This is a genomic window from Streptomyces sp. NPDC048254 (assembly GCF_043201895.1).
Taxonomy (GTDB): Bacteria; Actinomycetota; Actinomycetes; order Streptomycetales; family Streptomycetaceae; genus Streptomyces.
The window spans coordinates 1-56,032 of record NZ_JBICZJ010000023.1 but is presented as its reverse complement, the minus strand read 5'-3'; the positions used below and the strand labels follow the sequence as shown (position 1 = coordinate 56,032).

The 56,032-nt window shown below is 70.0% G+C and carries 51 protein-coding genes and 4 pseudogenes (1 of these 55 cut by a window edge); 29 read left to right on the top strand and 26 right to left on the bottom strand.

All coding sequences use genetic code 11. The features are described from left to right. Positions 1-187: pseudogene (locus tag ACGFZQ_RS43675) on the top strand (dienelactone hydrolase family protein) (its annotated part extends 431 nt beyond the left edge of the window); the annotation flags it as partial. 349 nt (positions 188-536) lie between these two features. Here ACGFZQ_RS43675 and ACGFZQ_RS43670 read toward each other — a convergent pair. The 8 genes from ACGFZQ_RS43670 to ACGFZQ_RS43635 all read right to left on the bottom strand — a co-directional run bounded on the left by ACGFZQ_RS43670 (position 537) and on the right by ACGFZQ_RS43635 (position 9,385). Then, a complete protein-coding gene (locus tag ACGFZQ_RS43670) occupies positions 537-941 on the bottom strand; it encodes a hypothetical protein (RefSeq protein WP_393845118.1) in 405 nt (134 codons plus the stop codon). Positions 942-1,104: 163 nt separating this feature from the next. After that, complete coding sequence (locus ACGFZQ_RS43665; RefSeq protein ID WP_393845228.1) at positions 1,105-1,623, bottom strand: hypothetical protein; 519 nt, start codon at positions 1,621-1,623, stop codon at positions 1,105-1,107. Between the two features lie 919 nt (positions 1,624-2,542). After that, complete coding sequence (locus ACGFZQ_RS43660; protein ID WP_393845117.1) at positions 2,543-4,087, bottom strand: carboxylesterase/lipase family protein; 1,545 nt, start codon at positions 4,085-4,087, stop codon at positions 2,543-2,545. 115 nt (positions 4,088-4,202) lie between these two features. Next, on the bottom strand, positions 4,203-4,703 hold the full coding sequence (locus tag ACGFZQ_RS43655; RefSeq protein ID WP_393845116.1) for an alpha/beta fold hydrolase: 501 nt from the start codon (positions 4,701-4,703) through the stop codon (positions 4,203-4,205). A gap of 150 nt (positions 4,704-4,853) precedes the next feature. Next, positions 4,854-6,338 (bottom strand): MFS transporter, encoded by a 1,485-nt coding sequence (locus ACGFZQ_RS43650; RefSeq protein WP_393845115.1) that lies wholly within the window; start codon positions 6,336-6,338, stop codon positions 4,854-4,856. A gap of 552 nt (positions 6,339-6,890) precedes the next feature. Beyond that, positions 6,891-7,178, bottom strand: coding sequence for a sensor histidine kinase (locus ACGFZQ_RS43645; protein WP_393845114.1), 288 nt, complete (start codon positions 7,176-7,178; stop codon positions 6,891-6,893). Beyond that, positions 7,094-8,095, bottom strand: coding sequence for a sensor histidine kinase (locus ACGFZQ_RS43640; protein ID WP_393845113.1), 1,002 nt, complete (start codon positions 8,093-8,095; stop codon positions 7,094-7,096). The genes ACGFZQ_RS43645 and ACGFZQ_RS43640 overlap by 85 nt, the downstream gene beginning before the upstream one ends. A gap of 240 nt (positions 8,096-8,335) precedes the next feature. Then, positions 8,336-9,385, bottom strand: coding sequence for a zinc-binding dehydrogenase (locus tag ACGFZQ_RS43635; protein ID WP_393845112.1), 1,050 nt, complete (start codon positions 9,383-9,385; stop codon positions 8,336-8,338). A 335-nt stretch (positions 9,386-9,720) separates the two neighbouring features. Here ACGFZQ_RS43635 and ACGFZQ_RS43630 point away from each other — a divergent pair, with 335 nt between their 5' ends. Further along, complete coding sequence (locus tag ACGFZQ_RS43630) at positions 9,721-10,224, top strand: MarR family winged helix-turn-helix transcriptional regulator (RefSeq protein ID WP_393845111.1); 504 nt, start codon at positions 9,721-9,723, stop codon at positions 10,222-10,224. A gap of 266 nt (positions 10,225-10,490) precedes the next feature. Beyond that, positions 10,491-10,853 (top strand): hypothetical protein, encoded by a 363-nt coding sequence (locus tag ACGFZQ_RS43625; protein ID WP_393845110.1) that lies wholly within the window; start codon positions 10,491-10,493, stop codon positions 10,851-10,853. Positions 10,854-10,858: 5 nt separating this feature from the next. Here the strand turns inward: ACGFZQ_RS43625 and ACGFZQ_RS43620 are convergent, their stop codons facing one another. Further along, positions 10,859-11,083: a hypothetical protein gene (locus tag ACGFZQ_RS43620; protein WP_393845109.1), complete on the bottom strand. Its 225-nt coding sequence runs from the start codon at positions 11,081-11,083 to the stop codon at positions 10,859-10,861. Between the two features lie 745 nt (positions 11,084-11,828). Then, positions 11,829-11,969: a hypothetical protein gene (locus tag ACGFZQ_RS43615; protein ID WP_393845108.1), complete on the bottom strand. Its 141-nt coding sequence runs from the start codon at positions 11,967-11,969 to the stop codon at positions 11,829-11,831. Between the two features lie 796 nt (positions 11,970-12,765). On the opposite strand from ACGFZQ_RS43615, the gene ACGFZQ_RS43610 reads away from it, so the two are divergent. Genes ACGFZQ_RS43610 through gndA form a run of 5 tightly spaced genes read left to right on the top strand, consistent with a single transcriptional unit; the run spans position 12,766 to position 17,811 of the window. Further along, entirely contained in the window at positions 12,766-13,404 is a 639-nt protein-coding gene (locus ACGFZQ_RS43610) for an RraA family protein (RefSeq protein ID WP_393845107.1), read from the top strand. Further along, on the top strand, positions 13,401-14,468 hold the full coding sequence (locus ACGFZQ_RS43605) for a D-2-hydroxyacid dehydrogenase (RefSeq protein ID WP_393845106.1): 1,068 nt from the start codon (positions 13,401-13,403) through the stop codon (positions 14,466-14,468). Before ACGFZQ_RS43610 ends, ACGFZQ_RS43605 begins: the two co-directional genes overlap by 4 nt. A 20-nt stretch (positions 14,469-14,488) precedes the next feature. Further along, positions 14,489-15,259 (top strand): SDR family oxidoreductase, encoded by a 771-nt coding sequence (locus tag ACGFZQ_RS43600; protein ID WP_393845105.1) that lies wholly within the window; start codon positions 14,489-14,491, stop codon positions 15,257-15,259. A gap of 13 nt (positions 15,260-15,272) precedes the next feature. After that, complete coding sequence (locus tag ACGFZQ_RS43595) at positions 15,273-16,307, top strand: L-idonate 5-dehydrogenase (RefSeq protein ID WP_393845104.1); 1,035 nt, start codon at positions 15,273-15,275, stop codon at positions 16,305-16,307. A 52-nt stretch (positions 16,308-16,359) separates the two neighbouring features. Next, positions 16,360-17,811 (top strand): NADP-dependent phosphogluconate dehydrogenase, encoded by a 1,452-nt coding sequence (gene gndA / locus ACGFZQ_RS43590; RefSeq protein WP_393845103.1) that lies wholly within the window; start codon positions 16,360-16,362, stop codon positions 17,809-17,811. A 348-nt stretch (positions 17,812-18,159) separates the two neighbouring features. Here gndA and ACGFZQ_RS43585 read toward each other — a convergent pair. After that, positions 18,160-18,366: pseudogene (locus ACGFZQ_RS43585) on the bottom strand (hypothetical protein); the annotation flags it as partial. Here ACGFZQ_RS43585 and ACGFZQ_RS43580 point away from each other — a divergent pair. Further along, a pseudogene (locus tag ACGFZQ_RS43580) lies at positions 18,362-18,532 on the top strand (beta-1,3-glucanase family protein); the annotation flags it as partial. The pseudogenes ACGFZQ_RS43585 and ACGFZQ_RS43580 sit on opposite strands and share 5 nt — an antisense overlap. Before the next feature lie 95 nt (positions 18,533-18,627). On the opposite strand, the gene ACGFZQ_RS43575 reads toward ACGFZQ_RS43580, so the two are convergent. From ACGFZQ_RS43575 to ACGFZQ_RS43555, 5 genes are read right to left on the bottom strand one after another with little or no spacing between them, the layout of a single operon-like run. Beyond that, the gene (locus ACGFZQ_RS43575) at positions 18,628-19,221 is read right to left on the bottom strand and encodes a hypothetical protein (RefSeq protein WP_393845102.1); all 594 of its coding nucleotides are present in this window, start codon (positions 19,219-19,221) and stop codon (positions 18,628-18,630) included. A gap of 44 nt (positions 19,222-19,265) precedes the next feature. Then, complete coding sequence (locus tag ACGFZQ_RS43570) at positions 19,266-20,528, bottom strand: ABC transporter permease (RefSeq protein WP_393845101.1); 1,263 nt, start codon at positions 20,526-20,528, stop codon at positions 19,266-19,268. After that, positions 20,525-21,232, bottom strand: a complete 708-nt coding sequence (locus ACGFZQ_RS43565) for an ABC transporter ATP-binding protein (RefSeq protein WP_393845100.1) — start codon at positions 21,230-21,232, stop codon at positions 20,525-20,527. Before ACGFZQ_RS43565 ends, ACGFZQ_RS43570 begins: the two co-directional genes overlap by 4 nt. Continuing rightward, positions 21,229-22,542 (bottom strand): hypothetical protein, encoded by a 1,314-nt coding sequence (locus ACGFZQ_RS43560; RefSeq protein ID WP_393845099.1) that lies wholly within the window; start codon positions 22,540-22,542, stop codon positions 21,229-21,231. Before ACGFZQ_RS43560 ends, ACGFZQ_RS43565 begins: the two co-directional genes overlap by 4 nt. After that, entirely contained in the window at positions 22,539-22,664 is a 126-nt protein-coding gene (locus ACGFZQ_RS43555) for a hypothetical protein (protein WP_393845098.1), read from the bottom strand. Before ACGFZQ_RS43555 ends, ACGFZQ_RS43560 begins: the two co-directional genes overlap by 4 nt. A 186-nt stretch (positions 22,665-22,850) precedes the next feature. On the opposite strand from ACGFZQ_RS43555, the gene ACGFZQ_RS43550 reads away from it, so the two are divergent. After that, positions 22,851-23,582, top strand: a complete 732-nt coding sequence (locus ACGFZQ_RS43550; protein ID WP_393845097.1) for a response regulator — start codon at positions 22,851-22,853, stop codon at positions 23,580-23,582. After that, positions 23,560-25,341 (top strand): sensor histidine kinase, encoded by a 1,782-nt coding sequence (locus tag ACGFZQ_RS43545; RefSeq protein WP_393845096.1) that lies wholly within the window; start codon positions 23,560-23,562, stop codon positions 25,339-25,341. The genes ACGFZQ_RS43550 and ACGFZQ_RS43545 overlap by 23 nt, the downstream gene beginning before the upstream one ends. 94 nt (positions 25,342-25,435) lie before the next feature. On the opposite strand, the gene ACGFZQ_RS43540 is transcribed toward ACGFZQ_RS43545, so the two are convergent. The 4 genes from ACGFZQ_RS43540 to ACGFZQ_RS43525 all read right to left on the bottom strand — a co-directional run bounded on the left by ACGFZQ_RS43540 (position 25,436) and on the right by ACGFZQ_RS43525 (position 29,826). Next, entirely contained in the window at positions 25,436-26,092 is a 657-nt protein-coding gene (locus ACGFZQ_RS43540) for a response regulator (protein WP_393845095.1), read from the bottom strand. Further along, positions 26,089-27,342, bottom strand: a complete 1,254-nt coding sequence (locus tag ACGFZQ_RS43535; protein WP_393845094.1) for a sensor histidine kinase — start codon at positions 27,340-27,342, stop codon at positions 26,089-26,091. The genes ACGFZQ_RS43540 and ACGFZQ_RS43535 overlap by 4 nt, the downstream gene beginning before the upstream one ends. A 134-nt stretch (positions 27,343-27,476) precedes the next feature. After that, a complete protein-coding gene (locus tag ACGFZQ_RS43530; protein WP_393845093.1) occupies positions 27,477-28,622 on the bottom strand; it encodes an ABC transporter substrate-binding protein in 1,146 nt (381 codons plus the stop codon). A 430-nt stretch (positions 28,623-29,052) separates the two neighbouring features. After that, complete coding sequence (locus ACGFZQ_RS43525; RefSeq protein WP_393845092.1) at positions 29,053-29,826, bottom strand: IclR family transcriptional regulator; 774 nt, start codon at positions 29,824-29,826, stop codon at positions 29,053-29,055. 81 nt (positions 29,827-29,907) lie between these two features. Here ACGFZQ_RS43525 and asnB point away from each other — a divergent pair, with 81 nt between their 5' ends. The 11 genes from asnB to ACGFZQ_RS43470 all read left to right on the top strand — a co-directional run bounded on the left by asnB (position 29,908) and on the right by ACGFZQ_RS43470 (position 42,283). After that, positions 29,908-31,455, top strand: coding sequence for an asparagine synthase (glutamine-hydrolyzing) (gene asnB, locus ACGFZQ_RS43520; RefSeq protein WP_393845091.1), 1,548 nt, complete (start codon positions 29,908-29,910; stop codon positions 31,453-31,455). Positions 31,456-31,872: 417 nt separating this feature from the next. After that, positions 31,873-32,643, top strand: a complete 771-nt coding sequence (locus ACGFZQ_RS43515; protein WP_393845090.1) for an SDR family NAD(P)-dependent oxidoreductase — start codon at positions 31,873-31,875, stop codon at positions 32,641-32,643. A 485-nt stretch (positions 32,644-33,128) separates the two neighbouring features. Continuing rightward, entirely contained in the window at positions 33,129-33,431 is a 303-nt protein-coding gene (locus ACGFZQ_RS43510; RefSeq protein WP_393845089.1) for a hypothetical protein, read from the top strand. A 304-nt stretch (positions 33,432-33,735) separates the two neighbouring features. Next, entirely contained in the window at positions 33,736-34,464 is a 729-nt protein-coding gene (locus ACGFZQ_RS43505) for a nuclear transport factor 2 family protein (protein ID WP_393845088.1), read from the top strand. A 1-nt stretch (position 34,465) separates the two neighbouring features. Beyond that, entirely contained in the window at positions 34,466-35,206 is a 741-nt protein-coding gene (locus ACGFZQ_RS43500; RefSeq protein ID WP_393845087.1) for a nuclear transport factor 2 family protein, read from the top strand. A gap of 10 nt (positions 35,207-35,216) precedes the next feature. After that, complete coding sequence (locus ACGFZQ_RS43495) at positions 35,217-35,897, top strand: nuclear transport factor 2 family protein (RefSeq protein WP_393845086.1); 681 nt, start codon at positions 35,217-35,219, stop codon at positions 35,895-35,897. A gap of 27 nt (positions 35,898-35,924) precedes the next feature. Continuing rightward, the gene (locus ACGFZQ_RS43490) at positions 35,925-36,647 is read left to right on the top strand and encodes a nuclear transport factor 2 family protein (RefSeq protein WP_393845085.1); all 723 of its coding nucleotides are present in this window, start codon (positions 35,925-35,927) and stop codon (positions 36,645-36,647) included. Between the two features lie 81 nt (positions 36,648-36,728). Next, entirely contained in the window at positions 36,729-38,243 is a 1,515-nt protein-coding gene (locus ACGFZQ_RS43485) for an ABC transporter substrate-binding protein (RefSeq protein WP_393845084.1), read from the top strand. Between the two features lie 31 nt (positions 38,244-38,274). Next, positions 38,275-39,216, top strand: coding sequence for an ABC transporter permease (locus tag ACGFZQ_RS43480; RefSeq protein ID WP_393845083.1), 942 nt, complete (start codon positions 38,275-38,277; stop codon positions 39,214-39,216). Continuing rightward, positions 39,213-41,234, top strand: coding sequence for a dipeptide/oligopeptide/nickel ABC transporter permease/ATP-binding protein (locus ACGFZQ_RS43475; RefSeq protein ID WP_393845082.1), 2,022 nt, complete (start codon positions 39,213-39,215; stop codon positions 41,232-41,234). The genes ACGFZQ_RS43480 and ACGFZQ_RS43475 overlap by 4 nt, the downstream gene beginning before the upstream one ends. Next, positions 41,231-42,283, top strand: coding sequence for an oligopeptide/dipeptide ABC transporter ATP-binding protein (locus ACGFZQ_RS43470; RefSeq protein ID WP_393845081.1), 1,053 nt, complete (start codon positions 41,231-41,233; stop codon positions 42,281-42,283). Before ACGFZQ_RS43475 ends, ACGFZQ_RS43470 begins: the two co-directional genes overlap by 4 nt. A gap of 475 nt (positions 42,284-42,758) precedes the next feature. Here ACGFZQ_RS43470 and ACGFZQ_RS43465 read toward each other — a convergent pair whose 3' ends face one another. From ACGFZQ_RS43465 to ACGFZQ_RS43440, 6 genes are all read right to left on the bottom strand, one after another. Then, positions 42,759-44,219 (bottom strand): alpha/beta hydrolase domain-containing protein, encoded by a 1,461-nt coding sequence (locus ACGFZQ_RS43465; protein WP_393845080.1) that lies wholly within the window; start codon positions 44,217-44,219, stop codon positions 42,759-42,761. Positions 44,220-44,446: 227 nt separating this feature from the next. Beyond that, on the bottom strand, positions 44,447-45,562 hold the full coding sequence (locus ACGFZQ_RS43460) for a sugar ABC transporter substrate-binding protein (protein ID WP_393845079.1): 1,116 nt from the start codon (positions 45,560-45,562) through the stop codon (positions 44,447-44,449). Positions 45,563-45,649: 87 nt separating this feature from the next. Further along, positions 45,650-46,690 (bottom strand): ABC transporter permease, encoded by a 1,041-nt coding sequence (locus ACGFZQ_RS43455; RefSeq protein WP_393845078.1) that lies wholly within the window; start codon positions 46,688-46,690, stop codon positions 45,650-45,652. Then, positions 46,687-48,297: a sugar ABC transporter ATP-binding protein gene (locus ACGFZQ_RS43450; protein WP_393845077.1), complete on the bottom strand. Its 1,611-nt coding sequence runs from the start codon at positions 48,295-48,297 to the stop codon at positions 46,687-46,689. The genes ACGFZQ_RS43455 and ACGFZQ_RS43450 overlap by 4 nt, the downstream gene beginning before the upstream one ends. Before the next feature lie 103 nt (positions 48,298-48,400). Further along, positions 48,401-48,742 (bottom strand): EthD domain-containing protein, encoded by a 342-nt coding sequence (locus ACGFZQ_RS43445; protein WP_393845076.1) that lies wholly within the window; start codon positions 48,740-48,742, stop codon positions 48,401-48,403. Between the two features lie 32 nt (positions 48,743-48,774). Further along, complete coding sequence (locus ACGFZQ_RS43440) at positions 48,775-49,176, bottom strand: RidA family protein (RefSeq protein ID WP_393845075.1); 402 nt, start codon at positions 49,174-49,176, stop codon at positions 48,775-48,777. A 219-nt stretch (positions 49,177-49,395) separates the two neighbouring features. On the opposite strand from ACGFZQ_RS43440, the gene ACGFZQ_RS43435 reads away from it, so the two are divergent. The 7 genes and pseudogenes from ACGFZQ_RS43435 to ACGFZQ_RS43405 form a co-directional block, all read left to right on the top strand. Continuing rightward, positions 49,396-50,334, top strand: a complete 939-nt coding sequence (locus ACGFZQ_RS43435) for a helix-turn-helix domain-containing protein (protein ID WP_393845074.1) — start codon at positions 49,396-49,398, stop codon at positions 50,332-50,334. Between the two features lie 286 nt (positions 50,335-50,620). Continuing rightward, a complete protein-coding gene (locus tag ACGFZQ_RS43430; RefSeq protein ID WP_393845073.1) occupies positions 50,621-51,631 on the top strand; it encodes a substrate-binding domain-containing protein in 1,011 nt (336 codons plus the stop codon). Between the two features lie 3 nt (positions 51,632-51,634). Beyond that, positions 51,635-52,651, top strand: a complete 1,017-nt coding sequence (locus tag ACGFZQ_RS43425) for an ABC transporter permease (RefSeq protein ID WP_393845072.1) — start codon at positions 51,635-51,637, stop codon at positions 52,649-52,651. Between the two features lie 89 nt (positions 52,652-52,740). Further along, on the top strand, positions 52,741-53,571 hold the full coding sequence (locus tag ACGFZQ_RS43420) for an ATP-binding cassette domain-containing protein (RefSeq protein WP_393845227.1): 831 nt from the start codon (positions 52,741-52,743) through the stop codon (positions 53,569-53,571). Further along, a complete protein-coding gene (locus ACGFZQ_RS43415) occupies positions 53,568-54,293 on the top strand; it encodes a nucleoside/nucleotide kinase family protein (protein ID WP_393845071.1) in 726 nt (241 codons plus the stop codon). Before ACGFZQ_RS43420 ends, ACGFZQ_RS43415 begins: the two co-directional genes overlap by 4 nt. Before the next feature lie 9 nt (positions 54,294-54,302). Further along, positions 54,303-55,334 (top strand): LacI family DNA-binding transcriptional regulator, encoded by a 1,032-nt coding sequence (locus ACGFZQ_RS43410; RefSeq protein WP_393845070.1) that lies wholly within the window; start codon positions 54,303-54,305, stop codon positions 55,332-55,334. Between the two features lie 297 nt (positions 55,335-55,631). Beyond that, a pseudogene (locus ACGFZQ_RS43405) lies at positions 55,632-56,032 on the top strand (esterase); the annotation flags it as partial.

Here is a 56,032-nt window from a genome sequence, read left to right as displayed (position 1 = left end):
CACCTTGCCCTCGGAGTAGATCGACCGCCTCGACAAGGCCCTCACCACCACAGGCGTCCGCCACCGCAGCGAGGTCTGCACCGGTGCCCACCACGGCTTCACCCAGGCCGACACTGCCATGTGCCACGCCGGGGCGACGGAACGCCACTGGACGGCCCTGCTGGACCTCCTGGGTCGCACCCTGTGACCCAGCCGAAAGGCTCCTGTGCACCCTCACGCCCCCTGGCGTCTGGCGGGCTGCTGTGGGTGCGGCGCGGTCAAGTCCAGCCCTTCGACCGCGACTTGGAGGCGGAGGCCGAACGGCGCGCACCTGCCGTTCACTTCGCCTTCTCCACCCGGCTTCGGCGAGATCCAGCGGCTGCTTGATGGCATGAGTGAACGCTGGGCGCATCCGAGTGAACTGTCCAGTGCCGCTGAGTAAGCGCAATGGCGCTGCCTCACGCACTTCCATCGTGGGAGATGTGCTGGTCACCGCCCGCGCGAGTGCCGGACTCGGCGTCCGGCACTCGCGCTCGCTTCGAAGCCATGAGGACCTCTTACGGCGTGCAGATGTCCGTCAGTTCGTCGGCCGCGTCGTCGATCTTGCTGGAGTCCGGGTTGGTGTCGCCGTTCAAAATGGCCTTGTTGTAGTCCGCGATCGCCTTGTTGAGATCGTCGATCGCTTTGTCGGCCTTGTCGGTGTTTGTCTTGTCGCTGATCTTGTCCAGGTTCTTGTCGATGATGTCGATGGACTCGGCGGTCCGCGACGGGTCGTTCGCAGCGTCCTGGCCGGCCTTATGGATTGCCCTGAGGCTGTCGGCGATCGTGTCGGCGTTCTGGAAGCAGTCCAGTGAGTCGCCGGCATTGTCGCAGCTGGTGATGAGTCCGGCGGTCAGCGTGACTGCGGCCACGGTGGTGGTGATGGCGGCTATACGGCGTCCACGTCGGCGGTTCGCGGCCATGGAAGTGTCCTTTCCTCGATGGGGTTTGTGCATGACCGCGGTAGTCGGTCCGCGGTGTTTCGATGCCAGTTGGCGGCTTGCGGTGGGAACGGGACGTGTGCCTTTCCCGCTGCGGCCTCGTGGGTGCCGTCCGCCTCGTCGGTGCCGACGGCAGATCCCTCGCCTACGCCGGAACCGGGATGGGCCAGGACACCGTCGTGCTCGCTTTCTGAACAGGCGCCGGGCCCTGCGCCCGCACCGTGGTCCGGGGCCGGCAGGCGGCGAAGACGAGCAGGCGCAGCACCAGGAAGCGCCCGAATCCGGCGAGCCCGGAGGCGCTGAGGTAGACGACCTGCTCGACGATCACCCCGGGCGACGACTCCACCATGTGCAGGATGAGCATCGCGGTGGAGGTCACTGCGTAGGCTGCCGTGGCCGACCCCGCGGACTGCCAGTGCTCGCGCCATCCGGCACGCGGCCCGGCCCCGAAGGTGAAACGGGCGTGGAGCTCCGTGCACAGAAGCGTGGAGACGACGGTGATCAGCGCGTTCGCCGCCGCCCAGGGCATCACCCCGGCAAGCAGCGCCACGGCGGCGCTGGAGGCGACCCCTACACCGCCGCCGCACAGTACGAAACGGGCGAAGGAGGCGAGCGGACCGGGAGTAGCCGGGGGCCGCTGTGCATCGACCGTGTCGGTCCCCATCCGCTCCGTGCGCCGCGCCTCGCACCTCATCTCCGGCTTCGACGAGAGCAGCGACTTCATGGGTTTTCCTTCCGGATGGGGGAGCCATGAACCTTTGGGGTCAGCTGGGATCAGCTGGGTCCAACGATGCCGTCGCCCGCTCACTCGTACGAGGAAGCGCACTCCCGAACCGAGGGTGTAGCTGGCTACACCGTGGGCTCCGGGGCGTCCCGAAGCCCACTGCGTTGGCAGCTCTCACGTACTGGATCCCCCTGGGCAGCATGCCGACCGCGAGGGCTCCGGTGAGCCGGTAGCCGGTGCGGCAGGCGGCCACGAACCGGCGCGCGGACAGTGGGTTGGACCAGCGGCCGACGCCACCGGCCGCGCACACGTGCGCCGCCTCGGGGTGTGCGGCAGCGAGCCGATGACGACCAAGATCTCGTCGGCCTCGACGAGTTCGCATTCGCGAGCCGCACCTCGTCCTCGGTCACCGCGGTCACGGTCACCCCGGTGCGCAGGTCCACCCCGCGGTCCCGGTGGGTTTGCGACAGCACCTGTCCGACCACCTCGCCGACCGCATGGCCCAGCGGCACCAGCGCCGTTTCCAGGAGGGTGACGTGAGCTCTGATCAGCTTCCCGTCGCGCAGGTCGTGCACGGTCTGCGACGAACAGCGCCGAGCCTCCGGACGGCGGACCCTGCGGGACCGTCGGGGGCTCGGCACGAACGCTGCGACCGTTGGCTGGCCTCGGAGCTCCTGATGCAGTGGCCCGCCAGGCGGTGTCGGCAGATCAGAGAACAGGCAACCGCGATGACCGCTGTCCAGGCCCGAGACCATGGCCGGTAGCGTGGTAGGCGCTGTTGCGCAGGCGTCCACCAGACCGGCACGTCCTCCCAAGCCCCTGAAATTCGCTACAGCAGGGCCCTGCCCTGCCACTTTTGTTACTTGATCAGTGGCAGTGCCGGGAAGTCGTGGTCCTGCCACAGGCGCCGGGAAGTCTCCTCCGGGTAGGCGGTGACCACGGGATCCGAGTCGAGGACCTGGACCAGGCGGCGGTCGGGATCGTACGCGGGCCAGCCCGGGTCGCCCGTGGTGGCGAAGGCGGTCCAGGTGGCGCGGAAGCGGGACGACAGCGACCGGGCCTCGGCGGAGGGTTCCGGTCCGAGCAGCAGAGGACCGAGGTGGGCGTCGAAGGTGCCGAACAGCAGTGTGCCGTCCAGACCGTGGCAGGCGCCGAAGGCGCCGCCGTTGCCCGGGGCCTGCCAGGTCAGCTCGTACACGTGTGCGCGGCCACCCCCGGTGACCTGGGCCTCGGCCAGGCGCAGCGAGGGCATACGGAACAGCCAGTCGGTCTGGACGAGTTCGTACAGCTCGCCGGCGGAAGCGCCCAGGAACGCCTCGCGGTAGGCCCGTTCTCCGTCCGGGCCGGGCCCGAACACACGCAGCGCCTCGGTCGCCTGGTCGTCGCCGATCTTCCCGAGCTGCCCGGAAAGGGCGACGAAGAGCCGGAACTCGTCACGGTTGTGTCCGATGATCAGCTCCACGTCTCTGGCCGTGCCGTTGGACAGCGCCTGCCAGGGGGTGGCCGGCAGCACCTCGCCGTCGACGACGGGTGAGAAGAGAGACTGCGTGCGCGCGAGCTGCCCCCAGCGGTCCTCGTACTGGCGCATCCTGGCGCCCAAGATCTCGCCCGCCGCAGGCAGTTGACGCGGGTCCACCCCGGCCAGGCCGGCCACCGTGGGCCGCAGGCCCGCCTCGGTGGCGAGGGCGGTGGCGATGTCCCGGGCCAAGTCGTCGGAGAAGTACGTGCCCGGCACACTCTGGGCTATGGCCCGCCGGAACAGCCCCGCCGCGCGCGGCATGGCCAGCAGCGCGGCGATGGACCCGGCTCCGGCCGACTCACCGAAGACGGTGACCTGGCCGGGATCGCCGCCGAACGCCGCGATGTTCTCCCGCACCCATTCCAGGGCGGCGACTTGATCCAGTAGGCCGCGGTTGGCCGGGGCGCCGTCGATGTGGGCGAAGCCCTCGATGCCGAGCCGGTAGTTAAGGGTGACCACGACCAGGTCGCCGTCGCGGGCGATGTGGCGGGCGTCGTAGCCGGGGCTGCCGGAGAAGCCCAGCTTGTAGGCGCCACCGTGGATCCACACCATCACCGGACGCCGGTCGGTCGGGCCCGGGTCGGGGGTCCAGACGTTGACCGTCAGCCAGTCGTCGCCCCCGGGCAGGTCTGGAGCCCCGGTCCTGCCCTGGAACGCCGCCTCCTGCGGGGGCGGCGGGCCGAAGGCGTGCGCCTCCCGCGTCCCGTCCCAGCCGGGCACGGGACGGGGGGCCTGGAACCGTGCCTCACCCACCGGCGGTGCGGCGTACGGGATGCCGCGGAAGACGGCCAGGCCGCCCTCCCACCGCCCGCGCACCCGGCCAGCGGTGGTACAGCTCTCAGGCTCGGCGGACCTCACGGGCTCATGGGACTCGGCTGTCGTCATCGGCAACTCCTCACTGTCGGGAACTGGGGAAACTGGTTGGACTGGTCATGTCTGTCATGCGGTCGCCGCCGGCAGCAGCAGGTCGGCGACGGCCGCGGGCTCGGTGATCATCAGGTCATGGCCGGTGTCGATGTCCCAGGGCCGGCCCGCCGCGCGCGCCTGTTCCATGCGTGCCGGGTTTCCGGCCGGGCAGGGTCGCCGTGCAGACGATGTGGGTCTGCGGGATCTCCCACAGCTCCGCCTCGTTCTCCAGCCGCAGCGGTTGCTCGATGCACTGGCAGGGGTGGGGAGTCAGCATCGGCTGCAGCCAGGCGATATCGCCAGGGTCGGTCACCCCGCAGTACGGCATCGGCCCCGTCTCCGGGAAGAGGACGAGTTCCACGCCGTTCAGGAGTGTGGCGGCGTCCAGGTAGACGAGGTGGCCGACGCGGTCGGCGGCGCCGGTGATGACCATGCCGCCGTAGCTGTGGCCCACCAGGATCACGTCGCGGAGGTCCTCGTACTCCAGTACCGCGGTGATGTCTCTGATGTGGAGGCCGAGGTTGATGTCGGGGCGGAGCAGGTGCGCACGCTCGCCCAGGCCGACCGCAGGATCCTCGCGACGCGCTGGTAACACCAGCCGCCGTGGGGGCCAACGTGGACCAGGACGTACGTGGCCATTGGCTGTTCTCCTTCTCGTCGGCTTCTTCTGATGGTCGACCGAGGGGTTGGGCTGGGTGGAATACGCGGCCGGAGACCGGCCGCATACGCGCGTGGTTGGTGCGTGCTAGGACTTCGCCCCGGAGACCTCCGCCGGTTCGGCGGAGCCTTCGCCCACCTGGGCCGACGCGGAGGCGGCCCGCTGACGCGGGAGGAAGGAGGCGAGGAAGAAGGCGAGGACGGCCGCACCGGCACCGATGGCCATGACGGTCTTGAAACCGTTCTCGGAGGGCAGGGGATAGCCGCCGAAGTCGGTGGTCATCTGCGCCAGGATGACGCCGGCGAGGGCGCTGGCGAACGACGTGCCCATGGAGCGCATCAGGGTGTTGAGGCTGTTGGCGGCGGCCGTCTCCGACGGGTCCACCGCGCCCATGATCAGGGCGGGCATGGCGCCGTAGGCGAAGCCGACGCCGGCGCCGATGATGCAGGCGACCAGCGTGATGTGCCAGACCTCGGACATGAGCACAATGCTCAGGCTGTAGCCGCCGGCCACGATGATCGCGCCGATCATGAGGGTGACCTTCGGGCCCTTCGCCCTGGTGATGCCCGCGGACACGGCGGACATGACCATCATCACCAGGCCCTGCGGGGCCAGGATCAGGCCGACGGCCAGCATGGACTTGCCGAGGCCGTAGCCGGTCGCCTCGGGCAGCTGGAGGACCTGCGGCAGGACGAGCGACATGGCGAACATCGAGAAGCCGAGCGCGACCGAGGCGAGGTTGGTGAACAGCACCTGGCGGCGGACGGTGGTGTGCAGATCCACCAGCGGCTGGGAGATGCGCAGTTCGTACCGGCCCCACATCAGGAGGACCACGAGCGCGGTGGCGAACAGGCCGAGGGTGGTGCCGCTGGTCCAGCCCCAGTCGCCGCCCTTGGAGATGGCCAGCAGCAGGGACACCAGAGCGGCGGCCAGGCCGAGGGCACCGAGCAGGTCGAAGCGGCCGCCGGTGCGGACCGTCGACTCGGGCACGATCAGCAGCACGAGCGCGAGGGCGGCGACGCCGAGGGTGGCGGAGGTCCAGAACAGCACGTGCCAGTCGTAGTTGTCGGCGATGAACGCGGCCGAGGGCAGGCCGAGCGCGCCGCCCACGCCGAGTGAGGCGCTCATCAGTGCGGTGGAGCCGGCGAGCCGCTCGGCGGGCAGTACGTCACGCATGATGCTGATGCCGAGCGGGATGACGGCCGCTGCCAGGCCCTGCAGGGTCCGGCCGATGATCATCGGGACGAGCGAGTCGCTCAGGGCGCAGACGACCGAACCGGAAATCAGCAGCACGATGCTGACGAGCAGCATGCGGCGCTTGCCGAACATGTCCCCGAGACGGCCGACGACCGGAGTGGCCACGGCGGCGGCGAGCAGGGTGGCGGTGACCGCCCATGCGGTGTTCGACGCCGAGGCGTCCAGGTACTTCGGCAGCTCGGGAACGATCGGGATGACCAGCGTCTGCATCAGCGCGACCACGATCCCGGCGAAGGCCAGAACAGCCACCACGGCGTTCGACCTCGGCTGGGCGGAAGGCCCGGCCTTGGCGTGTCGGGCAAGGGTGTCGGACATGGGGAAGAGCCTCCGTCGGACGAGCAGGGTTGCTTGAGTTAGGCAACCATAGACAGGATTGCTTGAGTTACGCAAGCTCTTTCGGGCGGGATCGCGCGATCCGGTCGCCCTCGATCGCGTGATCTACGTCACGTCTGCCTTTTGTCGGCGACCTGACCGCAACAGGTCAGCGGGGCTCGATTGCATGTGGTCGCCCCCCACCCGTCCGGGGTCTCCCGGCCTCACAAGGAGGAAGTGCATGAAAGACCGGGCCAAGGTGGTTCTTCTTCCGCGAGCTGCGCTGGACGGTCGAGGCCAAGAAGGGCCCGGACGCCGGTGACGTCCTCCGCTATCACACCGCCGAGTACGCCGAGGTGTCGGCCGCCGGACTCGTCGTCGCGCACATCGGGCACGGCACGGACCAGCTCAAGATCGGCTGAGGCGGCTCCAGGTCCCCTCAGTCGTTCCCCTGACGGTGCCGCACCGGCAGGGGGACCGGGGGAGGGGACCCTCTAGTTTCCGGAGACCCGTCGGCAGGGGCGGACGGTCATGTCGGATGGTCGTGTCCGGCTGTCATGTCGCCGGGGCCGGGTCGACCCCATAGGGGTGCAGAGGCAGTTCGGTGACGACTTCGAAGCCGCCTTGGAGCCGGTGGCCCGCACGGAGGCGGCCGCCCGCGGAGAGGGCACGCTCTCGCATACCGATGAGGCCGTAGCCGCTGTCCGGGGCCGGTGAAAAGGCTGGTCCGGTACCCGTGCCGTTGGTGATGGCGATGCTCAGCCGGTCGGGGGAGTAAGTGAGTCGGATCTCGGCCGAGTGGGCGGTGGCATGCTTGGTGACGTTGATGAGTGCCTCCTGCACGATGCGATACGCCGTGAGATCCGCACCGGCGGACGGCTGCCGCGGTTGACCTTCGGTGGTGACGCTGACTGCGAGGCGGCCTTCCTGAACGACTCGGTCAGATCGGGGAGTTGGGCGAGCCCGGGCGTTGGCTCCAAGGGGCTGTCGGCGTCGTCCGCGGCGCGCAGCAGGCCGACGGTGGCTTTGAGTTCGCGCAGGGCCGCGGTGGTGGTGCCGGAGAGGTCCGCGGCGATCCGCCCGGCCTCCTCGGGCTGGTCGGGCAGGGCCCGGGCGACCGCACCGGCCTGGAGGTTCGCCAGGACCAGATGGTGGGCGACGACATCGTGCAGGTCCCGGGCGATGCGCATGCGCTCCTCGGTGACGCGGTGTCGCGCTTCCTGCTCGCGGGTGCGTTCCGCATGCTCGGCGCGGGCCTGTACGGCCTCCAGGTACGCCGCCCGCAGCCGGCTCGCGGTACCGAGCGCGGTGGGCAGCAGCAGCCAGGCGGCGGGTCCGATCAGCTTCAGGACCAGCGGTTCGTCGGCGGAGCCGGCGATCAGTGAGGTGGTCGCGAGCAGTGCGATACCGGTGAAGGTGAAGGTGTTGGCGGTTTTCCGGTCGGTGCCGACGGCCAGCGCGTGCAGCGCGATCATGAGGGGTCCCAGAAGCAGGACGGTGAGGACATGGCCCAGAACGGCCATGGCCAGGGCACAGAGCGTGGCCAGCACGACCGTGGACCGGGGATGGCTGCGGCGCCGCAGCAGAGCGGTGCAGGAGACACCCGCCAGCAGCACGCCAGGCCACCACGGGACCCCGAGCTCATGGCCCGGGAGTGTGACCACGGCACCGGGAAAGGAAAAGGCGAAGACCGCGGCGGCTAGTGCCGCGTCGATGATACGAGGATGGCTGCGCAGGTACTGCCGCAGGCGGTTGGTCATGGGGTGGGTTCCTGTCCGGCGAGGTGACCGGGTTGGGGGGCGAATCAACTGACCGCTGACGGAACGGGTTGAGGTGCTGCCGGATCGATCCCTGATCCTGTCGAACGGCATGTGCTGCGGACGGCGGCGGACAGAGGCACCACTCCTGCCCCGCGAGGCACAGGCTGAGGCAGCAGGCCGTCTTGGGTTCCTGCCGCCGTCTCCGGTCGGCGGCAGGAACTCGGACGTCTTGCAGGGCACTTACGGCCGGCCGTCGAAGGTGACGACGACCTTCTCGGCCGCTCCGGGGGTCAGGGCGAGCTCGAAGGCGCGGCTGGCCTCGGTGAAGGGGACGCTGTGGCTGATGAGCCGGGCGAACCGCTCGTGGTGCTCGACGAGTTCGGCGGTGACCTCGAAGATCTCGGTGGGGTAGCCCTGGGAGGCGATGAGGGTGAGTTCGCTGCGGAGCATCCCGCCGAGGTCGATGCCGGCGCCCTTCTTCTGTACGGCGACCATGACCAGCTTGGCCCCCCACTTCGCGGCGTCGACGGTGGCGTTGAAGACGGCGGGGACGCCGGCCGCGTCGATGTAGATGTCGGTGCCTGCTCGCGGTTGGCCCAGCGCGTTGGCCGCCTCGCCGTGCAGCTCGGTCAGACGGGCGGTTACGTCCTCCTCGGCGGAGTTGATCACGGCGTCCGCGCCGACGGCCAGCGCGGTCTCCAGCCGCTCGGGGATGAGGTCGGCTACCACGACGTGCTGCACACCGCGCAGCTTCAGCCAGATCGTGGCCCCCAGTCCGATGGGCCCGGCGCCGAAGACGACGACCTTGTCGCCCGGCTTCGCCTCGGAGCGATTGACGCAGTGCCGGGCGACCGCCATCGGCTCGTTCAGTGCGGCCACGTCGAAGGGCACCGTGTCGGGTACCACCGCGACGCTCTGGCCGACGACGCAGTCCTCGATGAGCAGGTACTCGCTCATGGCCCCGTGCTTGCCGCCGCAGCCGATGATGCCGGAGGGTGCGCCCTGCGGGTTGACGACGACGCGGTCACCAGCCTTCAGACCGGTCACTTCGGCACCGACCTCCACGATCTCGCCTGCCGGCTCGTGGCCGAGGGGGATGGAGACCATCTCCCCGCCGGCCTGAGCCCGGGCGGGCATACCGCCCATGCGCAGGAAGGCGGTGTCCGTGCCGCAGATGCCGCAGGCGCGGATCCGGAGCAGGGCGTCCTTCGGTCCGGGGACGGGACGCTCGACATCCACCACGTCGATCTTGTTCTGTCCACCGGTCCGGAGGGACTTCATCGTGGCCATGGAGTGACTCTCTTTCTGGAGGTACTGGCTGTGTGGGGCTTGGGGCCGCGGAGGTGCCGGGAGGCAGGCCCGGCGGCGGACAGGGGGAGGTGTCCGGCCGCCGGGCCCGGGACCGCGCCGTTCCCCGTCCCCACGGGTTCGGCGCGGCGGGGCCGTTTCCGCTCAAGCGGCCCCGGTCTGCAGTCCTACAACCGGTGGTAGGACTCGGATGGTCAGCGCGGGACGTGACACGGCACCCATTCGGGCTTGCTTGAGTTAGGCAAGCAGATTGCCTTGCCTGAGTCAAGCAACTTTTTGACTTGCTTAACTCAGGCAAGCACCTTTACGGTGGCCGCATGTCCACACCGCACCCCACGGCGGCACCCGTCCCGACGGCTATGACCGAGATCGAGCGCGCCCTCACCCGCATCACCTATCTGGCCGGCCGGGCCCGCCAGCACGAGCGCCTGATGGCCGAATCCGGCCTGTCACTGGATCGGGCCGCCGCGGCGATCCTGCGGTACATCGCCGAGAGCGAGCCACTGCGTCCCGGAGTGCTGGCGGCCCGGCTGTCAGTGGAGGCATCCCACATCACCCGGCAGCTGCGGCAGCTGGAGAGGGCCGGTTACGTGGTTCGCGCCCCGGATCCGGACGACCGGCGGGCCCAGCGAGTTCAGCTCACTCAGGCCGGTCTGGCCGCGGTCGAGCGCATTCAGGAGGTGCGCCGCCGGGGCATGGAGATGGCTCTGGCGGACTGGTCGCCCGAGGACTTGGTGCAGCTCTCCGTGCTCTTCCACCGGCTTGTCGATGACTTCGTCGCGCACGCCGAGGTCAACATCGACGTCCGGCCCTCTGCCTGACGGCGAAGCGGAGAATTTGTGCGGGCGGTCTCTTCAGGCCGGGGCCGAGCCCCTGGGCTGCCGTTCAGTCGTGACGCGTAAGCCCTACCCGAATGGTCTTGCCATGCGCAGGAACATCATCACCAGTGAGAAGCCGTCACCGCCTCGTGGTGGCGGGCGACATGTCCTGGTCGTCGACCCCGATCCCGGGGTAACCGAACTCCTCACCGGCGCACTGGAGTTGGCGGGGTATCGAGTCGGCACGGCGGGCACCAGTACCGAGGGGGATGATCCGGCTCGCTCAGCTCCGGTTCGAGCTGGTGGTCTGGGATGCCGCGCTGCCGCACCTGCCCAGCTCCGTCTGGGACGGCCGCGTCGCCCCTGTGGACCGCCCCCCGCTTCTCTTCCTGGCCACCTGCGACTCCCTCCACTGCCTCGTGCCAGGACTCGGCCTGGGCGGGGAGGGCTACGTCACCAAGCCTGTCCGGATCGCCGAAGTCCTGGCCAGGGCCCAGATCCTCATGCGCGGCCGGAGCCCCGAACGGGAAGGGGTGCCCTGCTACGGAGACCTGGTCCTGGACGACGTCACGTGCCAGGCCCGGCGCGGGCCCAGACAACTCGGCCTCACCCCGCCGAGTACCGGCTCCTGAGCCACCTACTGGCCAACGCCGAGCGCCTCCTGGACCCGCTCGGGGAGGTCGGTGGCGTCGGCGGGGCAGGGCCGCGTCGGCACCGAGGCGCCGGCGCGGTCCCGCTTGCCCGGCAGCAGGTCGGTGACGGCGATCTTCGCGGCGCCCGCGTGCCGGGCGGCGGCGAGGACCAGCAGACCGATGGGTCCGGCGCCGAGGACGGCGACCGTGCAGCCGGACCCGGCCCTCATCAAGGGCCACCTGCGTGCGGCCGGGCTGGAAGCCGGTCTCAGCTACGTCGAGCATGAGCTGTGCATCGACCGGGACAGGTACTTCGGCATGGTGCGCGCCCGTTACATGTCCCTTCTCTCCACCTTCAGCGAGAGCGAGATCGCGGAGGGCATCGACGAGATGCGAGCCGCTCATCCCGAGCCCGTGAGGACGAACCGTTCTCCGAAGTCGGCGCCTGGTCGTGTCATCCCTGAGGGGTGGGGAGGGCAAGGATTAGGGCGCGCACTGTGATCGGCTGCTTCAGTGGTAGCTCGCCTGGGGGCTGGATCGAAGGTGGCGGCCTCTCGTCTCGACCTGCGATCCTGGCCGTCTCACCGGCGCCGAGGGCGGTGCCGTCGGCGCGTCAGCGAGGTCCACGTCCGCTGCCGCGATGACACGGCCGAACAACCACACCGGTCGTATCGCACGAACCGCACCCAGAAGAAGTGCGGCCTCCGCCAGCCAGTGCACGGCGCCGGGGTCTTTCTCTGTGGTGTCCAGGATCGCAGTCAGCAGACAGAGCCCCGAGACGACCAGCGTCGCACCGAGGATGCCGACCCAGTTGCGCCGGAACTGGGCTCCTTGCCTGGGATGGGTACGCAATGTCTGCATGCGCACGCCAGCGGAGGAGGCGTACTGGGCGATGGCCGCGGTAATGAAACTGCCGACGAGGGCTGCGACCGTGGCGATCCCGGTGTGGACAGTGATCCGTTGTTCGCGTCCCGGTCAGGCGAGCACATCCCCACCACCGGTGATCAACACGGCGCCCAGATGCGTCCCGGTGATCACCAGGACGATCAGCCAGTCCAGACCTGGCCGCCCCAGCCAGCGGGTCCACAGCTGGCGCAGCAGAGTGTCCTCATACACGACGTCCCCCAGCCTCCCCTGAACTGCCGCTCAGGTTAGCCGCCGGGTCTGACAGCATCCTCCAGCTCCTGCCGATGATCGGCAGGAGCGTCGAAGACGGCGTTGACCGCGAAGCCCAGGTCCACCGAGCGTCCGTCGGTGAAACCGATGGGTACGTCGCACTGGGCCGTGATGCGGTGGCGATCGTGTCCCTCGTCGTGTCGACCGCTTCGCAAGGCTGCCGCCCCGTCCCGGTCGGCGCCTCGCATGCCGCCCCTTGTCTTGCGGCACGGATGCATGCACACTGGCTCTCGCGAAACGCGAAAGATTTCTCGTTTTTCTAGACAGGACGGGATGGCCCATGGCCCCACCACCAGAGCTCCGGCGTCGCCGCTGCCGGGCTGCCGCATGTGAGACCCGTACCGGCGGCTGAAGCGCGGGCCGGAGGCGGAACGACGCGGTATGCGTCCCGTCCGCCGGAACGCCGCGGGAGCTTGCCGTCTGCGACGGCCGACCTCGCCGGGATATACACGACTGATCGGGCAGGCCAGTACCAGGACCCTGTCGAACCGTTCACGCGGAAGTACGGGCGATCAACGCGCCACGGCGCTCGCTCCCACGGCCATGTCCCGCCGTAACGGTGCGCCGCGCCGACCCCCCCTCGGCAGACCCGCGCGGACACCGCGCACGGTAGGGGGCCTCGGCTCCTCCTGCTTCGGCCGGTGAACAGGAGCAAGCCGGACACGCCTCCCCGCGGCGGCCGATGCCGGATGCCCTCCGTGCCTTCCTCTCCACACCCACCCTCAGGGAGACCGCTATGACCCAGGACAACGTGCGCGTGAACACCGCATGGGAACGCGTCGACGAGACAGTGCTCGATCGGTTCCGTACCCACTCCGTTGCCAACCTCGGTGACGCCCTCGACCGCCTGAACATCGTCGACGGGGGCATCTCACCCGTCTGGAGCGGTGCCAGGGCCGTCGGCAGGGCGCTTCCGGTCCTGACCGTCGCGGGCGACAACAAGGCCGTGATCGCCGCGCTCGAGCACATCCGCCCCGGAGACATCCTCGTCATCAACGCATTCGGCTACGACGGCCGCGCGATCATCGGCGACAACCTCGCCCAGCGATTCGCCGTGTACGGCGCCGCCGGCGCGGTCGTCGACGGATACGTACGCGACGCCGCGATCATCGAACAACTCCGCGTACCGGTCTTCGCCCGCGGGCTCACGCCTGCCGGCCCGTTCAAGAACGGCCCGGGCACGATCGGCGAACCCGTCGCCATTGGCGGCGTCGTGGTGAACCCCGGCGACATCGTCGCGGCCGACGGGGACGGCGTCATCGTCATCCCGCCGCACCGCGCCGACGAAGCACTCAAGGCCGTCGAGGAAATCGTCGCCCGCGAGGCAGCCCTCGACGCCGAGGTCGAGGCGCTGCGGACCAAGGCCGCCCGATGACCGGCCAGGACCGGGTGCCGGGCCGCCTCCGCGTGGCCGTCGCCGCACCGCTGTCCGAGGAGAACTGCGCGCGCATCCAGGAGCTGGAACCGCGGATCGACCTCGTCGTCGACCGCTCCCTGCTCCCGCCGATGCGCTGGCCCGCCGACTTCGCCGGCGACCCGGCCTGGCAGCGCACCCCCCAGCAGCAGCGCGCCTACGAAGCCGCCCTCGACGCGGCCGACGCCCTGTACGGCATTCCCGACGTGGACCCGGCCGCCCTGGCGCGAGCCGTCCGGGCCAACCCCCGCCTGCGCTGGGTGCACACCATGGCCGCCGGCGGAGGCGGCCAGGTCAAGGCCGCAGGGCTGCGCACCGACGAACTCGACCGAGTCCTCTTCACCACCTCGGCCGGAGTACACGGACGTCCGCTCGCCGAGTTCGCCGTCTTCGGCGTGCTCGCGGCAGCCAAGGACCTGCCCCGCCTGACCCGCCAGCAGCGCAACCACGAGTGGAGCGGCCGCTGGACGATGGGGCAGGTGAACCAGCAGACTGTTATGGTGCTCGGCCTCGGCGGAATCGGCCGGTCAGTCGCCGCAGCACTCCACGCGCTGGGCGCGACGGTCATCGGCACGAGCAGGAGGAACGTCGGCGTCCCCGGTGTCTCCACCGTGGTGCATCCCGACCGCATCACCGAGGTGGCCCCCACCGTGGACGCGGTCGTGAACACGCTCCCCGGTACCGAGGCGACCGAGCACCTCCTCGGCAAGCGGTTCTTCGACGCCGTCCGGCCCGGCGCAGCCCTCGTCAACGTCGGCCGCGGCAGCGTCGTCGACGAGGCCGCCCTGGTCGACGCACTCGACTCCGGCCGTATCGGCTTCGCCGCGCTGGACGTCTTCGAGACCGAACCGCTGCCGGCCCACAGCCCGCTCTGGGATCACGCCCGCGTGCTGCTGAGTCCGCACACCGCCGCGCTCGACACGGCGGAGGACCGCCTCATCGCCGAACTCTTCGCCGCCAACGCCACCCGTCTCCTCGACGGACAGAGCCTGATCAACCGCGTGAACACCGTCGAGTTCTACTGACCAGGAAGACAGCCACGCACATGACCTCCCCTTTCGACCTCACCGGCAAAGTCGCCCTGGTCACCGGATCGAGCCGCGGCATCGGACTCGGCATCGCCACGGGACTCGCGGACGCCGGGGCCACCCTTGTTCTCAACGGCATCGACCCGGGCCGCCTCGAAGCAACACGCACGGCACTCGCCCGCCGGTTCGGCGCCCACCGTGTCGCGGCACACGCGTTCGACATTGTCGACGAGGACGCCGTGGCGGAGGCCATCGCGTCGATCGAGTCCGAAGTCGGCGCCATCGACATCCTGGTGAACAACGCCGGCGTCCAGCACCGCGAACCCCTCGTCGAGGTGAGCCTCGACGACTGGCGGCGGGTCGTCGACACCGACCTCACCGGCGCCTTCGTCGTGGGCCGCCATGTCGCCCGCCGGATGCTGCCGCGCCGCACCGGCAAGATCATCAACATCTGCTCGGTCCAGACCGACCTCGCCCGCCCGACCATCGGCCCCTACACGGCGGCCAAGGGCGCCCTACGCAACCTCACCCGGGCCATGACAGCGGAATGGGCAGGCGAAGGACTGCAGATCAACGGAATCGCGCCCGGATACATCCACACGGAGATGACGCAGAACCTCGTGGACGACGACGAGTTCAACGCATGGATCCTCGGCCGCACCCCCGCCCGGCGCTGGGGAACGGTGACCGACGTGGTCGGCCCCACAGTGTGGCTCGCGTCCAACGCATCCGACTACGTCAACGGCCAGATCATCTTCGTCGACGGTGGCATGACGGTCGTCGTCTGAGAAGGGAACGTCCATGACCCCCAGCACCACCACCGCGGTCGTCGCCCACGGCGCCGACGACGTCCGAATCGAGCGTGTCGCCGTACGCTCTCCCGAGCCCGGCGAGGCGGTCGTCGCCGTCGCCTACGGCGGCATCTGCGGCTCCGACCTGCACTACTGGCGCCACGGCGCCGTAGGGCAATCCGTCCTGCGGGCGCCGATGGTCCTCGGACACGAGGTGGTCGGAACCGTCGTACGGGCGGCGGCCGACGGAACCGGACCGGCCGCAGGCGCCCGGGTCGCGGTCCACCCGGCGACGCGCGAGGACACCGACGTCCGCTTCCCCCACGACCGGCCCAACCTCTCCCCGGGTGTGCGCTACCTCGGCTCGGCCGCGCGGTTCCCCCACACCGAGGGCGCCTTCGCCCGCGAGATCGTGCTTCCCTCGGCGATGCTGCGCGAACTGCCCGCCGGACTCGACCTGCGCATCGCGGCCCTGGCCGAGCCGGCCGCCGTCGCCTGGCACGCCGTGTCACAGGCGGGCGACCTGCGAGGCAAGCGTGTCCTGGTCGTCGGCAGCGGGCCCATCGGCGCTCTCGCCGTCGCGGTGGCGGCGCGAAAGGGCGCCTCCGAGATCGTGGCTGTCGACCTGCACGCGAAGCCTCTCGACATCGCAACCGCGGTCGGAGCAACGCGGACGCTCCACGCCGGTGACGCCGAAGGCATCGCCTCCGTGGACGCCGATGTCGTGATCGAGTCCTCTGGCAACCACCGCGGTCTCGCCTCCGCCATCACCGGTGCCACCCGGGGCGGAACGGTGGTCATGGTCGGCCTCCTGCCGGGCGGCGACCAGCCCGTGCCGATCGCGCACGCCATCACCAGAGAGCTGCGCCTGGTCGGCTCATTCCGGTTCAACGACGAGATCGACCAGGTCATCGCATGCATGGCCGACGGATCCCTGGCAGTCGGCCCGGTCATCACCCACACCTTCCCGGTCGACGATGCACTGAAGGCCTTCGCCGTCGCCGCCGACGCTTCGGTCTCGGGCAAAGTGCTCCTCACGTTCTGATACTGACGACTCGTACGGGCTCGCCCGTCCCCTCTGATCGAAAGAGGTCCAGATGAACACCAGCGCAGCGGCAAACATAGGCGTCGTCGGGCTGGCGGTGATGGGATCGAACCTGGCGCGCAACCTCGCTTCCCGCGAGGGCAACACCGTCGTCGTCTACAACCGCACTCACGCTCGTACCGAAGAACTCGTCAACGGGCACCCTGAGGCGGGCTTCATCGCCGCCGCGTCGATCGACGAGTTCGTCGCGTCACTGGCGAGGCCGCGTACCGCGATCATCATGGTGCAGGCAGGAGCGGGCACGGACGCGGTCGTCGACCAGCTCGCCGAGCGCTTCGAGCCCGGCGACATCATCGTCGACGGCGGCAACGCGAATTTCCAGGACTCCATCGCCCGTGAGCAGCGGATGGCTCCCACCGGCATCCACTTCGTCGGCGTCGGCGTCTCCGGCGGCGAGGAGGGCGCGCTCAACGGCCCGTCGATCATGCCGGGCGGCTCGGAGGAGTCCTTCCGGACCCTCGGGCCGATCCTCGCATCGATCGCCGCGGTCGCCGAGGGAGAGCCCTGTGTCACGCACGTGGGCACCGACGGCGCCGGTCACTTCGTCAAGATGATCCACAACGGCATCGAGTACGCCGACATGCAGTTGATCGGCGAGGCGTACGACCTCCTGCGGACGGTGGGCGGTCTCCAGCCGCGGGCCATCGCCGACATCTTCGCCGAGTGGGACAAGGGCCCGCTCGAGTCCTACCTGATCGAGATCACCGCAGAAATCCTGCGCCAGGTCGACGCCACCACCAAAGAGCCGTTCGTGGATGTCGTGCTGGACCAGGCCGGCTCCAAGGGCACCGGTGTGTGGACCGTGCAGAACGCCCTCGATCTCGGCATCCCGGTGGGCGGCATCGCCGAAGCCGTGTTCGCCCGTGCCGTCTCCTCCAAGCCGGCGCAGCGCGCGGCGGTGCGACGGCTGGTCACCTCCCGCCCGGAAGTACAGAAGGCCGGCTCCGCCTTCGCGGAGGACGTCGCCAAGGCCCTCTACGCTTCAAAGGTCGTCTCCTACGCGCAGGGCTTCGACGCCATCGTCGCCGGCGCCGAGAAGTACGGCTGGAACATCCACAAGGACAGGATCGCCAAGATCTGGCGCGGCGGCTGCATCATCCGTGCGCGCTTCCTCGACCGTATAGCGGAGGCGTACACCGAGAATCCAGACATCGCCACGCTGCTCGAAGCACCGTACTTCGCACAGGCCGTCGCCGAGGGAGAGGCCGCCTGGCGTCGCATCGTCGCTACTGCCGCACTCTCCGGGGTGCCGGTCCCGGGCTTCAGTTCTGCACTCGGCTACTTCGACTCACTGGCCGCCGAGCGGCTCCCCGCAGCGCTCATCCAGGGACAGCGCGACTTCTTCGGCGCCCACACCTACCGGCGCACAGACAAGGAAGGCACGTTCCATACCCTGTGGTCCGGCGACCGCACCGAGATCGAGGTCGAAGGCTCCAGCCACTGACCCGCTCGGGCTGCAGCTCATCGGGCAACCTGACCGCTTGGGCCCACTCTTCGCAGTCGGACACGCCATGGAACAAGCGGCCCGCGCACGGCGGCGCTGGAGGACCCTTGTAGGTCATACGTACCAATACACGTTGAGCGAGCGGCCGTTGGGCCTGCGCGGTGTCGTAGTCCGGCCCGGGTGCGCCGGTGCTTCTGCGACCGGAGAAGCTGTTCCCGCCGGACGCGTTCGTCGAGCGGGTCGGCGGACTGACGGAGCGGCACCGCCGGCCGAGTATCGGAGGGGCCCGGCCACGCCTGGCCCGACGTCCCGCCCCTCCGAGAGGGGCGGGACTCATGAGGCGTCCGATCACCTCAGCGCAGGTGGCGCGGCCTGTGCGGACGTCCCCCACTCCGAAGGCCGCGGGCCCACAGTGAAGGCGAGCGAGCGCAGGGAGCGCAGCGCGTCGGTCGTCAGGTAGGTCCGGTCGTAGGCGGTCCCGTCCGTGCGCGCCGACTGGATGTAGCGGTCGTCCTGCGAGGTGCCGGGTGCCGTCATCGTCAGGGCCCGCTCCGGCTTCTACCAGGACGTCGTCACCAACCACTACGCCCGCAAGATCCACGCCCAGATGGCCGACGGCAAGGCGTACGCCTTCGCCTTCGACGATGTCGGCAACTACGAGTCGCTGGTCAACGACAGCAACCCGCAGCAGGCGTACATCACCCTCGACCCTTTCAACTGACCCCGATCCGGTCCTTCCAGGGCCGGCGGAGCGGCGGTTGCCGCCACCTGGCACACCAGGTGGCGGCATGGGCGCTCTCGACGGCCTGTGGTCGGCTATTTCGCGACGTACGCGTCGGCCTCGCACTTCTTGACCCACTTCTCCTGGCTCGCCGTCGGAAAGCGGGCATGGGCCAAGGCATAGTAGCCGGGAGAGTCCCACGTGGGTTCCGCGGCGATGCCGTGGGACTGCATGCAGCTGATCCACTGCCGGTACTTGTCCTTCCAGTTGGGATCCTCCTTGGAGACCCGGTCGGGCAGGGTTTCCGGCTCTTTGGACGCGCATGCCTTCAGCGCGGCCTTGTACAACTCGTCGTTCCCGCCCTTGTACCCCTTCCAGCTGCCGTCATCGTTCTTGAGCATGTACTTCGCCAGGCCGTGCTGGGCCTGGCAGTCCTGGTACACCTGCCCCAGCCGCCATTCCTCCTCCTCCGTCGTGTCGGGCCGTATGAGGGGCCGTTCGACCTGCACCGCTGTCTGAGACGGTGCACCGCTGGGCGTGGCCACGCTCGCGACGCCGTTGTCCGCGGCGTCCTCGGCGGGCTTGGATCCTCCGCCGCAGGCCGTGAGGAGCCCCAACGAGGCCAGAGCGGTGGCCGCTGTGAGACAGCGGACGAAATGCGCCGGGCGGGGCGCGATGAATGTACGCATTGGAACGATCATCTCCAGTGGTGTGCCGGTGTGCCGGTGGGTCTTCAGGTGGTGGCCAGCGCCGCCGTCGGGGACAGTCGGGACGCCCGGACGGCCGGGTACACGCCCGCGATGACGCCGATGAGTACGGCGCCGCACAGTCCGCCGGTCACCGCGTTGAGCGGGATCACCGGCGGCCAGTTCTTGTAGGTCGCGTAGCCCACGGTCGCGAGGACCCCGACGATGATCCCGGTGAGACCACCGAGGCCGGACAGCGCGATCGACTCGGTGAGGAACTGGCCGCGGATCTGCCCCCGGTTGGCGCCCAGGGCGCGGCGCAGTCCGATCTCGCGGCGGCGTTCGAGCACGGAGATCACCATGGTGTTGGCGACGCCGATGCCGCCGACCAGCAGGGCGAGTCCGGCCAGGCCGACGAACAGCCCCGAGAACGTGGCCTCGGCGGACCGCTTCGCGGCCAGGGCGTCCGACGGCCGGCTGACCAGGACCATGCTCGGGGACTGCGGGCTGATGGTGGCGGGAAGCACCGCGTCCACGTCCTCGATCGCCGCCTCGTGCGCCTGGATGAACAGCTGTGTCGGCCTGCGGTCGAATCCGAGTTGGCTGTGCGCGGCCTCCCAGCCGACCAGGACGGACCGGTCGATGTCCGGAGTCAGCGGTGTGGTGCGCAGAATCCCGATGACGCTGAACCACCGGTCGCCGATCAGTACGAGGGGCGGCGGTTCGCCGGGGCGCAGGTCGCGGTAGCCCAGGCGGGCCGCCGCGACCGAGCCGAGAACGGCGGTGGGGAACCGGTCGGTGGCCGCGGTGAGGTACCGGCCCGAGCGGACCTTCGCGTTGATCACGTCGAGCAGGTTCGGCCGGGCGGCCAGTACCGTCAGGCCGGACAGGTCCAGCTCACCGATCCGGTCGGAGCGCCGGACCACCGTATGGGTGTTGGCCACCGCGGTCACGGCCTGCACGGGGCCGACTCGGGCGACCATCGCGACCGACTCGGGCGGGAACGAGGCCGGCTCCCCCTGCTCGGCGGCATTCGCGTCCGCGATCGCCTGGAGCCGGTCGGTCCCCAGCGCGGTCAGTTCGGCGTTGAGCGCCCGCTGGCTGGAGGCCGGTATCCCGGTGACCACGATCATCGTGGCGATGCCGATGGAGATGCCGAGCGCGGACAGCGCCGCCCGCATCCGCCGGGTCCGGATGCCGATCAGGCCGAGGCGGAGCAGGTCGGACGGTGAGAGCCGGACGGGCCGGTGCCACGGCGTCGCGGACCCGTGCCGTGCGGCCGTGGGCCGGTGCCACGGGGCTGCCCTCATGTCGCGACCCTGTCGGCTGCGACGTTGTCGGCCGCGGACCTGTCGGCGACGACGAGCCCGTCCTGGATCTCCACTTGTCGCGGCAGCCGGGCGGCGATGTCGCGGTCGTGGGTGATGATCGCGATGGTGGTTCCCTCCTCGTTGAGCCGGGTGAGCAGTTCGAGTACGGCGCGCCCGTTCCCGGTGTCCAGCGCGCCGGTCGGCTCGTCGGCGAGGACGAGCGCGGGTTCGTGGACGAGCGCCCGTGCGATGGCCACCCGCTGCCGTTCGCCGCCGGAGAGCTGGTGCGGCTGGTGGTCGGCGCGGTGGGCCAGGCCGACCCGTCGCAGCGCCGCGACGGCCAGGGGCCCTCGGCGCTTCCTCGGCACCCCGGCGTGGAGCAGGCCGGTGGCCACGTTCTCGGTGGCGGTCAGGCCGTCGGAGAGGTGGAACTGCTGGAAGACAAAGCCGAGCCAGCGCCCGCGCAGCGCGGACAGTTGCCGGTCCGGCAGGGTGGTGACGTCGTGACCGGCGATCACGACGCTGCCGCTGGTCGGCCGGTCCAGGGTGCCCATGACGTGCAGCAAGGTGGACTTGCCCGAACCCGACGGTCCGACGATGGCCAGGAGTTCGCCGTCCCGGATGTCCAGGGACACCCCGGCGAGTGCCTTGACCCCGCCGGGATACTCGACCACCGCGTCCCGGACCGACAGCACTGCCGTCATGACGCGGTCACCACCCGGACGCCCTCGGCGATCCCGGCACCGCTGACCTCGACCATCCCCTTGGAGAACAGGCCGGTCTGCACGGCGACGAACCGCCCGTCGGTGAGCTGCAGTCCGTAGCCGCCTCCGCGTAGCCCGAGCAGCGCGGTGATCGGTACCGCGAGCACCCCGGTGTGGGTCTCGGAGTCGAACACGACCGAGACCTGCGCCGAGTCGAACTTCTTCACCTTCCCGGGGTCGATGAACGTGACCGTGATGGTCACCTTCTGTGCCGAGCCGTCGTCCTGGTCGTCCGATGTCTCGACCGCGGTGCCGATGCTGGCCACCTTGCCGGCGGCCGTGGTGTCGTCCGGGAGCCGTACCGTCACCGGGTCTCCGCGCTTGACGGCGCCGACCTGGGTGGCGTCCACCTGGACGGTCACGGCCTTGGCGGTGGTGGTGACCCGCAGCAGGGACCCGGCGACAGGGTCGCCGACCTGGACGACGGCGCCTTCCACCCGGACCGCTCCGCTGAGCACCGCCACGTCGCCGGTCTCGATCACACCGGTGACGGGCACGCCGCGAGCGGCCTGCCAGCGCTCGATCGCGCTGATCAGGGCAGCGGTGAGTACGCCGTCGCCGGACCGCACCTGTACCTGGCTGGTCGTGGAGGCCGACTGCGAGGTTGAGGATGCGGATCCGGACGGGGACGCGGACGGGGACGGGCTGGACGAAGACGTAGCCTGTTTGCCGCCGCCAGATGTGCTCGCGTCCGAGTCCGAGTCCGAGTCCGACCGCGCCGTGTCGGTCGTCGAAGCCGTGACGGTGACGGTCTGCCCCGGCGTGGGCTGACTGCCGATGTCGTAGCCCAGGGCCCGCAGGTTGTCGACGATCACGCGGACGTCGCGGCCCACCGTGTTCGGGGTCGTCAGCCGCCGGTACAGCGGGACGGTGCCGTAGAAGACCGGCACAGGCAGGTCGTCGACGCCGTACAGCGGCTTGCCCCGGGAGACCGTGCTGCCGCTCGGCGCCAGCCACGTTACCGTGCCTTCGCCGGTCCCCTTGACCGTCCGCGGGGTGCCGTAGCCGAGCGTGCCGTCGAGGGACTGGGTGTCGGTCAGGTCGGTACGCACCACCTTGACCGTCCGCGCCGACGGCTCGGACGTGGAACGCGCCGCACCGGCCCCGGAGTTCCATGGCACCGCCACGGCGACGCCCGTTCCCGCCAGCGCCACCGCTACGACGGCCAGCGCGATCCGGACGCGTCGTCGGCGCCCCCGCGGGGCCGCGCCGGCCGTGGTGGGCACGGGCTCCGGGTCGCCGCCGGTCACCGGCGTGACTCCGAGGCGCGGCGGAACAGGTCGACGACGAGGCGTGCGGGGCGCCGCGGGGCGCGCCGGCCAGGAGTCGGCACGGCGCGGGCTGCGGCGGCGTGCCGGGTGACTCGGATCATGGGTGATGACTCCCGATCGATACGGGCCGCCGGGAGCGGGACGCACCCGGCGGCCGGAGGAGGAAGAAGCACTCCTCTGCGAACGGAGCCGACGATGCCGGACCGGAATCAGAGCGGTTTCAGGGAGATGTATCGAGATTGTCAGCGGGGCGGGCCCGGCTGGACGCCCGACCTAAAGTCACCGTCATGAGCGCACGGATCCTGGTTGCCGAGGACGACGTCAGACAGGCGCAGGTACTGCGCATGTACCTGGAGTCGGAGGGGCACAGCGCGGTGGTCGTGCACGACGGACGGGCGGCGATCGACGCCGCGCGACGGCTGCGGCCCGACCTGCTGGTGCTGGACGTGATGCTGCCGAAGGTCGACGGCCTCGACGTGTGCCGGATCCTGCGCGGCGAGTCGGCCGTACCGGTGTTGATGCTGACCGCGCGGTCCGACGAGAACGACCTGCTGCTCGGCCTCGACCTCGGCGCCGACGACTACATGACCAAGCCCTACAGCCCGCGCGAGCTGATGGCCAGGATCCGTACGCTGCTGCGGCGGGTGGAGCGCGTGGAGTCGGCGGACGACGGCGTGCTGCGGGTGGGTCCCCTCACGGTGGACCCTCTCCGGCACGAGGTGCTGGACGCCTCGGGCCGCCAGGTCACGTGCACGCGCGGGGAGTTCACGGTCCTGGCGACCATGGCCGCCGAACCCGGCCGGGTCTTCACCCGCAGGCAGCTTCTGGAACGCACCCGGGGCTGGGACACCGCGCCGACGGACCGCACGATCGACATGTACGTGATGAACCTGCGCAAGAAACTGGAGCCCGACCCGCGCCGCCCCGCGTACCTGGTCACCGTCCACGGGGTCGGCTACAAGCTGGCCCCGGGACCCACCGCCGTGGAGGACCGGAATGAGCGGCGTGGCCCGCGCTAGGGTCCCGCTGCGCGGCAGCCTGTTCACCCGCCTGCTCACCGCCTCGCTGCTGGTCGCCGTCTGTGCGGTGGCCGCCACGACCTGGCTCGCCGTCACGACCACGACGCGGGCGATCCGCACGCAACAGGGGGAGTCCCTGGAGGACGACACCCGCATCTACGACGCCCTGATCGGCTACGCGGCGACGCACTCCGACTGGGTCGGAGTGCAGGAACTGGTCGGCGACCTCGCGGCGCGATCCGGGAGGGCGGTCACGGTGACCACAACCACACAGGCACGCACGCGCATCGCCGGTTCCGAGAAGGCGATCCAGCTGCCGTACCGGCCGACCGCACAGGTCGACCCGCTGCGGCTCGACCCGGTCCTGTCCGACGCCGGCACGATCGATCCGCGCGTCGTGGGCCCGTACCTCCTGGAGGCGAAGGACCGGGAGCAACTGCGGCGAACGGCCGACACGATCGCCCAGTGCCTGCGCGCGAACGGAATCGACGCCAGGATCACCACGCTGCCCAGCGGGCGCCCCGAGATCCGGCCGGACCGCCCCGCCCCCGGCCGGACGGGGAGCAAGACATGCGATCCCGTCACTCTGGCGATACCCCTGCCGTCGGAGACGCTGGCGCTGTCGCAGGTGAGCGACCTCGCCACGAAGTGCATGAAGCAGCAGGGCCGAGCGGGGCTCGACGTCCTCGCGGACTTCTCCTGGAGCTACCCCGACGCGACCGGTCCCGAGACCTCGGACCGCGCGGCCCAGGAGTGCGTCAACGAGGCCCGGCGCCAGCAACTCCGGGCCTACGTGTCGCCCCCGGTGCTGCTGTTCGTCGGTGACCGCAGCAGTCCGGAGACCTCGGGCCTGCGGCTGTCCACGGGGAACATCCTGCGGATCGTCGGGGCCGCGGCGCTCGTCCTCGCCGTCGCCGCCACCGTGACCACACTCGTGGGCCGACGGCTGGTCCGTCCGCTGCGCGTCCTGATCCAGGCGGCCCAGCACCCCGCCGGCGAGGCCGTACGGGTCCCGGTGACGGCCAACGACGAGATCGGCCTTCTCTCCGCGGCGTTCAACGACCTCGCCGAGCGCAGACAGGAGCTCGAACAGCAACGCAGGTCGATGGTCAACGACGTGGCGCACGAGCTGCGCACCCCGCTGACCAACATCCGCAGCTGGCTGGAGGCGGCCCAGGACGGTCTCACCCCGGCGAACCCGGAACTGCTGGCACTCCTCCTGGACGAGGCGGTACTGCTGCAGCACGTCATCGACGATCTGCGCGATCTCGCGGCCGCCGACGCGGGCAACCTCGTGCTGCACCGTGAACCGCTGCACGTCGGTGACCTGCTCGAACAGGTGACGGCGGCCTACCGCGGTACCGCCGACCTGGCCGGCGTCGGGCTGCGGATCGAGGCCGCCGGAAAACTGGAGGCCCACGCCGACCGGGTACGGCTGCGCCAGGTGATCGGCAACCTCGTGTCCAACGCGGTCAGGCACACGCCGGACGGCGGCTCCGTCGTCCTGCGGTCCCGCAGGGAGGGCGGCGACCTGGTCGTGGAGGTCGCCGACTCCGGGACCGGGATCGATCCGGCGGACCTGGACCACGTCTTCGACCGTTTCTGGCGAGCGGACAAGTCCCGCAACCGGCAGACCGGCGGAAGCGGCCTCGGGCTGGCCATCGTCCGCAAGCTGACGGAGGCCCACGACGGGTCCGTCTCGGTGGCCAGCACTCCGGGCCTCGGCTCCGTGTTCACCGTCCGACTGCCACAACCGTGACGTCCGACAGACGGGTCTTGCGGGACGACGAACTGGCGGAGTTGACGCGTGCCCCTGATCCGGGCCGGAGAGGAACCGAAGAAGAAGACGGGACTCACCCGTCGGCGGTGAGTTCCAGCAGGCCGCTGCGGACGGCCTCCGAGACCGCCGCGGCCCTGTTCTCGACGCCCAGCTTCCGGTAGATGCGCACGAGGTGCGTCTTGACGGTCGCCTCGCTCAGGAACAAGATCTCCGCGATCGCGCGGTTGCCGTGGCCGTCGGCCATCAACCGGACGACTTCTCTCTCACGCTGCGTCAAGTCCGGCCGGGGGGCCTCCACTTGACCGAAGAGGTCACTGACTATCCCGGGCGCGAGGCCCATGCCGCCGGCGCAGGCGCTGCGCACGGCCCGGAAGAGTTCCTCGGGCGGACCCGCCTTGAACACGTAGCCGCGTGCGCCGGCCTCCAGCGCTCTGACGACGTCGGCGCGCCCGGAGTAGCTGGTCAGCATCACCACGGGGATGCCCGTGGCCTCGGCGGCCAGCCGGCGGACGGCTTCGATGCCGTCGATGCCGTGAGTCGTGCCCCCGAACCGCAGGTCCATCAGAACGAGATCCGGTGCCAGTGTCAGAGCGAGAGCGACGGCGTCCTCGCCGCTGCCCGCCTCTGCGATCACTTCGAGGTCCGCCTCGCCTTCCAGCAGCGCCCGCAGCCCGGCCCGGACTACCGAGTGATCGTCCGCGATCAGCAGACGCAGCGCGGCGCTGGTCATCGTGCGGTCGCCGAGGGCACAGGCACGACCTGGTCGGCCCGCGGGCGGGCGGGAAGGGCGGCCCGGACCTGGGTGCCCCCGCCCGGCGCACCGCCGACATCGAGATCACCGCCGTACTCGCGAAGCCGCGCCCTGACCGAGGGAAGGCCGAAGCCCCGGCCCGGCCGGGAGGCCGTGACCATCCCGGCGGGGGCGAGACCGACGCCGTCGTCGCACACTTCGAGTTCGACCCGGTCCGTGTGACGGCGCAGCGTGACCAGCACGTTCATGGCATGCGCGTGTTCACGTACGTTCGCCAGCAGGCTCTGGGCCACGCGGAACAAGGTGGCGGCCTGCTGGTCCAGCGCGGGGTGGTGGTCTCCCACCGAGCGGAACTGCACCCGCGTGGCCGTTCCGTCCGCCTGGGCACGCGTGCACAGCAGGCGCAGGGATCCTTCGAGGCCGGCCTCGGCCACCGCGGACGGAGTCAGGTCCCCGATGATGCGCCGGGTCTCGTCAAGGCCCGCGTCCAGACCGTCGGCGACCGCGCGCACCCGGGTGCGCGCGACGTCCGGCCGCTGCTCCCAGTCCCGCTCGGCCGCCTGCAGCAGCATCAGGCTGCCGGCGAGTTCCTGGGCGAGCGAGTCGTGCAGGTCCCGTGCGATGCGCGCGCGTTCCTCCACCACACCGGCCCGGCGCTGCTGCTCCGCCAGGACTTCACGCGTGCCGCGCAGTTCCTCGACAAGGCGCTGCCGTTCCGTCGCATCCCGCTGTTGCGTCCGGTAGAGGGCCACTGTGCCCCACACGGCCGCCACGGGGATCAACACCGTCTCGGGATCGAAATGCCCGGCGGTCCTGGCCAGTTGACCGACCAGAGCGACGGTGATCGCAGCCACGGCCGTCCCGCCCGAACGTGGACCGAGAGCGCACAGTGCCGCGCACGCGAGGGGCACGGCACACCAGACGTACGTGGCGTTCAGGGGCGGCGGAACGATGACGACGAGGACCACCCACAGCAGGAGCATGCCCGCGACCCAGATGTGCCGGGCGAGCGTGCCGACCCTGCTCCACACCGCCGGGCCCGCCGCGTACGCCACGGCCAGCAGCCCGCTGGCGGCCACGATGTACCAGCACCGCGGGCTGCGGAGGTCGACGAGCCGGACCAGTGCCGTACCGACGACGACGAAGAACACGCAGTGCGGGAAGACCTTGAGGACGAAGCGACTGCCGAAGGCCGACGGCGGTACGTGAACGGGGTTGTGGTCGGACACGACAGGCCCCCAGGACGGATTGACCCACACGACACGGACAGGCGTCGGAGTCTAGCCGCCGCCTGTATGGGTCATGTGAGGAGCGAGGCCGCCGGTCCCGCCGGGGGAGTGTGGACCGGCAGCCCTGCTGGTCGTCAGGCCCCGGGGTGCAGGCCGAGCGAGCCCGGCGTCGGGGCGCCCTGGACCTCGCCGAAGTACAGGGCGAAGGTCTGCTTCCAGCGCTCGACCGCGGCACGGTCGGCCATGAAGGGCGGAAAGCCGTCGATGTTCGCGTTCGGGTACTCCCAGATCGGCTTCAGACCTGCCGGGAGAACGCTGTCGGTGCGCACCGACCAGCCGTTGAAGGACGCCTGCTGTGTGGCGGGGGAGACCGCCCAGTTGAGGTAGAGCTTTGCGGCCGTCGGGTTCTTGGCCTGCTTGAGGATCGCGGCGGGCTGGCCCCAGGCCATGAACGGGTGGCCGTCCGGGAGGACGAACTTCGCGGGAGACGACGACGGCATGGTCAGTGAGCCCGCCGCAGCGATACCGATCGCCTTCTCCCCGGCGAAGACCGCGTCCCCCGGCGAGTTGGCGCCCCGGGCGAACCGCACGTCCTGGGTGGCGAGCTTCGCCACCCAGTCCCAGCCGTACTTCTGCGCGTACAGCGTGTAGAGGTAGAGCACCGCGTCGTCGTCGTGCGGGTACGACGAGGCGATCTTCCCCTTCCACTTCGGGTCGACGAAGTCGAGCGGGGTGCGCGGAGCATCCGAACCGGCCGAGGCGACGCCGTACATGAAGCTGAACGCGACCGCCTGGACGCCGACCCACGCGCCCTGCGGATCCTTGAAGGCGTCGTACACCTCCGAGAACCCGGCGGGCTTGTAGGCGAGCAGGCGGTCCTGCTGCTTCCAGCGGGTGAAGTCCTGCAGGGTCTGCAGTTGCACGACGTCGGGGACGAGCGTGTCGGTCGCGAACTGGTTGTCGACCCGGACGTCGTGGTACTTGCTGTAGTCGACGATCAGCGTCAGATCGATGTCCGGGAAGCGCTTGAGGAAGGCCGCCTTGGTGCCGTCCTGCTGGTCGGGCGTGTCGCCGCCGGCATAGATGACGAGCTTGCCGCCTTCCGCGAGAGCGGCCTGGTACAGCTCGTCGAGCGTCCTGGTCTCCTCGGCCACGCCGGCCCGCCGGGAGGCGGCAGGAGAACCCGAGGCCGGGAGCGCGGTGGCACCGAACGCACCGAGGCCGAGGGCCGCGCCGGCGCCGGTGGCAAGGACTCGTCGTCTGCTGAGGAAGCTCGACATGCTGGGGGACCTCTCTGATCGGGATGGTCGTGCGGGGCCCGGCGCCAGGGGCAATGGTCATTCTGCTGTCGCCGAACGGGACTTCGCGTCGTCCGTACGGAGCGATGTGCGGGCAGAAGGTGGAGGCCGCGTTCAACCGAACGGTTGAACGCCCCTACGGGCCGACGTCGTGACTCTGTCAGCGATCTTGTGAGGGCCGGCCGGTGGCGGTGCGGAGGGCGTGGAAGCGGCTGAGCACCCGCCGAGTGCGGGCTTGGTTCGGTGATCCGGTCGGCGATGCGGGTGATGTCGCCGGCCAGACCGGTGAGGGCGTGCTGGGCGTGCCTTCGGCATGCCACGGTGGCGGTTCCTGCGCAGGCCGCGGGCGCGCTCGGCCGACTGCTTCCACGCCGCATCCAGGCGCCGTCACCGGCCTGGCGACGACGTTGCGTCAGGCAGGGGACGGCTCTGACCCGTTGAGGAGGGACGAGAGGCGGTGCGCTGCGGCGGTCACGGCCTCCACCACCTGGGGCAGGGCCTCCGGTGGCAACCGGAACACCGGTGCGGAGACGTTGACCGCGGCGATGACGTCGCCCCGGTGGTCGTGTACGGGGACGGCGACCGCGAGGAGACCCGGCTCCGACTCCTCGACGGCCACCGCGTAACCGCGCGTCCGCTCCGCGCGCAGGCGTTCGAGGACGGCCGGTGCGTCCCGGGGCGCCGCATCCGTGCCCGGAAGCCGGGCGGCCCCGTCGGTGGCCAGGAGCGCCTCGACCTGTTCGTCGGGCAGTCCGAACAGCAGGGCGCGGCCGGCGGAGGTGCAGTTCAGTGGCGACGTACGGCCGACCCACTCGTGCGCCTGGAGCCCGCGAGAGGTTCGCTCCGTCAGTACGGTCATCGCGCCGTGCCCGGACAGCACCGTCAGGTACGCGGGCTCGCCGACCCGGTGCACCAGCTCGCGCAGCACGGGCGGCGCCTCGCGGTGCAGCCGGTCCTCTCCCGCCGACGTGGCCAGCGCGAGGACCTGCCAGCCGATGCGGTAACGCAGACTGCGCGGGTCCCGCTCGACGAATCCCTCCTGCGCCAGGACCTTCAGGGTGCGGGACACCTGTGTCTTCTCCCGGCCCACCGCGTCGGCCACCTCCTGGACGCCCATCGGGCCCTGCCCGAGGACGCGCAGCACGTCCAGCGCGCGGTGGACACTGCTCAGGTTCTCACTCGTCATGCCACCACACTGCTACACGGCCGTGCGTATAGAGCAACCCTCATTGTTCTCATCGCACGGTACCGTCCTAAGGTCGATGGCATGTGCGGAATCGCAGCCATACACAGCAATGCAGCAGACATCGACACCGAATGCGCCGACGCGGCGGCGGAGGAGATGCTCGACCGGCTGGCCCACCGCGGCCCCGACGACAGCGGGACCCGTACGGTCGGCCGCCACACCTGGCTCGGCCACCGCCGGCTGTCCATCGTCGACCTCGACGGCGGACACCAGCCCCTCGGCGGCACCAACGGCGACGACGACTGGTTGCTCGTGTGCAACGGCGAGATCTACAACCACCAGGAGCTGCGCGACGAACTGCCCGCCGCCTTCGGCTCCTCCTCCTCCGACTCCGAGGCCGCCCTGGCTCTCCTGCGCACCGACGGCCCGCAGGGCCTGCACCGGCTCCGTGGCATGTGGGCCCTGTGCGCGGCCACGCCCGGGGGCCGGTTTGTCGCCGCCCGCGACGCCGTCGGCATCAAGCCGCTCTACTGGGCGCGTACGGACACGGCCGTGCACTTCGCCTCCGAGCTGCGCGCCTTCGACCCCGCGGTGCAGCCGTGCGCCGAGATCTTCCCGCCCGGCTGCTGGTGGACACCACAGGACGGCCTGCACCGCTTCGCTCACGCGGTCCCCGCGCACAGCGCGCCCAAGGACTGGAGCGGGGTACCGCAGGAGGCCGTCGAGAAGGCCACGTTCGATTGCGTCTCCGACTCCGTTCGCCGGCACCTGATGGCGGATGTCGAGGTCGGCGTGTTCCTCTCCGGCGGCCTCGACTCCAGCCTCGTCGCCGCCGTCGCCGCCGACGCGTACGCCCGTCAGGGGCAACGGCTGAAGACGTTCGCCGTCGGTACCGAGGACTCCCCCGACCTGCTCGCGGCGCGGGAGGCCGCCGCGTTCGTGGGCACCGAGCACCACGAGGCGCTCCTCGACGCCGGCGCGGCGCGCGCGGTGCTCGACGACGTGGTCATGTGCGTGGAGTCCTTCGACGCCAGCCTCATCCGCAGCGCCGTCCCCAACTGGTTCCTGTCCGAACTGGCCTCGCGGCACGTCAAGGCGGTCCTCACCGGCGAAGGCGCGGACGAGCTGTTCGCCGGCTACGGCTACTACCACGACCAGCACGGCGCCCCCGGGCATCTGGACGCCGAACTCCGGCGCACCGTGGACGCGCTGCACGGCCTCAACCTCCAGCGCTGCGACCGCCTCACCATGGCCCACGGCCTGGAGGCCCGCGTCCCCTTCCTCGACCACGACGTCATGGCCCACGCCATGTCCCTGCCGGCGGAGCTGAAGGCGCTCGGGGAGGACGGCATGGAGAAGGGGCATCTGCGCCGCGCCTTCGCCGGCTGGCTGCCGGAGCACCTGCTGTGGCGCCGCAAGGAGCAGTTCGGCACAGGCAGCGGCGCACAGAGTCTGCTCGCCCCCCTGTGGAACAGTCGCATCACGGACCGGGAGTTCGACACGGCCGTGGCGCGGGACGACATGCCGGAGCTGCGCAGCAAAGAGGAGCTCGGTTACTACCGCATCTTCCGCAGCGCCCTGCCCGGCGTCCGCCCCGACGCCGTCCTCACCCGCTTCGCGACGGCCTGAGGACGGCCGCGCCGTAGCGACCTCGCCGTAACGTCCTGGGCGGGGAGAGGCGGGCGACGACCTCGTTCAGGACGTCCTGCTCGCGTTGGTCGGCGAGAAGCGCCCGCGACTGCTCGACAGCGGCGTCCGGGCAGGGCGTCATCCAGAGGGTCGCGGGCCGCCGCCCCGGGGGAGGGGCCCGGTGGTCCAGGGGCCGGGGTGCAGCGCTCATGAACCGGACGGGTGAAGGGCCCGGTTCTGGCGTGGTTGTCCGGCTGCGCCCCAGCCGGTGCGGCCGACGCGGCGGCTGTCGCGGTCATACCAGCCATCCGAAGCCGCGATGTGCCTGGAGGGCACGAATTCTTGTTTCTCGCCACAGGGCGTACCTACGCTTCCAGCACCGCATTCCGGAGGCACTGGAAAAAGGGGCAGGCAAACATGGGTCGACTGGTCGGGAAAATCGCGTTCATCAGCGGTACGGGGGCTGGAATAGGGCGAGCGGCGGCCCAGGTATTCGCCGGGGAAGGGGCTTCTGTGTTCGGCTGTGACATCGATTTCGATGCCGCTGCGGAAACGGTCGAAATGGTGGAGAAGGCCGGGGGAGTCATGAAGTCCCTCGCCCCCGTCGACCTGTCGACCGAGGACGGTGCCCGGGAGTGGATCGAGGCCGGGATCGCGGCCCTCGGCGGGATCGACATCCTCTACAACAACGCCTCCGCACTGCGGAACGGCCCGTTCGAGACCATGCCCGCCGAGGACTGGTACTTCACCATCAAGAACGAGCTGGACATCCCCTACTTCTGTACCCAGGCCGCCTGGCCGCACCTGATCGCGCGTGGCGGCGGGGCCGTTCTCAACGTCGCCTCCGTGGCCGCCGTACGAGGCGCACCGTTCATGCCGATGGTGCCCCACGGGGCCGCCAAGGGCGGGGTGTTGGCGATGAGCATGCACCTGTGCGCGGCCGGCGCCCCGCACCGCATCCGCGTCAACACCATCGCCCCCGGCATGACCCGCACCGCTGCCACCGCACCCTTCCTCGACGATCCGGACGGGCCCAAGGCGCAGCTGGAGGCGCGCATCCCGGTCGGGCGCGTGGGCCAGCCCGAGGACATCGCACGGGCCGCCGCCTTCCTCTGCTCCGACGAGGCGGCCTTCGTCAACGGCGCCAACCTCATGGTCGACGGCGGCGACAGCGCGATGGCGGGCTGAGTCGCCGTGACCGCCCGGCTCGACCACGTGGGCGTCAACGTACGCGATGTGCGCTCGCTCACCACATGCTCCGGACCTGCTGAGGGGCGCCGTTATCGAGGGTCCCTCTCCCGATCCGGATATACGCAGGGCCTGGGTCACGCACCCGACAGTTCGTGAACAGCCCCGGGAAACCGGAAAGCCGACCGACGACCGTCACCCGCGGAATCACTACGGAAATATGGCGGCGTCGATGCGGGCGGGGAGGCACGGCGCGCCACGCGGCGGCTGTGAGCGGGGCCTGCCCCATCCCCGGACGCCGCACAAGGGGTCGTACGGCACATATTCATGTCACATGCCATCCATGCCGCGACGCGATTTCCGGCCGCTTCCGGCAGCGCACAGCGCTCGCTACTGTGACGACACCGGAGCCGCCTACGCGGCCCCGCTCGCACCGGCCCGTGGCCGATGCGGTGAGCGGGGTCTCCAGAGCCGAAGGAACGCGCATGACCACCATCACGTCCGAGCCGGGCCGCCGCGGCGCCACGCTCGCCGTGCGGTGGGCGCCGCTTCCGTCGGATGCCGCGCGGCGGCCCGTTTCCTTCACCGACGGCCGCCGCCATGACGCGGGACCGTCCATGACCGCTCTCGGCGGCTCGATGCCCACGCCGACCGGCTGCAAGAAGGCTTCCACGGTGATGCACACGGGCCGGCCGTGCCGTCCCGCCCATGCGGCGCCCAACGCCCGTACGTTGCTGAGAAACGGACACCGCCCGGGGCCGGTCCGCGGCCTCGCGCGTCACGCCTGACACGGCATCACCGCACCCCTTCGCCTCCGCCCTCGCCCCCGTCTCCGCCGGCGACGGTCACCGCCGCCCGCGCGCTTGTCGGCCACGGCGTCCCGGCTGCCCCCTCGCCGGTGACGGGGCTGATGGCAGGACCGGTGACTCGCCGGAGGTGACCGGGCTGGTGACAAGCCGCCGGCGAGCTGCCCCGCGACAACGACACCCGCCCCGAGCAGCGCAGGGCGCCCGCCCGCCTGCCCAACGGCCGAGCCGCGCCCTCACCACGACAACTCCGACCACGAACCGCGACCACAAGGGACGAGCAGAGTTGGACGACCACGACACACCCACACCCGACACCGTCACGCCGGATCTGGAGAGGCAACTCCAGCGCCTGGAGGGCGTCCAGGCGATCCACAACCTCATGGGCCGGCGCGCCTACCTGCACTCGGCCGGCCTCAACGACCGCGAACTCCTGGAGTGCTGGGCGACGGACGCCCCCGACGTCTCCTTCGAGGCCGAGGACTGGGGCGTGTGGGACGGCTGGGACCACATCTGGAACGCGTACGTGGAGAAGAACCCGTTCCCCGCCGGCACCCCGGGCCTCCTCATCGAGCACACGCTGACGACGCCCGTCATCGAGGTGGCCGGTGACGGCCTGACCGCCAAGGGGGTGTGGATCTCCCCGGGCCACGAGACCTTCCCCGTGCCGGAGGGCCTGCCCGCCGCTCACTGGTCCTGGGGCCGCTACGGCGTCGACTTCGTCAAGGAGAACGGCGAGTGGCGGATCCGGCACCTCCACGTCTACACCACCTTCCGCACCCCGTACGACCAGGACTGGGTCGATTCCTCGGTCAACCGCCCCGCCCACCTCCCGAAGAAGGGAGAGGTCGTTCCCGGCATGCCCGTGGTGGACCGTGCGGTGACCTTCAACCAGCCGTACGCGCTCGACGTGGTCCCCGTCCTCCAGCCTCCGCCGCCCGAACCGTACGGGACCTGGCAGGAGACCACCGGCTACACCGACCCGCCGAAGACCGACCCTTCGAAGGAGGCCTGAGGTGACGACACCGACCGGGACCCACACGACCCCGACCAGGGCCCAGCGGCTGCACCGGATCAGGGCGGTGCACGAGATCCACAACCTCATCGGCCGACACGCCTTCTTCAACGCGGCCGGCCACTACGACGACCTCATCAACACCTTTGCCCGCCACACCCCCGGCGTGACGGTCGAGCTGGCCGACTGGGGTGTGTACGAGGGGCTGGACGGCGCCCGCGCCGCGCTGGTCGGGCCGCTACTGGAGATGGCCCGCCGCAACGGGGAGGGCATGCGGGCCGCGTACCCGGAGCTGGACATCCAGGACGACCGGGCCGGGATGCTGCTGGAGGGCGCGTTCACGACGCCGGTCGTCCACGTCGCCGACGACGGCGGCTCGGCTCGCGGCGTGTGGATGGTGCTGGCCGCGCAGACGGGCTTCAACCCGGACGCGGGGCGGCCCGAGGCCGGCTGGGCGTGGGTGCACTACGCCGTCGACTTCGTCCATGAGGAGGCCGAGGACGACGGGGAGAACGGTGTCTGGCGGATCCTGCGCCTGCGGGTCGTGCCGCGCTTCCGTACCGCCTACGGCAGCAGCTGGCCCGAGAGCTCGCTGCGCCGACAGCCGCCGCCACCGCTGACCACGACGTCCGACCGGCCGCCCACCGCGCCCCTCAACGACTACACCGTCACCCGCGTGACGACGTACGACCCCAGGCCCCCGGAGCCGTACCGCACCCTCGACGACCTCCCGCCCCTGTAAAGGACCCCACATGGCACAGGACCAGGACGACTTCGACAGGCGGCTGCGACGCCTGGAGGACATCCACGAGATCCACAACCTCATGGGCATGCACGAATACCTCCACGCCGCCGGGCGCAACGGCGAGGAGTTCGAGAAACTCTTCGCCAAGGACGCGCCCGGCTTGACCTTCGAGCCCGAGGACTGGGGCGTCTTCGAGGGCGCGGAGACCGTCAAGGGCTGCTACGTCGACGGAGCCCCGCCGGCCGACATGCCGGGACTGATGACGGAACACGCCGCCACCACCCCTGTCGTCGAGATCGCCGAGGACGGCCGGACCGCCAAGGGCGTGTGGATCTCGCCCGGCCACGAGACCTTTCCCAGGCCGGACAGCCTGCCCATCGCCCACTGGTCGTGGGGCCGCTACGGCATCGACTTCGTCAAGGAGGGCGGTGCGTGGAAGTTCTGGCACTTCCACATCTACACCACTTTCCGCACCCCCTATCACCAGAGCTGGGTCGAGTCCTCGATCCACCGGCCGCCCTACTTCCCCGAACCCGGCCGGCTCATGGAGGGCATGACGCCTCCGTCGCGCCCGGTCAGCTTCAACCAGCCCTACCACGTCGACACGGCCCAGGAGTTGGCGCCGGTCCCGCCCGTGCCGTACCGGACGTTCGACGACACCTGGTCGTACACCGGCCAGCCCACCTGACCGCACCCCATTCACGAGGAGCCGTACATGAGCGACACCGCACAACTGACCATCGAGCAGAAGCTCCAGAAGGTCCTGGACATCCACGAGGTCCACAACGTGATGGGCCGGCACGCCTACTACCACGGGCTCGGCAAGAACGCCGAGGAGCTGGAGGCGATCTGGGTCAAGGAGACCCCGGAGCCCACCTTCGCGCAGAACCAGGGCTACTTCGTCGGATACGAGTCGATCAACTACTACTACGGCGAGCTGAACCGCAAGATGCAGCGAGCCAACCTCAAACTGCTGCGCCAGCACTACCCCGAACTTGAGGAGTCCGACGACAACCTGGGCGTCGGCACCCTGATCATGCACCCGCTGACCACACCGATCATCGAGATCGCCGGCGACGGGAAGACCGCCAAGGGCATGTGGTACTCCCCGGGCCAGGTCACCGAGATCATGCCTCCCGACCACAGGCCCGTCGCGCACTGGATCTGGGAGAAGTACGGCGTCGACCTCGTCCGCGAGAGGGGCCAGTGGAAGATCTGGCACCTGCACGTCTACACGGACTTCTTCACGCCGGTCGGCGCGAGCTGGGCGGACCGGACCGCGGACGCGCCGATGGGCGTCGGCGGCCCCCCGGTGGAGATGCCGCGCCCGGACATCGAGAAGGAGACCTACAAGGTCTACAGCCACACCCAGGTCCCGCAGGACTTGCCGCGCATACCCGAGCCCTACCAGACCTTCGGCGAGACCTTCAGCTACTGACAGCAGTGGCACCGACAGCACAACGGACGACGGGAGTTGGTATCAATGTCGATCTCATCCCGCGAGTACTCAAGAAGGTCGGTGCTCGCAACAGGCGCGGCCGCGGCGGCCGGGAGCGGACTGCTCACGGCCTGCGGCGGCTCCTCCTCGGGCAGTGGCACCGACGACGGCACCCTCACGATGGCGTCGTTCCCCAACGGGAACACCCTGGATCCCTGGGGATCCATCGTGAGCTTCTGGAGCGAGCAGGCCGTCTTCGACACCCTCACCCGGGTCAAGGACGACGGCACGGTCGGTCCCTGGCTGGCCACGTCCTGGGAGTACACCGACCCCTCCACCCTGGTGATGAAGCTGCGCGAGGACGTGAAGTTCAGCGACGGCACCGCCTTCGACGCGACGGCGGTGAAGGCCAACTTCGACTACGCCAAGAACAGTTCGGGCACGAAGAACTCGGGCAGCTCCGCGTACGTGGCCAACATCGCGTCGGTCACCGTCTCGGACTCCCACACGGTCCGCTTCAAGCTGGTGCACGCCAACCCGGACATGCCGTGGGCGTTCTCGCAGCAGACCGGCTGGATGGCGAGCCCGACGTCACTGGCCAAGCCGAAGAGCATGGTCATGGGCGCGGTCGGCACCGGCCCGTACCTGCTGGACACGGCGGCCAGCACCGCCCAGCAGACGTACACCTACACCCGCAATCCCGCCTACTGGGCGGGCAAGGAGGGTCTGTTCGAGAAGCTCGTCATCAAGATCATCTCTGATCAGACGGCGGCGGTGAACGCCGCGCGCACCGGCCAGGTGGACTTCCTCATCACTCCCGACCCGAAGACCAAGATCTCCGGGTTCACGTCCATGGGCGGCGCCCCGCTGGCCATCCAGGGCTTCCTGTTCCAGGACCTCAAGGGAAGCCTGTCGGCCCCGCTCAAGGACGTCCGGGTGCGCCAGGCCATGAACTACGCGCTCGACCGCGCGGCCATCCTGAAGAACGTCTCCGGCGGGCAGGGGCAGGTCAACCACTCCACGCCGTTCCTCACCTCCGGCCCGTACACCGACAGCCAGGTCAAGACGCTGTACGACTACGACCCCGCCAGGGCCAAGGAGTTGCTGGCCGCCGCCGGGTACGCCAAGGGGTTCACCGTCAAGGCGCTGGCCAACGCCCAGTTCTCCACCATGGCCCAGGCCATCGCCGGATACCTGCGCAAGGTCGGGGTGACGTTGCAGCTCAGCGAGCACTCGACCGATGTCATCCAGGAGACCAACTCCGGTAAGTGGCCGGTGGTCTGGCAGCTCACCACCGTCTCCGGCCAGCCCTTCTCCGACGTGTCCAACCTGATGACCGAGAGCGCGCTGGCCAACACGGAGAAGAACAGTGACCCGAAGATCGACCGGTTGCTGAGGCTGGCCGCCGAGGCGAGCGGGACCGCCGAACGAAAGCGCATCTACCAGGAGTTGAGCCTGTACGCGGGCGAACGGGCCTGGCTGCTCATGCCGGTGACGACCCGCAACGTCTTCCAGTGGAACGCGAAGAAGGTCACGGTGTCCCTCCCTACGGGCGCCGCGACCCCCGATCTCTTCATGATGAAACCGGCCGGCTGACCCGGCCGACGGACATCGAGGTGCACGCCGTATGTTCCGGTTCCTGCTCAAACGCCTCCTGGTCGCCCTGCCCATCCTGTTCCTGGTCGCCACCTTCACCTTCTTCCTGGTGCAGATGGTGCCCGGCGACCCCGCCTCCTTCCTGCTGGGCGGTTCGGCCTCCGCCGCCCAGGTCAGGGAACTGGACGCCCAACTCGGTCTCGACCGGCCCGTCCTGGCGCAGTACGTCTCGTGGCTGGGGGACGTGGCGCACGGCGACCTGGGGGACTCGTTCGTCTCCAACCAGCCGGTCGGGCAGTCCCTCTCCGGCGCCGTGCCCGCCACGCTGTCGGTGGCACTCGGCGCCACCCTGCTCACGCTGGCACTGGGGGTACCGCTGGGCATCGCCTGCGCGGTCCGCGGCGGGCGACTGGACCGCGCGGTGCGCGCCGTGTGCGGACTGACCATGGCCGTGCCCAACTTCTGGCTCGCCGCGCTGCTCGTCTTCGTGTTCGCGGTGCGGCTGCGGGTGTTCCCCGCGACCGGCTACGTCACCCTCGGGGACTCGCCGACGGGCTGGCTGGAGCATCTCGTGCTGCCGGTGGTGGCGATCGCCGTGGCCGGTCTCGGGCAGGTCGTCTTCCAGACCCGGGCCTCCGTGCTCGACACCCTCGCGCTGCCGTACGTACGGACGCTGCAGTCCGCCGGCGTGCCGCGCCGCCGGATCCTCTACAAGCACGTGCTGCGCAACGCCGCGATCCCGGTCGCCACGGTGACCGGCCTCAGCTTCGTGTTCGTCCTCGGCGGTGTCGTGGTCATCGAGGCGATCTTCAACCTCAACGGATTGGGCAGCCTCATGCTCTCCTCGGTACAGACCCATGACCTGGCCCTGGTCCAGGGCGCCGTCCTCTACTTCAGCCTGGTGGTGATCATCGTCAACCTGACGGTCGACATGGTCACCGCATGGCTCGACCCCCGGGTGCGTGTGTCATGACCGCCGCGACCCGGCCGCGCGGCGAAACGTCCGCCGACCTCCTCCCGCCGGCTGGCCCCTCCCCGCTGCGCGCCGCCCTGCGGTCGCTGGCGCGCAGGCCCGCGGTACTGACCGCCGCAGGCTGGATCGCGCTGGTCGTCCTCGCCAGCGCCCTGGCCGGGCCGCTGTCCCCGCACGATCCGCTGGAGCAGGATCTCGGGCACACCCTGACCGGCCCGAGCGGGGCGCATCTGCTGGGCACGGACGAACTGGGCCGCGACCTGCTCTCCCGCCTGCTGCACGGCGGCGGATACCTGCTGGCGGTCGCCCTCGTCCCGGTCGCCGTGTCCTACGTCATCGGCGTCTTCGCCGGGTTGCTCGTGGGATACGTGGGCGGGTGGGCGGACAGTGTCGCGGACTTCGTCGTGAACGTGATGCTGTCCGTGCCGTCGATGGTGGTGATCCTCGCCGTCGCCGTGGCCACAGACACCAACCTCCTGGTGCTCACGGTCGTCTTCGGGATCCTCGGCAGCGCGGGCACGCTCCGCCTGGTCCGGGCCACCACCCGGTCGGCCCGGGAGCTGTTGTACGTGGACGCCGCCAAGGCGGCCGGGCTGCCGACCCGCCGCATCCTGGCCCGGCACATCCTGCCGAACGTGGCCGGGCCGCTGGTCGTCCAGGCCTTCCTGCTCTACAGCGGCACCTTCATGTTCCTCAACTCGCTGTCCTTCCTGGGCCTCGGCTTCTCCCCCGAGAAGCCGAGCTGGGGGCAGCTCGTGTACGCCGCGACGCAGCATCTGGAGGACGACCCGTGGCAGATGGTCCCGATAGGCGTCGCCCTCATCGCCACCGTCCTGGCGCTCAACTCCCTTGGTGCAGCAGTGTTGGACGTCCTGCCCACGGCCCAGCGGGACGTCCTGCTCTCCGCCCGCCGACGGGCCCCCCGCCACGAGACCGCGCCGCCCGCCGCCCGCACCCGAGGGTCCCGCACGGACGACGTGGCGGGGCCCACGGACCCCGGACCCGCGCCGGACGGCGTGCTCGTGGTCGACCGGCTGACGGTCGCCCTGGACGGGCCGCGTGGCGAGCAGCCCGTCATCGAGGACGTGTCCCTGCATATCGGGCGCGGCGAGAGCGTCGGCCTGGTGGGTGAGTCCGGATCCGGCAAGACGGTCACCGCCCTGGCGGTCCTGGGGCTGCTGCCGCCGTCGGCCCGGGTCCGCTCGGGCCGCGTCCTGCTCGGCGGGCAGGACCTGACCCGCCTCTCCGAGCGGGAGCTGGGCAGGGTGCGCGGCACGCAGGTGGCCTACGTCTCCCAGGAACCGATGGTGGCCCTCGACCCCTGCTTCACGGTCGGCTCGCAACTGGTCGAGCCGCTGCGCCTGCACTCCGGAGCAGGCCGCACTGCGGCCCGGGCCCGCGCCCTGGAGCTCCTGCGCCTGGTGGGGATACCCCGGCCCGAGGCGGTCGCCCGCAGCCACCCGCACCAGCTCTCCGGCGGCATGGCGCAGCGGGTGTCGATCGCGCTGGCCCTCACCGGCGAGCCCGACCTGCTCGTGGCCGACGAGCCGACCACCGCGCTGGACGTCACCGTCCAGGCGGAGATCCTCGACCTGCTGCACTCCCTGCAGTGCGAGCTTGGCATGTCGCTCCTCCTGGTCACCCATGACCTGGCCGTCGTGGCGGACCTGTGCGACCGCGTCGCGGTGATGTACGCGGGTGAGATCGTCGAGCTGGGCGCGGCGGAGGAGGTCCTGCTCAGGCCGGCCCACCCGTATACGCGCGCACTGCTCGACGCGACACCCGAAGTGGCCGCGGGCGGTATCCCGCGGGTCGTGGAGGGCTCGGTGCCCGGGCCCGGCCGGCGGGCGGCGTGGTGCCGGTTCGCTGACCGGTGCGGCCATGCGACGGACACGTGCCGGTCCGGGCCCGTACCGCTGTTGCCGCTCGGACCGCCCCTACCCCCGGACGGGACACAGGCCGAACAACTCAGCCGATGCCTGCGTACCGCCGAGATCCTGGAGAGGAGCCCCCGATGACGGACATCGCGACGGATTCCCTGTTGAGCGTGGAAGGGCTGCGCGTCGACTACCGGCAACGCGGGCTGCGCCGCGGCTCCCACCGCGCGGTCGACGACGTGTCGTTCGCCATCGCCCCGCACGAGACCCTCGGCCTCGTCGGGGAGTCGGGCTCCGGGAAGTCCACCATCGGCCGGGCTGTCCTGGGCCTCGTACGGCCCTCGGCGGGGCACATCCGGCTGAACGGGCGGGAGATCACCGGCCGGGGTCGTTCAGCCGGGCAGCGGCGGGAGATCGCCAAGGACCTCCAGGTGGTCTTCCAGGACCCGTACACCTCGCTCAACCCCTCGCGCACGATCGGCAGGACCCTCACCGAGCCGCTGGAGACGCAGGGCCGCCTGAGCGCGGCCGAGGCGCTCGGTGAGGTGGAACGCCTGCTCGCCTCGGTCGGCCTGCCCGTCGACACCTCGGGCCGCTATCCGCATGCCTTCTCGGGCGGCCAGCGCCAGCGCATCGCCATCGCCCGCGCGCTGTCCACCACACCCCGGCTGGTGATCTGCGACGAGGCGCTCAGTGCGCTGGACCTGGTCACCCAGGGCCAGGTACTGGGACTGCTGGCGCGGCTCCAGCGCGAGCTGGGCGTCGCCTTCCTGTTCATCGCGCACAACCTGCCGGTCGTCCACCACATCTCACACCGGGTCGTGGTGCTCTACCAGGGCCGGGTCATGGAACAGGGCCCGGCGTCACTGGTCAACGACGACCCCCTGCACCCCTACACCCGGGCACTCCTCGCCGCCGTCCCGGTACCCGACCCCCCGCGGCAGCGCGAACGGCGCCGGCTGCGCGCGGAAACGGTCGCCGCGAGCACCGCGACCGCGCAACAACCCTCCGGGGACGGATGCCCCTTCGTCCCGCGCTGTCCCTTCGCGGCGGACGTCTGCCGTACGGCACGACCGGCGGACGTCCGGGTCGGTGAACGCACGGTGGCGTGCCACATGTTCGACGCGGCCTCCGCACATCCGGGTCGTACGGCGGACGGCGTGCTCGGCCCGCCGCGACCCCGGCAGTGATCACGTTCCACGAGGACGACGTCCGGGGCCGTGCACACCCTCGACGCGGTCGAGTTCGAGGTCGCTGGCGGGTCGCTGAAGAACCCGGCCGTCTTCGGTGTCACGAGGCCGCAGACGCTGATCGCGTTCGTCATGTGCCCGCGTCGGTGACGAAGCGCGTGTGGTCCAACGAGCGGACTTTCCCGGCGAGTTCGCGCCCCGGTGCGGCGTCGAAGGGGGAGCTGGCCCCGGGGGATCTCGTTGCCGGCCGGGTGGAGGACGATGCTGGGGTGGATGGTGCCCTTGGAGTGTCCACGACGAGCATGCCGAGGCGGTCGCGCGTCCGGCATCGGCCTTGCTCATCGGGTGGTCGGCATGGGAACCGACCGTGGTGATCGTGATGCGCCGTCCCGGCCCGGGAACCGGGTGGAGCATGGGCCGGGACGGCGCCTGTCATGGCGTCCGGATCCCCGGACTTGGCACCGTCGGTGCGGTGTCAGCCGCCTACGGTGGAGTCGGCGGCGGCGAGGACGAGGGCGGTGGCGTCGGCCGGTCGGAGGTACCCGGCGGCCGTGGCGAGCCTGGCGGACGTGGCCCAGCGGGAGACGAACTGTGTGTGGGTGGGATACAGGGCCGCCAGCTTCTCGGCGCCGAACGGCACGGTGGTGCCGAACAGGAAGCAGAACTGCGAGCCTGTCTGGCCGAGGCCCGAGAGGGTCGCTACGGGGACGTCGACCGCCGGGGTGCGGACGCCGCCCTTGGCATTGCCGTTGGCGTCGAGCACGAAGGAGGTCGCATCGGCGGCCACTTCGAGCCTCGGCGCCGATGCGGGCGCCACTCCCGTTGTCGCCCACCGGTTCAGCGCGTGGACCGCGGCTTCCAGGACGTAGTGCGCCTGGCCCGCGTTGATCGGCGTGGAGCACGAGACCTGGGGGTGGGAGGGATCAGGGGTGGTCGGCGGGTCGAGCAGGGTGTTGAAGGCCTGGACGTCCCCTTGGCCGTTGCCGGTGTCGGTGGGGCCGACCGGGGTGATGTAGGTGTCGGCGTGGGAGGTTCCCGCGACCTCCCAGAGACGGAAGTTGGTGGAGTCCGGCTGTCGGGCCGCCAGATAACCGAGCGCCAGCACGTCGGTCTCGGTCTCGAAAGTGAGCACCGGTACCCGCAGGTCGGTGCGTGTAGTGAGTCCGTCCGGGACCGGGACATCGGCCTGGGGGGCTTCGGACAGCGCCGCCGAGAAGCCGGCCCGGCTCTCCAGGAGGATGCCGTCGTACACGTTGACGAGGGGCTGCACCGCGTCGACGTACGTGGTGAGCCGGAACGCCGACTGGGATTCGCCGATGCCCAGCACCTTGTGCGGCTGCAAGCCGCCGAGGACGGTGGCCGCGGAGTCGCGTACCGCCTGCCCGGCCTGCGAGAAGATGTCGTACGAGTAGCTGTCCCCGGGGTGTGACAGGGCGGCGTAGCGGTCCGGGTCAGCCGCCTTGGTCGCGTTGACCCCGACCGCCTGGGCGGAGACGCCGACCCAGGCGTAGCCCTCACGGATCAGTTCGTTGTGGGCCTGGACCCAGGCTATTCCCGCGTCCGTCCCGCCGGACACGTTGAGCCATTCGACCAGCACGGTCCCGTTGAAGCGCCGGGGATCCTTCGGCCTGTTCACGACGATGCGCGTGGTGTACGGCGCGATGCTCGCCGGCTCCACCGTCCACTTGCCGTCGGTGGTCAGGGGGTTGACCGGCTGGTAACTGTCGGCGGTCCCGGACAGGAAGTACTCGGACTGCTGGTAGCCGACCTGGCTCAGGTCGAATGCCGTGCCCTGGAGCTGGATCGTGCCCGTGCCGCCCGTGACCGGTCCCGTGACCTGCGGACTGGCCGCGGAGGAGGGTGAGGACGCTGCGCTGTCGGCGTGTGCGATGTCTGCGGTGGAGGCCGCGATCAGGAGTGCGATCGTCGCCGTCATGGTCTGTGCTAATCGGCGGATGCGTGGCCTTCTGTCGCATGTGGTGATCATGTCGTGCCCCTTTCGTCGGTGATCCCCGCGGCAGGTAACCTAGAGTCATGTTTTCCTTTTGGTCAAGCGATATTTCAATTGCTTGCATGTGAGATTCCCCTTTCAGGGAAGAGAATTCTCACAGCAAATATTGCCAAAATGGGTAATTCTCCGGGGTGCCTTCTTTGCCCCTTGTTTCAGCCCGTCCTGCCCCAGAGCTTGAGGTAGGCGCTCCGCCAGTCCACGTCGCCGTTCCAGGGGATGGTGGTGAGGTTGTCCTTGGTGATGAGCTTGAACTTGCTCGGAACGGAGAGCGGTACGTCCTGCTTGTTGAGGATCCGGTTCGTCTCGTCCAGTGCCTGGTAGGCCGCCCACTCGGTGGAGGCGGCGACGTCGGCGGTCTGCACCTTGCCGTCCTTGACGTAGCCGAGGTTGGCGGCGTTGCCGTCGGAGGAGACGAGCTGGATCTTGTCTCCGTTGGTACCGCGCTGGATGACCGGGATGAGGGCGGTGGCCGCGGCGTCGTAGGCCGCCCAGACCATGTCGGTCTCGGGATGTGCGGCGAGCGCGGCCTGGAACTGGGTGGGCAGGCTGGTCGACAGTCCCGCGATCTGGAAGCTGATGTCGTCGGTGATCTCGCAGCCGGGGCAGTACTTCTTGAGCGCGGCCAGGACACCTCGGTGATACTCCTTCACGGAGGGGAACTCGGGGTCGTTGACCAGCAGGATTTTGCCCTTGCCCTTGGTGGCGACGGTCATTTGGGCGCCCATCACCATGCCGTATTCATAGGCGTCGGGCTCCACCGTGGTGTCGAACTGGCCCTTCTTGAAGGGGCCGCCGTTGACATCCACGAGTGCCAGTCCCGCGGCCCGGGCGTCGTCGAGGGCGGGCTGGAGCTGATCGCCGCTTCCGGCGACGAAGAAGACGCCGTCGGCCTTGAGCCGTATCGCGGTCTCGACGGCCGCGCGTGCCTTGTCGGGGTCGCCCGCGGGGTCGATCATCTTGGTCTTCCAGCCGACGGCCTTGGCGGCCTCGGCGAAGGCGTCGACTCCCCGCTTGCAGTTCTCGGCCGCGTAGCTGCACGGGACGGTGACGATCAGTCGGCCTTTTCTGACCGGCGGGGCGGAAGCCGGGACATCAGTGGATGTCACGTCCGTACGGTACTTCGCGACGTACGCCGTGGCCTCTTTCAGTCCTGAGGCCGAGAAGGCTCCGGATGCGCCGGTCGCCCCCGTGGAACAGGCGGACAGTACCGCGGTGGACGTGGAGACGCTGAGGACGACGGTCAGCGCGCGGGATCTGGGCAGGGGCATGGAACTGTCTCCTTGGGAAGGGCGGAGCGGCGAGCTGTACCGGTAGCCGGGTGGGGAGCGTGGCAGTGGGGCCGGACGCTGCCCGGGTCAGGACGAGGTGCGGGCGGTCCGGCTGCGGGCGAGGAGCACGGAGGCGGCGACCGCGACGATGAGGGCCGCTCCGTTGAAGATGTTGGTCACCCAGGTCTGGGCACCGAGGAGGGTCAGTCCGTTGGAGCCGACCGCCAGCAGGAAGACGCCGACGACCGTGCCCCAGACGTTGAAGTAGCCGGCCTTGATGGTGGTGGCACCGAGGAAGGCCGCGGCGTAGGCGGGGAGCAGGAAGTCCGGCCCGATGCCCGGCGGCACACTGCCCGACCTCGACGCCTGGAGGAGACCCGCGAGCGAGGCCAGCGCACCGGCCGTCACGAACGCGGTGGTCAGGTAGCGGCCGGTGCGGACTCCGCTGAGCCGGGCCGCGTCCCGGCCCATGCCCGTGGCCCGCAGGTACCGGCCGAACGGTGTGCGTTCCATCGCGAACCACAGCACCACGGCGAGGACGAGGAAGTAGCCGAGGACCACCTGCAGTCCGCCGGCCTTCGTGATGGTCAGATCGGCGAAGGAAGCCGAATCGAGGGTCAGCAGGGAGCTGTCGGTGAGATAGAGGTTTCCGCCGGCGAGCAGGGTGCCGACGCCGAGCGTGGCGATGAACGCGTTGACTCCGACCTTGACCACCAGGAACGCGTTGAGGCATCCGACGCAGCAGCCCAGCAGGAGGGTGAGCAGCGCCACGAGCGGCAGCGGAAGTCCCGCGTTGGACGCCCAGGTGGCGAAGATCGCGCTGAAGCCGAGTATCGCGCCCAGGGACAGGTCGAACTCGCCCGCGGCGAGCGGCAGGATCGCGGCGAGGGCCAGAATCCCCGGGATCGACTGGTCGGCGAGGACCGACTTGGCGTTGTCCCAGGTGGGAAAGGTCTCGGGCGCCGCCACGGAGAAGGTGACGGCGAGCAGTATCAGGAAGATCAGGGCTCCGTAGCCGGACGCCGTGCTGCCCGCGACCTGGCGCCAGGTGCGCCGGGCCGTGTCCTGGGGGAGTGCCGGGTCCTGCTCGGGCTGTTCCGTCGCGCTCTGCGCTGCCGACGTGGTCATGCTGGCTCCTTGACGTGGGCCGGACCTTGCGCCCTGGTGGACAGGAGCGTGAGCCGCTCCTCGGTGATGTCGTCGCCCTCGACCAGGGCGACCTGCCTGCCGCGGTCCAGGACCAGGACCCGGTCGCACAGGGCGGCGAGTTCCTGGAAGTCGCTGGAGGCGAGCAGCACGGCGGTGCCGTCGGACGCCAGTGACCGGATGGTGGTGGCTATCTCCTGTTTGGCCAGCGCGTCGACTCCCTGGGTGGGCTCGTCGAGCAGCAGCACCCGGCCGTGGCGGCTCGCCGCGCGAGCGACCACGACCTTCTGCTGGTTGCCTCCGGACAGGGTGGCGATCGGGCGGGCGGGATCAGCGGGCTTCACCGAGTAGGCGGCGATCAGCCGGACCGCGTCGGCGTTCTCCGCGTCTCTCCGCAGCAGGCCGGGGCCGGTGACGAAGGCGCGCAGCCGCCCGAGAGAGAGGTTCTCCCGCACGGTCATCGGCAGGACGCAGCCGTCGGCGTAACGGTTCTGCGGTACGCAGGAGACACCTCGAGCAACGGCGTCGGCGGGTGAACCCGGCGCGTAGGGCAGGTCGTCGACGGTCATCCGGCCGCTGCTCGGCTGCTCGGAGCCGGCGAGAACGCGGACCAGCTCGCTGCGGCCGCAGCCCACCAGTCCGGCGACCCCGAGGATCTCCCCGGCGGCGACGCGCAGGCCGACATCGCGCAGCCGCCTCCCGGTCAGGCCCTCCACCGTCAGTACGGCATGGTCGTCACCGCTGCCCCGGACGGAGGGACGCTCGGCGGCCTCCGCTTCCGGGGCCAGGCGTCGGCCGACGACGAGGGAGACGATCCCTGCCGAACTCAGCCCCTGCACCTCCTGGTCCGCGACGAGCCGCCCGTCACGCAGGACGACCAGCCGGTCGGCGATACGGCGTACCTCGTCGGTGCGGTGGCTGACGTAGACGACCGTGCCGCCGGCGGCCCGCAACCGTTCAAGTGTCCCCAGGACCGCGTTCACCTCCTCCGAGGGCAGGGAGGCGGTCGGCTCGTCCAGGACCAGCACGTTCCTGCGGAGGCTTTCGAGACCGGACTCGTCCTCGTCCTGGAAGGCTCGTGCCACCCCGACCATGGTCCGGGCCGTCGGGTCCAGGGCGGAGACCAGGGTCCCGGGATCCCGGTCGACGCCGAAGAACGCCAGAACGCGCGCGACGTGCTCGTGCTGCGCCCGGCGGTCGATGGCCCGCAACGGCCCGCGGGTGCGGAACCGGTCCGCCAGGGCGAAGTTGTCCGCGACGGACAACGCCCCCACGAGGCCGATGTCCTGGTGCAGGAAGCGCAGACCGCGGGCGTGCGCCTGGGCCGGTCGCATGGGCAGGGCCACCGGTTTCCCCGCCACTTTGAGGGTGCCGCCATGGTCGGGCTCGTACACCCCGGCGAGGATTTTGATCAGCGTCGACTTGCCTGAGCCGTTCATGCCGAGGAGAGCGGTGATCGCCCCGCGCGGGATGTCCAGGGACACATCGGCGAGTGCTCGCTGGCCCGCGAAGGTCTTGCTGACGTGCCGCAGGCTCAGGGCCGGAGTCTTCCGGGCGGCCGTATCGGCCGGAGGGCCGTCGACTTGCATGGGTTTACCTCGCTCGGTGTCGGTGGGCAGGAGGCGACGCCTGAACTGCCCACAGCCCCTGGGGGTATGGGCCCACAGGCCGTCGGCCGGTGCGGGGCCGGGGTCAGCGGTGGTGGACGACGGTCGTGGTGCCGGGGTAGGCGATGACGGTGGCCCAGTCGATGAACAGTCCGGTGTCCTCGTCGACGGCGATGCCCTCGGGAGACTTCCAGGCCGCTTCGGCGGCCTCGTCGCTCTCGAAGACGTAGACGGAGACGGCGTCGTACTCACACCTCTGGCCGTGCCAGAGGTAGTCCTCGCGCAGCAGGGTCTGGCGGTACTCCACGAGGCCCGGCAGCTTGCGGGCCAGGGACGCGTGCACGGTGTGGTAATGCTCGGCGAACTCCTCGCGGGTCAGGCCGGGTTTGCGCCTGGTCGCGAAGACGAGGGTGTGGGGAACGGTCATGGCAGGCTCCGTTGCTGTGTTCGTTTCCGGGTTCATTCCGGGAGGACGGCGGTGATGCGGATCTCGACGCGCATCTTCGGGTCGCCGAAGCCCGCGACGCCGAGGCAGGTCCAGATCGGCGCCTGGTCCGGCATGTAGTGGCGGAACCGCTCGGTCATCAGCTGGACGGTCTCGTCGTCGAGCGGCGTGTGGTACGAGTTCACGTGGATCACGTGCGCCCAGCCCGCGCCGGCGAGGGCCAGGGTCCGCTCGATGTTGCGGAACGCCTGCGCGATCTCTTCGGCGATCGCCTCGGGGAACTCCCAGTCGTCGTTCCAGCCGCCCTGTCCCGAGATCTCGACCCGGTTGCCGACCTTCACGGCCTGCGCGTAGTGGAACAGCTCCAGATTCCTCTCCCCGTAGCCGGGCGTGACGAAGAACTCGGGCTTGCTCACGATGTCGCTCCTGTTCCTGCGCGGACGGACGAGGGCCGTCCACGGCTGAGTGCGGGTTCCGTGACCGGGAAGTTAGTTGCCGGCAGTGGCCGGGAACCGGCGTTCCGGGCACGGCGGAGTCGGCGTTTTCGGCACGGCCAGAAGCTCGGGAGTCGCGGCGCAAAATGCGCGGAACGAGTGGTTCATCCCGCTGAAACCTGCCGCACGGATGCTGCCGGTATGAGCACCTTGACCGCCGCGAGCGCGGAGGAATGGGCGCAGGTCTGCAGTGACAGCTTCGCGCCCTGCGGCATCGACCGCGTCGCGTCCGATTTCCGCGGAACCGTCGACGTCAGCGTCTACTCGCCCGCGACGGCCGTGGTCCGGCTCGCATCGGAGCCGATGGATGTGCTGCGCTCACGGCGGCATGTGACCGGGGCCCCGAGGTCCGACTACATGCTGCTGCTGCACCAGCGGGGCGGCCCCGGGCTGATGGAACAGGACGGGCTGTGCGCCGAGGTGCGGGTGGGGCAGGCGTTGCTGTGGGACGCCTCACGCCCGTACCGGTTCAGGTTTCCCACGGCAATCGCCCAGACAGTCCTGAAGGTGTCTCACGAGGAGCTACGGCACTGGTTCGGCGATGCCAGTGAGCTGTGTGTACGGCCGCTGCCGTCCTCGCTTCCCACCCTGCGCGTCCTGTCGGCGTTCCTGCGGGAGCTCGCCGATGTCGAGGACGAGCTCCAGGACCCGCTTCAGCGTGTCGAACTCGCCCACACCGCAGGCGAGTTGCTGGCCACGGCGCTCAGGTCGGCGGCGGGCGCCGGGGCGCCGCAGGCGGCGGGCCGGCAGGCCCTGCTGCGGATGATGCGCGACTTCGTCCGCGAGAACCTCGCCGATCCTCTGCTCGGGCCGGAGGTGATCGCCGAGCAACACTGTGTATCGGTGCGCTATGTGACCTCGCTGTTCCGTGATCTCGGCACCTCGCCGGCCGCGTACGTCCGTGAGCAGCGCCTGGAGCGGGCACGGCGGGCGCTGCACGATCCGCGTCGCCGTGATCTCGGCATCGCCGCGGTCGCGGGACTGTGCGGTTTCACCGACGCCACCACCTTCACCCGGGCCTTCCGCCGGGTGTACGGGGTCACACCGGCCGAGTACCGCTTCGGGGAGCGGGCCGCCTGATCCAGGTCCGCAGCATGCGGCGGCAGTGGAGGCGCCGACGGGCCCGAAGCCCTCGGGCGGCCTCACGTATGCGCGAAGCCCGGTCCACGGGCCCGCCTCGCCTCCCGCGAACATCGGCCTGGCTCCGGCATTCCTCCGTTCAAGAAACATGTCAAACTTCATAAAAAGTTACAAAAGTTGATCCGCAAAGCTTTGCGCAATGCCTATGCAGCAGTGTTTTCGCCAGCTAGGTTGTGCGGCAGTCCAGGCAGGTCGACGGAGACCTGTCGGCTGAAAGGAACAGATCATGGGACATCTGCGTATTCCTGTCAGAGTGCCGGTCGTCGCAGTGGCGGGCGCGGCTCTGCTGGTCGCCGGCTGTACATCGACCAAGAGCGGCGGGTCGGACACCGGTGCCGCCTCCGGTGGCAAGGTCTCCATCGGGCTGGTGACCAAGACCAACAGCAACCCCTACTTCGTCAAGCTGCGCGAGTCGGCGCAGGCCGAGGCGGACGCGAAGGGGGCCAGACTCATCGCCCTCGCGGGCAAGTTCGACGGTGACAACCAGGGCCAGGTCGACGCGATCAACAACCTGGTCACCCAGGGCGTCAAGGGCATCCTCATCACGCCGAGCAACTCCTCCGGCGTACTCGGCGCCATCAAGGCCGCCCGCGACAAGGGCGTCCTCGTCATCGCGCTGGACACCGCGACCGATCCGGCCAGTGCTGTGGACGCCACGTTCGCCACGGACAACAAGGCCGCGGGCGTCAAGCAGGGCAAGTACGTCAAGGGCGCCCTGGGGAGCAAGACGCCCGCCGTCGTCCTGCTCGACGGCACGCCCGGTTCCACCGTGGACGACCTGCGGCACAACGGCTTCCTGGAGGGCTTCGGGATCACCAGCGGCTCCTCGGAGATCAAGGGCACCGCCGTCACCAACGGCGACCAGACCAAGGCGCAGACCGCGATGGAGAACCTGTACCAGCGCGATCACGGGATCAACGCCGTCTACACGATCAACGAGCCCGCGGCCGCCGGCGCGGCTCAGGCGCTGAGCGGCAAGACGGGCGTGGTCATCGGTTCGATCGACGGATCGTGCACCGGTGTGGCCAACGTCAAGAGCGGCAAGTTCGCCGCCACCGTCATGCAGTTCCCGAAGAAGATGGCAGTTCAGGGTGTCGACGCCGTCGTGGACTACGCCAAGAACGGCAAGAAGCCCTCGGGGTTCGTCGACACCGGGTCCCAGCTGATCACCGACAAGCCCGTCTCCGGACTGGACTCCAAGGACACCGCCTGGGGTCTGAAGAACTGCTGGGGCTGATCCGTGACCACTACGCACACCCCTCCCGCGACGCCTGAGGCCCCCGCCGCCCGGCCCCCGGCCAAAACTGTTCTCGCGCGACTGCTCGGCAACACGGCGGCGGGCCCGCTGGCCGCGCTGATCATCGCCGTGATCGTGTTCGCGCTGAGCACCGACACGTTCTTCAACCTCGACAACGCGTCACTGATCGTGGAGCAGTTCCTGGTCGTCGGCACGCTCGCCCTCGGTCAGACCCTCGTCATCCTGACAGCCGGCATCGACCTGGCCAACGCGGCCATCATGGTCCTCGGAACCCTCGTCATCGCCAAGCTCGGCCAGCATTCCCTCCCCGGGGGCCTCGCCCTTCTCGTCGGCGTCCTGCTGTGCACGGCCATCGGCGTCGTGTCGGGCACGTTGGTGACCCGGCTGCGGCTGCCTCCCTTCATCGTCACCCTCGGCGTCCTGAGCGTGCTGACCGCGACCGGCCAGTTGTACGCCAACGGCGAGAGCTTCGCCGCTCCTTCCGGTGTACTGACCTTCCTGGGCGAACGGTCCTATCTGTTCGGCCAGATCGAGGTCACCAATGGCATGGGCCTCGCCATCGTCCTCATCGTCGGCCTGTGGTTCCTGCTCACCCAGACGTCCTGGGGCCGCAACGTGTACGCCGTCGGTGACGACGAGGAAGCGGCCAGGCTGACCGGCATCAACACCCGGCGCACCCTGCTGAGCGTGTACGTGCTGGCCGGGTTCGTCTACGCCGTCGCCGCCTGGCAGGCGCTGGGCCGCATCCCCAACGCCGACCCGAACGCCTTCCAGACCGGCAACCTGGACAGCATCACCGCCGTGGTGATCGGCGGCACCAGTCTCTTCGGCGGGCGCGGTGGCATCCCCGGCACCGTACTGGGCGCCCTGGTCGTCACCGTCCTCACCAACGGGTTGACCCAGGCCGGCATCGACAGCCTTTACCAGCAGGTCGCCACCGGCATCCTCGTCATCGTCGCCGTCGCGGTCGACCGTGTCGTCCGCAGGAGGGCAGCATGAACCAGCCCCGATCAGACGCCGCATCCGCCGGATCCGCCGGATCAGCCGCATCCGCCCAGGCGCCCGCGACGCCCACCGCCGACGTGGTGATGCGCGCGAGCGGACTGGTCAAGCGCTACGGCAACGTCGTGGCCATCCGCGAGTCCGACTTCGAGATCCGCGCCGGTGAGGTCCTCGCCATCGTCGGGGACAACGGCGCGGGCAAGTCGAGCCTGATCAAGGCCCTCACCGGGGCCCTCGTCCCGGATGCCGGAACCATCGAACTGGACGGTCGGCCGGTCCACTTCCACGGGCCGCGCGACGCACGCGCGGCCGGCATCGAGACCGTCTACCAGACCCTCGCGGTCGCCCCGCAGATGGACATCGCCACGAATCTCTTCCTCGGCCGGCCGCTGCGTCGTGAGGGCTTCCTGGGCTCGGGGCTGCGCATGCTCGACCACAAGAAGATGCGCACGCAGGCGGCCGAACAGCTCGACCGGCTCGGCATCGCCACCATCCAGGACATCACCCAGCTCGTCGGCACCCTGTCCGGCGGCCAGCGGCAGGCGGTGGCGGTGGCCCGGGCGGCCATGTTCGGCACCCGGCTGATCATCATGGACGAGCCCACCGCGGCCCTCGGCGTACGGGAGTCCCGCCAGGTCCTGGACCTCATCGCCCGGATCCGTGACCGGGGCGTCCCCGTCGTCCTCATCAGCCACGACATGCCGCAGGTCTTCGAGATCGCCGACCGCATCCACGTGCACCGCCTGGGCAGGCGCGCCGCGGTGGTCACCCCCAAGTCGTGCACGATGACCGAAGTGGTGGGCCTGATGACCGGCGCACTGCAGATGGGAGCCGACGGCACCCTCCTGGAAAGCACCACCCAGCACATGCCCGAGGAACCCCCCGCCTCCCACCACCCGTCGGAGCACCCTGAATGACGATCACCGGCAGCGACCGCACCGACGGCGAAGCCGACCCGGGCAACGGCACAGACAGGGAAGCCGACCCGAGCCTCACCCCGCTCTACGGGCATCGCTCCCTGGACGCCCTCACCGAGCGGTGCCTGCACCTGACCCGGGCCGGGCGGGCACTGCTCGGCATCGTCGGAGAACCCGGCGCGGGGAAGTCCACGTTCGCCGAACAGCTTCTGGCCCGGCTGGAGAAGGAGCAGCCGGGGTTGGCGGTGGCCGTGTCCATGGATGGATTCCACCTCGCCCAGAAGGTCATCGAGGCCCGGGGACAGGCGGCAGGCAAGGGCACGATCGACACCTTCGACGCCGACGGCTTCCTCGCTCTGCTGCGCCGTACGCGCGACGAAACCGGAAACACCGTGTGGTGGCCGGAGTTCGACCGTGACCTGGAGGACCCGGTGGCCGGGGCGATCGACGTCGCCCCCCACCACCGACTGGTCATCGTCGACGGGAACTTCTTGCTGGCCGCGGAGGATCCCTGGCGGCAGGTGAAGAACGTACTGGACGAAAGCTGGTTCCTGGACGCCCTCCCGGAGCCCCGGCGCGAGCGGCTCATCCGCCGCTACATCACCTACGGCTTCACCCCACAGGCCGCACGGGCCAAGACCCTGGGCGTCGACGAAGACACCAGTGCGCTCATCCGCAGTACCGTCTCACGGGCGGATCTCGTGCTCAGCGAGCTTGGGTAAGATCCGGACATGGCAGGCAGAGCACCCCGACAGACACCCACCATGTCCGATGTGGCCCGTCGGGCGGGCGTATCCGTGTCGACGGTGTCGCATGTGCTCAACAAGACCCGGCCGGTCGCCTCGGCGACGGTACGCAGCGTTCTGGACGCCGTCGCCGACACCGGTTACGTGCCCGATCCGGTCGCCCGTGCCCTGGACAGCACGGGCTACGGGACCGTAGGCCTGGCCATGTCCGCCCTGTCCAACCCCTACTTCAGCAACGTCGTCCACGGCATCGACCGGCACGCCTCGGCCGCCGGGTACTCGGTGCTCCTCGCGGACACCCACGACGAGGCGGACACGGAGATCAAGGCGGTCAGCGAACTGCTGCGCCGCAGGGTCAGCGCGATCATCCTGGCCGCCTCCGGAGACGGGACCCAGGCCATCCGGTACGCCAACAAGGTCGACGTCCCCGTCATCGCCATCGACCGCTTCGTTCCCGCCGCCGTCGACCAGGTCGCCGTCGACAACACCGAACCCACCGCGACCCTCGTGGACCATCTGGCGTCCATCGGACACACCCGCATCGCCATGATCACCGGACGCGACGGCCTCACCACGACCCTTGAGCGCCGCGACGGCTACCGGCTCGGCCTGCGCCGGGGCGACATCGAAGCCGACCCACGCTACGAAGCGGACGGTGACTCCAGCGAAGAGGGAGCGGAGGCGGCGGTAGCGTCGCTCCTGTCGCTTCCCGAACCGCCCACCGCTCTGGTCGTGGGAAACAACCGCATGACGATCGGTGCCATGCGCGCCCTGCGCGACTCCGGTCTGAAGGTCCCCGACGACATGGCCCTGGTGTCCTTCGACGACTTCGAATGGGCCGACCTCTTCCACCCCCGGCTGACCGCCATGGCCCAACCCGCCCTGTCCATCGGCGAACAGGCCGTCTCCATGGCCCTGTCCCGGATCACCTCCCCCTCGCTGCCACCACGCAAGGTCACCATCAACCCGGCCTTCATGCACCGCGAATCCTGCGGCTGCCTTGCTTCCGAGGCCTGACGCCCACAGCCGAGCACCTGGCGCATTCACGCGCACGACAGGCGGGTGGACAAGTGGATCACTGGCAGGTTCCGTGACGGTCACACCGCCTGTGGCTGCGGCGGTGTGAGTCGCCACCTCGCAACCTTGGGAGCCTTCTATCAAAATTATCATCAAAATTGTTAACAATTATGTGGACTCCTTGCCCTACAGTCTGGGACCGAATGAGCCGCACAGCCCGACCTGCCCGTGGCGTCGCCCGGGTGGTGCGCAGGTACGGCTGTGATCACGCAATCCGCTGCACAAGGAGGTCCACAGGTGGACATCGACCGCAGAACCGTTGTCCGGAGCGCCACGGGCGTCGCAGCCCTGGCCGCGTTCGGAATCGCCGGGAGCACGGCCGGCACGGCCTTCGCCGGCACCTCGTCGTCGCACGGTTCGTCGAGCACGTCCTCGGCGTACTCGCTGGAGTTCGATTCCACCGCCTGGTCGTACGACGCGACCAACGACGTGTACTACCAGCTCGGGAAGGTGTACGTCGCCAATCCGGCCACGACGGACTACGAGAACCTGTCGATCTACGTGCCGGGGGCCTATCTGACGGCCACCGCGAACAGCGACGGGACCACGTACACGGCGACGGTCGACCCGAAGGGCACCGTCGGCGGCTACTCGGGACGCACGGCGCCGATCGTGATCCCGGTCAACACCCCCGGCTA

What these genes read in the sequence shown, in the direction of transcription:
- ACGFZQ_RS43455 (WP_393845078.1), bottom strand. Translation starts at nt 46,690, where the DNA reads ATGACCACGTCGGCAGCGCAGAGCGCGACGGAACAGCCCGAGCAGGAC.
- ACGFZQ_RS43670 (WP_393845118.1), bottom strand. Translation starts at nt 941, where the DNA reads ATGGCCGCGAACCGCCGACGTGGACGCCGTATAGCCGCCATCACCACC.
- ACGFZQ_RS43415 (WP_393845071.1), top strand. Translation starts at nt 53,568, where the DNA reads ATGACGATCACCGGCAGCGACCGCACCGACGGCGAAGCCGACCCGGGC.
- ACGFZQ_RS43490 (WP_393845085.1), top strand. Translation starts at nt 35,925, where the DNA reads ATGAGCGACACCGCACAACTGACCATCGAGCAGAAGCTCCAGAAGGTC.
- ACGFZQ_RS43605 (WP_393845106.1), top strand. Translation starts at nt 13,401, where the DNA reads ATGACCGGCCAGGACCGGGTGCCGGGCCGCCTCCGCGTGGCCGTCGCC.
- ACGFZQ_RS43530 (WP_393845093.1), bottom strand. Translation starts at nt 28,622, where the DNA reads ATGTCGAGCTTCCTCAGCAGACGACGAGTCCTTGCCACCGGCGCCGGC.
- ACGFZQ_RS43435 (WP_393845074.1), top strand. Translation starts at nt 49,396, where the DNA reads ATGAGCACCTTGACCGCCGCGAGCGCGGAGGAATGGGCGCAGGTCTGC.
- ACGFZQ_RS43545 (WP_393845096.1), top strand. Translation starts at nt 23,560, where the DNA reads ATGAGCGGCGTGGCCCGCGCTAGGGTCCCGCTGCGCGGCAGCCTGTTC.
- ACGFZQ_RS43610 (WP_393845107.1), top strand. Translation starts at nt 12,766, where the DNA reads ATGACCCAGGACAACGTGCGCGTGAACACCGCATGGGAACGCGTCGAC.
- asnB (WP_393845091.1), top strand. Translation starts at nt 29,908, where the DNA reads ATGTGCGGAATCGCAGCCATACACAGCAATGCAGCAGACATCGACACC.
- ACGFZQ_RS43420 (WP_393845227.1), top strand. Translation starts at nt 52,741, where the DNA reads ATGCGCGCGAGCGGACTGGTCAAGCGCTACGGCAACGTCGTGGCCATC.
- ACGFZQ_RS43480 (WP_393845083.1), top strand. Translation starts at nt 38,275, where the DNA reads ATGTTCCGGTTCCTGCTCAAACGCCTCCTGGTCGCCCTGCCCATCCTG.
- ACGFZQ_RS43475 (WP_393845082.1), top strand. Translation starts at nt 39,213, where the DNA reads ATGACCGCCGCGACCCGGCCGCGCGGCGAAACGTCCGCCGACCTCCTC.
- ACGFZQ_RS43525 (WP_393845092.1), bottom strand. Translation starts at nt 29,826, where the DNA reads ATGACGAGTGAGAACCTGAGCAGTGTCCACCGCGCGCTGGACGTGCTG.
- ACGFZQ_RS43630 (WP_393845111.1), top strand. Translation starts at nt 9,721, where the DNA reads ATGTCCACACCGCACCCCACGGCGGCACCCGTCCCGACGGCTATGACC.
- ACGFZQ_RS43495 (WP_393845086.1), top strand. Translation starts at nt 35,217, where the DNA reads ATGGCACAGGACCAGGACGACTTCGACAGGCGGCTGCGACGCCTGGAG.
- ACGFZQ_RS43410 (WP_393845070.1), top strand. Translation starts at nt 54,303, where the DNA reads ATGGCAGGCAGAGCACCCCGACAGACACCCACCATGTCCGATGTGGCC.
- ACGFZQ_RS43650 (WP_393845115.1), bottom strand. Translation starts at nt 6,338, where the DNA reads ATGTCCGACACCCTTGCCCGACACGCCAAGGCCGGGCCTTCCGCCCAG.
- ACGFZQ_RS43565 (WP_393845100.1), bottom strand. Translation starts at nt 21,232, where the DNA reads ATGACGGCAGTGCTGTCGGTCCGGGACGCGGTGGTCGAGTATCCCGGC.
- ACGFZQ_RS43660 (WP_393845117.1), bottom strand. Translation starts at nt 4,087, where the DNA reads ATGACGACAGCCGAGTCCCATGAGCCCGTGAGGTCCGCCGAGCCTGAG.
- ACGFZQ_RS43595 (WP_393845104.1), top strand. Translation starts at nt 15,273, where the DNA reads ATGACCCCCAGCACCACCACCGCGGTCGTCGCCCACGGCGCCGACGAC.
- ACGFZQ_RS43550 (WP_393845097.1), top strand. Translation starts at nt 22,851, where the DNA reads ATGAGCGCACGGATCCTGGTTGCCGAGGACGACGTCAGACAGGCGCAG.
- ACGFZQ_RS43600 (WP_393845105.1), top strand. Translation starts at nt 14,489, where the DNA reads ATGACCTCCCCTTTCGACCTCACCGGCAAAGTCGCCCTGGTCACCGGA.
- ACGFZQ_RS43460 (WP_393845079.1), bottom strand. Translation starts at nt 45,562, where the DNA reads ATGCCCCTGCCCAGATCCCGCGCGCTGACCGTCGTCCTCAGCGTCTCC.
- ACGFZQ_RS43540 (WP_393845095.1), bottom strand. Translation starts at nt 26,092, where the DNA reads ATGACCAGCGCCGCGCTGCGTCTGCTGATCGCGGACGATCACTCGGTA.
- ACGFZQ_RS43510 (WP_393845089.1), top strand. Translation starts at nt 33,129, where the DNA reads ATGACCACCATCACGTCCGAGCCGGGCCGCCGCGGCGCCACGCTCGCC.
- ACGFZQ_RS43575 (WP_393845102.1), bottom strand. Translation starts at nt 19,221, where the DNA reads ATGCGTACATTCATCGCGCCCCGCCCGGCGCATTTCGTCCGCTGTCTC.
- ACGFZQ_RS43515 (WP_393845090.1), top strand. Translation starts at nt 31,873, where the DNA reads ATGGGTCGACTGGTCGGGAAAATCGCGTTCATCAGCGGTACGGGGGCT.
- ACGFZQ_RS43445 (WP_393845076.1), bottom strand. Translation starts at nt 48,742, where the DNA reads ATGACCGTTCCCCACACCCTCGTCTTCGCGACCAGGCGCAAACCCGGC.
- ACGFZQ_RS43620 (WP_393845109.1), bottom strand. Translation starts at nt 11,083, where the DNA reads ATGAGGGCCGGGTCCGGCTGCACGGTCGCCGTCCTCGGCGCCGGACCC.
- ACGFZQ_RS43555 (WP_393845098.1), bottom strand. Translation starts at nt 22,664, where the DNA reads ATGATCCGAGTCACCCGGCACGCCGCCGCAGCCCGCGCCGTGCCGACT.
- ACGFZQ_RS43470 (WP_393845081.1), top strand. Translation starts at nt 41,231, where the DNA reads ATGACGGACATCGCGACGGATTCCCTGTTGAGCGTGGAAGGGCTGCGC.
- ACGFZQ_RS43450 (WP_393845077.1), bottom strand. Translation starts at nt 48,297, where the DNA reads ATGCAAGTCGACGGCCCTCCGGCCGATACGGCCGCCCGGAAGACTCCG.
- gndA (WP_393845103.1), top strand. Translation starts at nt 16,360, where the DNA reads ATGAACACCAGCGCAGCGGCAAACATAGGCGTCGTCGGGCTGGCGGTG.
- ACGFZQ_RS43625 (WP_393845110.1), top strand. Translation starts at nt 10,491, where the DNA reads ATGATCCGGCTCGCTCAGCTCCGGTTCGAGCTGGTGGTCTGGGATGCC.
- ACGFZQ_RS43665 (WP_393845228.1), bottom strand. Translation starts at nt 1,623, where the DNA reads ATGGGGACCGACACGGTCGATGCACAGCGGCCCCCGGCTACTCCCGGT.
- ACGFZQ_RS43635 (WP_393845112.1), bottom strand. Translation starts at nt 9,385, where the DNA reads ATGGCCACGATGAAGTCCCTCCGGACCGGTGGACAGAACAAGATCGAC.
- ACGFZQ_RS43640 (WP_393845113.1), bottom strand. Translation starts at nt 8,095, where the DNA reads ATGACCAACCGCCTGCGGCAGTACCTGCGCAGCCATCCTCGTATCATC.
- ACGFZQ_RS43430 (WP_393845073.1), top strand. Translation starts at nt 50,621, where the DNA reads ATGGGACATCTGCGTATTCCTGTCAGAGTGCCGGTCGTCGCAGTGGCG.
- ACGFZQ_RS43465 (WP_393845080.1), bottom strand. Translation starts at nt 44,219, where the DNA reads ATGACGGCGACGATCGCACTCCTGATCGCGGCCTCCACCGCAGACATC.
- ACGFZQ_RS43570 (WP_393845101.1), bottom strand. Translation starts at nt 20,528, where the DNA reads ATGAGGGCAGCCCCGTGGCACCGGCCCACGGCCGCACGGCACGGGTCC.